Source organism: Streptomyces sp. NPDC046712, assembly GCF_040645695.1.
Lineage (GTDB): Bacteria > Actinomycetota > Actinomycetes > Streptomycetales > Streptomycetaceae > Streptomyces.
In genome coordinates this window covers 110,456-166,108 of record NZ_JBEYYW010000019.1, presented here as the reverse complement: position 1 = coordinate 166,108, position 55,653 = coordinate 110,456, and the positions used below count along the sequence as shown (strand labels likewise).

The 55,653-nt window shown below is 71.0% G+C and carries 56 protein-coding genes (2 of these 56 only partly in view); 39 read left to right on the top strand and 17 right to left on the bottom strand.

What is annotated here, in order from left to right; all coding sequences use genetic code 11:
• Nucleotides 1–298, top strand: partial view of an excinuclease ABC subunit UvrA gene (uvrA, locus tag ABZ939_RS24585; protein WP_361859035.1) — the end only. Its footprint begins 2,705 nt before the window's first position; only the last 298 of its 3,003 coding nucleotides appear in the window; its start codon lies off the left edge, out of view; the stop codon is at nt 296–298.
• A gap of 52 nt (nt 299–350) precedes the next feature.
• Here uvrA and ABZ939_RS24580 read toward each other — a convergent pair whose 3' ends face one another.
• On the bottom strand, nt 351–1,259 hold the full coding sequence (locus tag ABZ939_RS24580; protein WP_361859032.1) for a carbohydrate kinase: 909 nt from the start codon (nt 1,257–1,259) through the stop codon (nt 351–353).
• 116 nt (nt 1,260–1,375) lie between these two features.
• Between ABZ939_RS24580 and ABZ939_RS24575 the strand changes: the two genes are divergently transcribed.
• Nucleotides 1,376–1,801, top strand: coding sequence for a Rieske (2Fe-2S) protein (locus tag ABZ939_RS24575; protein ID WP_361859029.1), 426 nt, complete (start codon nt 1,376–1,378; stop codon nt 1,799–1,801).
• A gap of 114 nt (nt 1,802–1,915) precedes the next feature.
• On the opposite strand, the gene ABZ939_RS24570 is transcribed toward ABZ939_RS24575, so the two are convergent.
• Nucleotides 1,916–2,842: a hypothetical protein gene (locus ABZ939_RS24570; RefSeq protein WP_361859026.1), complete on the bottom strand. Its 927-nt coding sequence runs from the start codon at nt 2,840–2,842 to the stop codon at nt 1,916–1,918.
• Between the two features lie 237 nt (nt 2,843–3,079).
• Here ABZ939_RS24570 and ABZ939_RS24565 point away from each other — a divergent pair, with 237 nt between their 5' ends.
• Nucleotides 3,080–3,676: a papain-like cysteine protease family protein gene (locus ABZ939_RS24565; RefSeq protein WP_361859023.1), complete on the top strand. Its 597-nt coding sequence runs from the start codon at nt 3,080–3,082 to the stop codon at nt 3,674–3,676.
• Nucleotides 3,677–3,681: 5 nt separating this feature from the next.
• Complete coding sequence (locus tag ABZ939_RS24560; RefSeq protein ID WP_361859020.1) at nt 3,682–4,458, top strand: hypothetical protein; 777 nt, start codon at nt 3,682–3,684, stop codon at nt 4,456–4,458.
• 99 nt (nt 4,459–4,557) lie between these two features.
• Here the strand turns inward: ABZ939_RS24560 and ABZ939_RS24555 are convergent, their stop codons facing one another.
• On the bottom strand, nt 4,558–5,376 hold the full coding sequence (locus ABZ939_RS24555; RefSeq protein WP_361859018.1) for an SDR family oxidoreductase: 819 nt from the start codon (nt 5,374–5,376) through the stop codon (nt 4,558–4,560).
• On the opposite strand from ABZ939_RS24555, the gene uvrC reads away from it, so the two are divergent.
• The 10 genes from uvrC (at nt 5,375) to ABZ939_RS24505 (ending at nt 17,641) form a co-directional block, all read left to right on the top strand.
• A complete protein-coding gene (uvrC, locus tag ABZ939_RS24550) occupies nt 5,375–7,477 on the top strand; it encodes an excinuclease ABC subunit UvrC (protein WP_361859015.1) in 2,103 nt (700 codons plus the stop codon). The genes ABZ939_RS24555 and uvrC overlap by 2 nt on opposite strands.
• Entirely contained in the window at nt 7,474–8,439 is a 966-nt protein-coding gene (gene rapZ, locus ABZ939_RS24545; protein WP_361859012.1) for an RNase adapter RapZ, read from the top strand. The genes uvrC and rapZ overlap by 4 nt, the downstream gene beginning before the upstream one ends.
• The gene (yvcK, locus tag ABZ939_RS24540; protein ID WP_361859009.1) at nt 8,436–9,458 is read left to right on the top strand and encodes a uridine diphosphate-N-acetylglucosamine-binding protein YvcK; all 1,023 of its coding nucleotides are present in this window, start codon (nt 8,436–8,438) and stop codon (nt 9,456–9,458) included. Before rapZ ends, yvcK begins: the two co-directional genes overlap by 4 nt.
• On the top strand, nt 9,449–10,438 hold the full coding sequence (whiA, locus tag ABZ939_RS24535; protein WP_260228643.1) for a DNA-binding protein WhiA: 990 nt from the start codon (nt 9,449–9,451) through the stop codon (nt 10,436–10,438). Before yvcK ends, whiA begins: the two co-directional genes overlap by 10 nt.
• 151 nt (nt 10,439–10,589) lie before the next feature.
• Nucleotides 10,590–13,544 (top strand): M14 family zinc carboxypeptidase, encoded by a 2,955-nt coding sequence (locus ABZ939_RS24530; RefSeq protein ID WP_361859006.1) that lies wholly within the window; start codon nt 10,590–10,592, stop codon nt 13,542–13,544.
• Between the two features lie 224 nt (nt 13,545–13,768).
• Complete coding sequence (gene gap, locus ABZ939_RS24525; RefSeq protein ID WP_361859003.1) at nt 13,769–14,779, top strand: type I glyceraldehyde-3-phosphate dehydrogenase; 1,011 nt, start codon at nt 13,769–13,771, stop codon at nt 14,777–14,779.
• 109 nt (nt 14,780–14,888) lie between these two features.
• Nucleotides 14,889–16,100, top strand: coding sequence for a phosphoglycerate kinase (locus ABZ939_RS24520; RefSeq protein WP_361859000.1), 1,212 nt, complete (start codon nt 14,889–14,891; stop codon nt 16,098–16,100).
• 7 nt (nt 16,101–16,107) lie between these two features.
• Entirely contained in the window at nt 16,108–16,884 is a 777-nt protein-coding gene (gene tpiA / locus ABZ939_RS24515; protein ID WP_361858997.1) for a triose-phosphate isomerase, read from the top strand.
• Between the two features lie 113 nt (nt 16,885–16,997).
• Nucleotides 16,998–17,228, top strand: coding sequence for a preprotein translocase subunit SecG (gene secG / locus ABZ939_RS24510; protein ID WP_329121929.1), 231 nt, complete (start codon nt 16,998–17,000; stop codon nt 17,226–17,228).
• Nucleotides 17,229–17,305: 77 nt separating this feature from the next.
• Nucleotides 17,306–17,641 carry an RNA polymerase-binding protein RbpA gene (locus ABZ939_RS24505; RefSeq protein WP_003976875.1) on the top strand — a complete coding sequence of 112 codons (336 nt, stop codon included), beginning with the start codon at nt 17,306–17,308 and terminating at the stop codon, nt 17,639–17,641.
• A gap of 85 nt (nt 17,642–17,726) precedes the next feature.
• On the opposite strand, the gene ABZ939_RS24500 is transcribed toward ABZ939_RS24505, so the two are convergent.
• Nucleotides 17,727–18,575, bottom strand: coding sequence for a MurR/RpiR family transcriptional regulator (locus ABZ939_RS24500; RefSeq protein WP_361858994.1), 849 nt, complete (start codon nt 18,573–18,575; stop codon nt 17,727–17,729).
• Between the two features lie 80 nt (nt 18,576–18,655).
• On the opposite strand from ABZ939_RS24500, the gene ABZ939_RS24495 reads away from it, so the two are divergent.
• From ABZ939_RS24495 to ABZ939_RS24475, 5 genes are all read left to right on the top strand, one after another.
• Nucleotides 18,656–19,600 (top strand): BadF/BadG/BcrA/BcrD ATPase family protein, encoded by a 945-nt coding sequence (locus ABZ939_RS24495; RefSeq protein ID WP_361858991.1) that lies wholly within the window; start codon nt 18,656–18,658, stop codon nt 19,598–19,600.
• 78 nt (nt 19,601–19,678) lie between these two features.
• Nucleotides 19,679–20,443, top strand: a complete 765-nt coding sequence (locus tag ABZ939_RS24490; protein ID WP_361858988.1) for an SIS domain-containing protein — start codon at nt 19,679–19,681, stop codon at nt 20,441–20,443.
• An 89-nt stretch (nt 20,444–20,532) separates the two neighbouring features.
• Nucleotides 20,533–22,185 carry a glucose-6-phosphate isomerase gene (gene pgi / locus ABZ939_RS24485; protein WP_361859055.1) on the top strand — a complete coding sequence of 551 codons (1,653 nt, stop codon included), beginning with the start codon at nt 20,533–20,535 and terminating at the stop codon, nt 22,183–22,185.
• A 9-nt stretch (nt 22,186–22,194) separates the two neighbouring features.
• Nucleotides 22,195–22,704 (top strand): PH domain-containing protein, encoded by a 510-nt coding sequence (locus ABZ939_RS24480; protein ID WP_361858985.1) that lies wholly within the window; start codon nt 22,195–22,197, stop codon nt 22,702–22,704.
• A complete protein-coding gene (locus ABZ939_RS24475; RefSeq protein ID WP_361858983.1) occupies nt 22,701–24,227 on the top strand; it encodes a PH domain-containing protein in 1,527 nt (508 codons plus the stop codon). The genes ABZ939_RS24480 and ABZ939_RS24475 overlap by 4 nt, the downstream gene beginning before the upstream one ends.
• 22 nt (nt 24,228–24,249) lie before the next feature.
• On the opposite strand, the gene pgl is transcribed toward ABZ939_RS24475, so the two are convergent.
• From pgl to tkt, 5 genes are read right to left on the bottom strand one after another with little or no spacing between them, the layout of a single operon-like run.
• On the bottom strand, nt 24,250–25,032 hold the full coding sequence (pgl, locus tag ABZ939_RS24470; RefSeq protein ID WP_361858980.1) for a 6-phosphogluconolactonase: 783 nt from the start codon (nt 25,030–25,032) through the stop codon (nt 24,250–24,252).
• Complete coding sequence (gene opcA / locus ABZ939_RS24465) at nt 25,029–26,075, bottom strand: glucose-6-phosphate dehydrogenase assembly protein OpcA (protein ID WP_361858977.1); 1,047 nt, start codon at nt 26,073–26,075, stop codon at nt 25,029–25,031. Before opcA ends, pgl begins: the two co-directional genes overlap by 4 nt.
• Nucleotides 26,072–27,604, bottom strand: a complete 1,533-nt coding sequence (gene zwf, locus ABZ939_RS24460) for a glucose-6-phosphate dehydrogenase (protein WP_361858974.1) — start codon at nt 27,602–27,604, stop codon at nt 26,072–26,074. Before zwf ends, opcA begins: the two co-directional genes overlap by 4 nt.
• Nucleotides 27,605–27,609: 5 nt before the next feature.
• Entirely contained in the window at nt 27,610–28,728 is a 1,119-nt protein-coding gene (gene tal, locus ABZ939_RS24455) for a transaldolase (protein WP_361858971.1), read from the bottom strand.
• Nucleotides 28,729–28,760: 32 nt separating this feature from the next.
• Nucleotides 28,761–30,848: a transketolase gene (tkt, locus tag ABZ939_RS24450; RefSeq protein WP_361858968.1), complete on the bottom strand. Its 2,088-nt coding sequence runs from the start codon at nt 30,846–30,848 to the stop codon at nt 28,761–28,763.
• A 317-nt stretch (nt 30,849–31,165) separates the two neighbouring features.
• On the opposite strand from tkt, the gene ABZ939_RS24445 reads away from it, so the two are divergent.
• The 3 genes from ABZ939_RS24445 to ABZ939_RS24435 all read left to right on the top strand — a co-directional run bounded on the left by ABZ939_RS24445 (nt 31,166) and on the right by ABZ939_RS24435 (nt 33,707).
• Nucleotides 31,166–32,113 (top strand): heme o synthase, encoded by a 948-nt coding sequence (locus ABZ939_RS24445; protein ID WP_361858965.1) that lies wholly within the window; start codon nt 31,166–31,168, stop codon nt 32,111–32,113.
• Between the two features lie 103 nt (nt 32,114–32,216).
• Complete coding sequence (locus tag ABZ939_RS24440) at nt 32,217–32,549, top strand: hypothetical protein (RefSeq protein ID WP_361858962.1); 333 nt, start codon at nt 32,217–32,219, stop codon at nt 32,547–32,549.
• A 69-nt stretch (nt 32,550–32,618) separates the two neighbouring features.
• Nucleotides 32,619–33,707 carry an amidohydrolase family protein gene (locus ABZ939_RS24435; RefSeq protein ID WP_361858959.1) on the top strand — a complete coding sequence of 363 codons (1,089 nt, stop codon included), beginning with the start codon at nt 32,619–32,621 and terminating at the stop codon, nt 33,705–33,707.
• 8 nt (nt 33,708–33,715) lie between these two features.
• Here the strand turns inward: ABZ939_RS24435 and ABZ939_RS24430 are convergent, their stop codons facing one another.
• The 3 genes from ABZ939_RS24430 to ABZ939_RS24420 all read right to left on the bottom strand — a co-directional run bounded on the left by ABZ939_RS24430 (nt 33,716) and on the right by ABZ939_RS24420 (nt 36,462).
• Nucleotides 33,716–34,675, bottom strand: a complete 960-nt coding sequence (locus tag ABZ939_RS24430; RefSeq protein ID WP_361858956.1) for a COX15/CtaA family protein — start codon at nt 34,673–34,675, stop codon at nt 33,716–33,718.
• Between the two features lie 84 nt (nt 34,676–34,759).
• Complete coding sequence (locus tag ABZ939_RS24425) at nt 34,760–35,527, bottom strand: ABC transporter permease (RefSeq protein ID WP_361858953.1); 768 nt, start codon at nt 35,525–35,527, stop codon at nt 34,760–34,762.
• Complete coding sequence (locus tag ABZ939_RS24420) at nt 35,524–36,462, bottom strand: ABC transporter ATP-binding protein (protein ID WP_361858950.1); 939 nt, start codon at nt 36,460–36,462, stop codon at nt 35,524–35,526. Before ABZ939_RS24420 ends, ABZ939_RS24425 begins: the two co-directional genes overlap by 4 nt.
• A gap of 180 nt (nt 36,463–36,642) precedes the next feature.
• On the opposite strand from ABZ939_RS24420, the gene ABZ939_RS24415 reads away from it, so the two are divergent.
• The 9 genes from ABZ939_RS24415 (at nt 36,643) to ABZ939_RS24375 (ending at nt 43,627) form a co-directional block, all read left to right on the top strand.
• The gene (locus tag ABZ939_RS24415) at nt 36,643–37,371 is read left to right on the top strand and encodes a metalloregulator ArsR/SmtB family transcription factor (protein ID WP_361858947.1); all 729 of its coding nucleotides are present in this window, start codon (nt 36,643–36,645) and stop codon (nt 37,369–37,371) included.
• The gene (sufB, locus tag ABZ939_RS24410) at nt 37,368–38,783 is read left to right on the top strand and encodes a Fe-S cluster assembly protein SufB (protein WP_361858944.1); all 1,416 of its coding nucleotides are present in this window, start codon (nt 37,368–37,370) and stop codon (nt 38,781–38,783) included. The genes ABZ939_RS24415 and sufB overlap by 4 nt, the downstream gene beginning before the upstream one ends.
• Before the next feature lie 86 nt (nt 38,784–38,869).
• Entirely contained in the window at nt 38,870–40,051 is a 1,182-nt protein-coding gene (sufD, locus tag ABZ939_RS24405) for a Fe-S cluster assembly protein SufD (protein ID WP_361858942.1), read from the top strand.
• Nucleotides 40,051–40,368 carry a bifunctional 3-phenylpropionate/cinnamic acid dioxygenase ferredoxin subunit gene (locus tag ABZ939_RS24400; RefSeq protein WP_361858939.1) on the top strand — a complete coding sequence of 106 codons (318 nt, stop codon included), beginning with the start codon at nt 40,051–40,053 and terminating at the stop codon, nt 40,366–40,368. The genes sufD and ABZ939_RS24400 overlap by 1 nt, the downstream gene beginning before the upstream one ends.
• A gap of 7 nt (nt 40,369–40,375) precedes the next feature.
• Nucleotides 40,376–41,143: a Fe-S cluster assembly ATPase SufC gene (gene sufC / locus ABZ939_RS24395; protein WP_137990104.1), complete on the top strand. Its 768-nt coding sequence runs from the start codon at nt 40,376–40,378 to the stop codon at nt 41,141–41,143.
• A complete protein-coding gene (locus ABZ939_RS24390) occupies nt 41,140–42,408 on the top strand; it encodes a cysteine desulfurase (RefSeq protein WP_361858936.1) in 1,269 nt (422 codons plus the stop codon). Before sufC ends, ABZ939_RS24390 begins: the two co-directional genes overlap by 4 nt.
• Nucleotides 42,409–42,416: 8 nt before the next feature.
• Nucleotides 42,417–42,878, top strand: a complete 462-nt coding sequence (gene sufU / locus ABZ939_RS24385; RefSeq protein ID WP_017238621.1) for a Fe-S cluster assembly sulfur transfer protein SufU — start codon at nt 42,417–42,419, stop codon at nt 42,876–42,878.
• A complete protein-coding gene (locus tag ABZ939_RS24380) occupies nt 42,875–43,213 on the top strand; it encodes a metal-sulfur cluster assembly factor (protein WP_361858933.1) in 339 nt (112 codons plus the stop codon). The genes sufU and ABZ939_RS24380 overlap by 4 nt, the downstream gene beginning before the upstream one ends.
• 48 nt (nt 43,214–43,261) lie before the next feature.
• Nucleotides 43,262–43,627: a VOC family protein gene (locus tag ABZ939_RS24375; protein ID WP_361858930.1), complete on the top strand. Its 366-nt coding sequence runs from the start codon at nt 43,262–43,264 to the stop codon at nt 43,625–43,627.
• Here the strand turns inward: ABZ939_RS24375 and ABZ939_RS24370 are convergent.
• On the bottom strand, nt 43,617–44,681 hold the full coding sequence (locus tag ABZ939_RS24370) for an oxidoreductase (protein WP_361858927.1): 1,065 nt from the start codon (nt 44,679–44,681) through the stop codon (nt 43,617–43,619). The two genes, ABZ939_RS24375 and ABZ939_RS24370, sit on opposite strands and share 11 nt — an antisense overlap.
• 62 nt (nt 44,682–44,743) lie before the next feature.
• Here ABZ939_RS24370 and ABZ939_RS24365 point away from each other — a divergent pair, with 62 nt between their 5' ends.
• From ABZ939_RS24365 to ABZ939_RS24350, 4 genes are all read left to right on the top strand, one after another.
• Nucleotides 44,744–45,064 (top strand): multidrug efflux SMR transporter, encoded by a 321-nt coding sequence (locus ABZ939_RS24365; RefSeq protein ID WP_361858924.1) that lies wholly within the window; start codon nt 44,744–44,746, stop codon nt 45,062–45,064.
• On the top strand, nt 45,064–45,612 hold the full coding sequence (locus tag ABZ939_RS24360) for a TetR family transcriptional regulator (protein ID WP_361858921.1): 549 nt from the start codon (nt 45,064–45,066) through the stop codon (nt 45,610–45,612). Before ABZ939_RS24365 ends, ABZ939_RS24360 begins: the two co-directional genes overlap by 1 nt.
• A gap of 104 nt (nt 45,613–45,716) precedes the next feature.
• The gene (gene dapD, locus ABZ939_RS24355; RefSeq protein WP_361858918.1) at nt 45,717–46,700 is read left to right on the top strand and encodes a 2,3,4,5-tetrahydropyridine-2,6-dicarboxylate N-succinyltransferase; all 984 of its coding nucleotides are present in this window, start codon (nt 45,717–45,719) and stop codon (nt 46,698–46,700) included.
• 76 nt (nt 46,701–46,776) lie between these two features.
• Nucleotides 46,777–46,995, top strand: coding sequence for a hypothetical protein (locus ABZ939_RS24350; RefSeq protein ID WP_361592687.1), 219 nt, complete (start codon nt 46,777–46,779; stop codon nt 46,993–46,995).
• Here the strand turns inward: ABZ939_RS24350 and dapA are convergent.
• On the bottom strand, nt 46,980–47,858 hold the full coding sequence (gene dapA, locus ABZ939_RS24345) for a 4-hydroxy-tetrahydrodipicolinate synthase (RefSeq protein WP_361858915.1): 879 nt from the start codon (nt 47,856–47,858) through the stop codon (nt 46,980–46,982). The two genes, ABZ939_RS24350 and dapA, sit on opposite strands and share 16 nt — an antisense overlap.
• A gap of 131 nt (nt 47,859–47,989) precedes the next feature.
• Here dapA and ABZ939_RS24340 point away from each other — a divergent pair, with 131 nt between their 5' ends.
• Nucleotides 47,990–48,730: a glucose 1-dehydrogenase gene (locus ABZ939_RS24340; RefSeq protein WP_361858912.1), complete on the top strand. Its 741-nt coding sequence runs from the start codon at nt 47,990–47,992 to the stop codon at nt 48,728–48,730.
• Here ABZ939_RS24340 and ABZ939_RS24335 read toward each other — a convergent pair.
• Nucleotides 48,727–49,203, bottom strand: coding sequence for a GNAT family N-acetyltransferase (locus ABZ939_RS24335; protein ID WP_361858909.1), 477 nt, complete (start codon nt 49,201–49,203; stop codon nt 48,727–48,729). The two genes, ABZ939_RS24340 and ABZ939_RS24335, sit on opposite strands and share 4 nt — an antisense overlap.
• 82 nt (nt 49,204–49,285) lie before the next feature.
• Here ABZ939_RS24335 and ABZ939_RS24330 point away from each other — a divergent pair, with 82 nt between their 5' ends.
• Entirely contained in the window at nt 49,286–50,002 is a 717-nt protein-coding gene (locus ABZ939_RS24330) for an antibiotic biosynthesis monooxygenase (protein ID WP_361858906.1), read from the top strand.
• 9 nt (nt 50,003–50,011) lie between these two features.
• Here the strand turns inward: ABZ939_RS24330 and ABZ939_RS24325 are convergent, their stop codons facing one another.
• On the bottom strand, nt 50,012–51,859 hold the full coding sequence (locus tag ABZ939_RS24325) for an endonuclease/exonuclease/phosphatase family protein (protein WP_361858903.1): 1,848 nt from the start codon (nt 51,857–51,859) through the stop codon (nt 50,012–50,014).
• Between the two features lie 194 nt (nt 51,860–52,053).
• Here ABZ939_RS24325 and ABZ939_RS24320 point away from each other — a divergent pair, with 194 nt between their 5' ends.
• A complete protein-coding gene (locus tag ABZ939_RS24320) occupies nt 52,054–53,505 on the top strand; it encodes a hypothetical protein (protein ID WP_361858900.1) in 1,452 nt (483 codons plus the stop codon).
• Nucleotides 53,506–53,663: 158 nt separating this feature from the next.
• On the opposite strand, the gene ABZ939_RS24315 is transcribed toward ABZ939_RS24320, so the two are convergent.
• Nucleotides 53,664–54,431, bottom strand: a complete 768-nt coding sequence (locus ABZ939_RS24315; protein WP_361858898.1) for an SDR family oxidoreductase — start codon at nt 54,429–54,431, stop codon at nt 53,664–53,666.
• Nucleotides 54,432–54,520: 89 nt separating this feature from the next.
• On the opposite strand from ABZ939_RS24315, the gene ABZ939_RS24310 reads away from it, so the two are divergent.
• Nucleotides 54,521–55,653, top strand: the 5' portion of a protein-coding gene (locus ABZ939_RS24310; RefSeq protein ID WP_361858895.1) for an alkaline phosphatase PhoX. The gene runs 280 nt beyond the window's last position; the window shows 1,133 of its 1,413 coding nt (coding positions 1–1,133); the start codon lies at nt 54,521–54,523; its stop codon lies off the right edge, out of view.

Here is a 55,653-nt window from a genome sequence, read left to right as displayed (position 1 = left end):
CGCGGACTGGGTCATCGACATGGGCCCGGAGGGCGGCAGCGGAGGCGGTCTGGTGATCGCCGAGGGCACGCCGGAGGAGGTCGCCTCGGTCCCGGCGAGCCACACCGGCAAGTTCCTCCGCGAGATCCTCGGCGCGGACCGGATCAGCGACGCGACGGTACCCGCGGCGCGGAGCGGGAACGGGGCGGCGAAGAAGACGGCCGCGAAGAAGGCGGCCACGAAGAAGGCGGCGGCCAAGGCCCCCGCCCAGAAGGTGGTCGCACCGGCGAAGAAGGCCGTGAGGGCACGCAAGGCGTGACGAGTTGGGGTGGTGGGGGCGCCTGCGGGCGTCCCCCCACCCCTTCCCGTCCTCACACGCTGGACGGGCCGGGTTTCTCCAGCTCGTACGCGTACGGAGGTTCCGCGCCCCGGCGGGTGCAGGTGACGGACGCCGCCCTCGCCGCGTACGACAGGAGGGCGGACCAGGCCGCGGCGTCCAGGGAGGCCAGTGGGCGGTCGCCCAGGCCGTGCAGGAGCGCCGCGTTCACGGTGTCGCCCGCGCCGATCGTGTCCGCGACCTCCACGCGGACCGCCGGGACCGTCACCTCGAACGACGAGGTGAAGACCGTCAGCCCCGCCCCGCCACGGGTCAGGACCACCGCCGACGGCCCCCGCTCCAGCCACTCGGCCGGGGAACCGCCCAGCCAGGCGGCGTCCTCCTGCGAGAGCTTCAGGAGCGAGACGTACGGCAGCCAGCCCGCGAAGCGCTCGCGATAGGCGGCGGCGTCCGGGATCAGGCCCGGGCGGATGTTGGGATCCAGCAGCGTGAGGGCGCCACGCTCCGCTTCGCGCCGCAACAGCTCCTCGTACGCGCTCGCGCCCGGCTCCAGGGCCATCGAGCAGGTGCCGAACGCCAGCGCCCGTACCCCCTCGGGCAGTCGCTCCGGCACGGCGAAGAGCCGGTCGGCCGTGCCCTCGACGTAGAAGCCGTACTCCGCCGAGCCGTCCGCGCCCACCGAGGCGACCGCCAGCGTCGTCGGCTCCGGGCCGCGCTGGACGAGCCGGTCCGAGACCCCCGCCGCCCGCAGCCCGTCCACCAGCGCCTCGCCGAAGGCGTCCGTGGAGACCCGCGAGCAGAACGCCACCTCAGCGCCCAGCCGGCCGAGCGCCACGGCCGTGTTGTACGGCCCGCCGCCCCTCCGGGGCACCAGCGCGGGCAGGGGACCGGCGGCCCCGTCCGGGACCAGGTCGATCAGGGACTCACCGGCGACGACGATCACGCCCGTGAACGTAACCCATGCCCCACCGGCCACGACAGCCCCCGCGACAGCGGGCAGAGGCCCGCCGGTATCGTCGGTTCGGTCACCTCTTGCCCCGATCCCACCGTGGAGCGCTCATGTCCGGCCAGTCCACCCGCCGCACCGTACTGAAGGGCGCCGCGCTCGCCGGGGCCGCCGGGCTGGGTGTCGCCGCCTGCTCCACGGAGTCCAAGCTCGGGCACGCCGAGGTCCCGACCCCGACCGCACCCGTCACCCTCGGCGCGCCCGAGGACGTGCCGGTCGGCGGCGCCAAGCTCTACCGCGAGCAGCGGGTCCTGGTGAGCTGCCCGGCCAAGGGCCAGTACAAGGCGTTCAGCGCTCAGTGCACCCACGCCGGCTGCGTCCTCGACAAGATCGAGAACAACGAGGGCAACTGCCCCTGCCACGGCAGCCGCTTCGACGTGACCACCGGCAAGGCCCTCCAGGGCCCGGCGACGGTCCCGCTCCCCGAGGTCCCGGTCCGGGTCGAGGGCGGAAAGCTGATCGCGGGCCCGGAGGCGTAGGACGCCGCAAGGCCCGGAGGCGTAGGGCCCGGAAGCGCTCGGCCCGGAAGCGCAAGGCCCAGGGGCCCGAGGCCCGAGACCCCAAGGCCCGAGTCCCCGAGACGTGCCCGCCGCCTACGCCCAGTCCCAGTCGATCCCCAGGATCCCCGGCCGTACCCCCTGCTCCACCAGATGCACCGTGCGGTGCTGCCCGCTCAGCGTCAGATCCGAGCGGCCGCCGCGCGGCGCACCGGCCGAGACCTGCGCGAAGCGCCGGCACCGCACCGGCAGCGCCGCCTCGTCGAACCGCACCTGGAGCACGTACTGCCCGCCGGCGAAGCTGAAGCCCCGGACGTACTCCCCGCTCGGACCGCCCGTCCCGTCCTCGAAGCCGTACCCGAAGAGGTACGTCTCCCCGGCCCGCAGCCGGGCGTCGAAGAGCAGCTCCGCGACCAGCACCCCCGTCTCCCGGTGCCAGCGCACCCGCCCCGTGCGGCAGTTCTCGGCCGCACGCACCACCACCCGGGACGGATCGCAGCCCGGATCGCCGTGGTGGATCGCGAGATAGCGGTCGACCCCGTCCCGGTGCGCCCGCACCACGTGCTGGGAGTCGCGCCCCACCAGCTCCCGCCGCGCCCCGATCCGCACCCGCTCGTGGTGACCGACCGTGTGCAGCCCGCCGTCCACCGGCGACTCCAGCTCGGCGAGCAGCTCCTCCACGGCTCCCGACGCCTCCACCAGCGAGCGGTACGAGCGGGCCGCCGGCCGCTCCACGTCGGCACGCGTCCCGTCCCCGGCCAGCAGCCGGATCAGGGAGTCGCCCGGCAGCTGAAGGACCTCCTCCAGGGCGCGCACGGCCTTCAGCGACTCCGGCCGCTGCGGGCGACGGGCGCCCTGCTGCCAGTAACTGAGGCTGGTCACCCCGACCTTGATGCCCCGGTGGGCGAGATGATGCTGCACCCGCTGGAGCGGCAGACCGCGCACAGCGAACGCCGAACGCAGCGCCAGATGGAACGGTCCGGTGTGCAGCAACTGCGCCAGATCGGCCTCGGTGTGCCCCACGGGGACTCCTCAGTGAACGTTCACGACTCAACAGGCGGGGCACCGCACGGCCCGCGGCGGTCCCGCAGGTGACGGGAGGGCACGTGTTCACACCCGGGTCACACCGTTCACAGCCCGCCGTCACCCCGCATTGAAGCGTGTTGACCCGTTCCGGACAACGCTCGATGCTCCTGAGCAGCGTCCGGACGCGCTCCTCCGACTCCCCACATCCCCACCCCCCACCTCGGGAGGAACGCGATGCGCAGTAGAAAGCTGTCCCTGGCGGCACTCGCCGCTGCCGCCCTCTTCCTGCTCCCCACGACGTCGGCGACCGCCGCGCCGACGAGCGAGGACGTCTCCACCCAAGCGACCCTCGCGTACAAGCGACTGAACATCACCATGCAGGCGCAGCAGAAGACCAACTGGTGCTGGGCCGCCGCGGGCAACACCATCGCGACCTGGTTCGGCAGGAACTACAGCCAGAACCAGTTCTGCAACGCCGCCTTCAACCGCCAGCAGGGGTACGACTGCCCCAACAACCAGGCCACGCTCGGCAATGTGCAGACCGGTCTGCGCTGGGCGGGCATCAACCCCGGCTCGTACGTGAACGGCTGGCTGCGCTACTCGACCGTGCAGACCGAGATCGACGCCGACCGCCCGATCGAGACGCGGATCCAGTGGGCGAGCGGCGGCGGGCACATGCATGTGATCTACGGGTACGACGACGCGAACAGCTGGGTCTACTGGGGCGATCCATGGCCTTCCAGCGACCGCTACAACTGGGCCTCGCACGCCTGGTACGTGAACAACAACTCCTTCTCCTGGACGCACTCGCTCTACCGGATAGGGGCGTGACGACGATGAACGCACGCACACGCGCCATCGGCGCCGGGCTCCTGTCCGCCGCCGCACTCGTCGCCCTCGGCGCGGTGCCGGCCGCCGCGGCCGACGCGCCACCGCCCGCGGCGACCCCCGAGCAGGCCGCGTCCGCGCCCGCGACCCTGGACACGCTCTCCCGGTTCTTCGCCCGCGACGGCGCCGTCGCCCGCTCGGCGGCCGCGCCCCGGATCGAGGGCGCTTCCGTCCCCGTACGGATCCTGTCCCCGGACTTCGTCGGGGGCAGGGCGGGAGCCCAGGTCGCCCGGGTCGAGTTCCACGCGAGCAAGGCCGTCGCCTCGGACGGGCAGACGGCCTCGCTGTGGACGGTGCGGCAGGCCGACGGCGGCTGGCAGGTGGTGAACATCGCCACCGGCGACGACGAGATCCGCTACACGGCGCAGGGCGCGCGGGCGCTGCCGGGCGGGGTCGTCTTCCGCGAGCCGCAGATCGACGCCTGGTACGTCCAGAAGGGCGCGAAGGTGCTCCCGCTGGACGAGGACGCCGTGCGGGCGGTGGGTCGGAACGGGACGACCCTGGCCGCTTATCGGGACCGGGTCGTGAGGGCGTACGGGGACAAGCTGCCGGCTTCCGCGTACGCCCGGAAGGGCGCGGCCGGTGGTTACGACACCGCGCGTCCCGCTCACGAGGAGCCTGAGGAGCCTCTGGTCACGGCCGCCGCCGCGACGGCGGGCGCGGGCACGGTCCTGGCGCTGGGCCTGATCGGCGCAGGGGCCCGGCGCCGCCGACACACGGCCTGAGGCCTCGGCGCGCCGCGCGGCGGTTGTGCCCACCGGTCCCCCAGGACTTCGTCCTGGGGGACCCCGGCGCGGGTGGGCGCAGGCCCGCCCGCCCCGGTCCTACCGCGCCAGATACCCGCCATCCACCGGCAGCACCACACCCGTGATGAACGACGCCTCCGGTGAGGCCAGGAAGAGGATCGCCGCGGCCACCTCGTCCGGTTCGCCGAAGCGGCCCATGGGGTGCGCCTTCACGATCTCCGACAGGTATTCCCGGCCGCCCGGCTCCTCGCGGGCGGCGGCGACGCGTTCCGTCTCGATCGTGCCGGGGGCCACCGCGTTCACCCGGATTCCGCGGTCCGCCCACTCGACCGCCAGGTGCTTCGTCAGACCGGAGGCCACGAACTTGGCCGGGCCGTAGACCGCCTGGCGGGCCTGGCCCGCCACCCCCGAGATCGACGAGGTGCAGACGACCGCCCCGCCGCCGTCCTGCCCGGCCATCGTCTCGATCGCGTACTTGCAGGTCAGGAACATGCCCCTGCCGTCCACGGCCATGACCCGGTCCCAGTCCTCCCCGGTCGCCTCCGTGACGTCGGAGAGCGGGATCACCCCCGCGTTCGCCACCAGGACGTCGAGCCGGCCGAACCGCTCCACCGCCGCCGCGATCATCCGCCGGGCGTCCTCGTCCCGGGAGACGTCGCCGACCACCGTCACCATGCCCTCGCCGAGCGTCGCGAGCCGCTCCTCGTCCACGTCGGCGGCCACCACCCGCGCCCCTTCCCGCGCGAAGAGGAGCGCCGTCGCCCGCCCGATCCCGCTCGCCGCCCCCGTGATCACGCACACCCGGCCCGCCAGCCGTCCTGTCGCCTCGTTCGCCATGCCCGGCCAACGAGCGCGCACGGTCTGAGTGTCGGTCGCCGCCAGTAGGGTGGGGAGCATGGCCGACCCCTCCAGCTACCGCCCCAAGCCGGGACAGATCCCCGACTCGCCGGGGGTGTACAAGTTCCGCGACGAGCACCGCCGGGTGATCTACGTCGGGAAGGCGAAGTCCCTGCGCCAGCGGCTGGCCAACTACTTCCAGCCGCTGGTGAGCCTGCACCCGCGCACGGCCACGATGGTCACCACGGCCGCCTCCGTGGAGTGGACCGTCGTCTCGACCGAGGTCGAGGCGCTTCAGCTGGAGTACTCCTGGATCAAGGAGTTCGACCCCCGGTTCAACGTCAAGTACCGGGACGACAAGAGCTATCCCTACCTCGCGGTGACCCTCAACGAGGAGTTCCCGCGCGTCCAGGTCATGCGCGGCCACAAGAAGAAGGGCGTGCGCTACTTCGGGCCGTACGCCCACGCGTGGGCGATCCGCGAGACCGTCGACCTGATGCTCCGCGTCTTCCCGGTCCGTACGTGCTCCGCCGGTGTCTTCCGTAACGCCGCCTCGGCCGGTCGCCCCTGTCTCCTCGGCTACATCGGCAAGTGCTCCGCGCCCTGTGTGGCCCGGGTCACCCCCGAGGAGCACCGCGAACTGGCCGACGAGTTCTGCGACTTCATGGCCGGCCGCACCGGCACGTACATCCGCCGCCTGGAGAAGCAGATGATGGCGGCGGCCGAGGAGATGGAGTACGAGAAGGCGGCCCGGCTCCGTGACGACATAGAGGCGCTGCGGCGCGCGATGGAGAAGAACGCCGTCGTCCTCGCCGACGCCACCGACGCCGATCTGATCGCGCTCGCCGAGGACGAGCTCGAGGCCGCCGTCCAGATCTTCCACGTCCGCGGCGGACGCGTGCGCGGCCAGCGCGGCTGGGTCACCGACAAGGTCGAGGCGGTCTCCACGGCCGGCCTCGTCGAGCACGCCCTGCAGCAGCTGTACGGGGAGGAGAGCGGCGACGCCGTCCCCAAGGAGGTCCTCGTCCCGGCCGTGCCCGAGGACGCCGACGCCGTCACCCAGTGGCTGAGCGGCCGCCGGGGCTCCCAGGTCTCCCTCCGGGTCCCGCAGCGCGGCGACAAGAAGGACCTGATGGAGACGGTCGCGCGCAACGCTCAGCAGGCCCTCGTGCTGCACAAGACCAAGCGCGCCAGCGACCTGACGACCCGCTCCCGGGCCCTGGAGGAGATCGCCGAGGCCCTCGACCTGGACTCGGCGCCGCTGCGGATCGAGTGCTTCGACATCTCGCACCTCCAGGGCGACGACGTCGTGGCGTCCATGGTCGTCTTCGAGGACGGGCTGCCCCGCAAGAGCGAGTACCGCCGCTTCCAGATCAAGGGCTTCGAGGGACAGGACGACGTCCGCTCGATGCACGAGGTGATCAGCCGCCGCTTCAAGCGCTACCTCGCCGAGAAGGAGAAGACGGGGGAGTGGGACCAGGAGGGCGTGGCCGTGGACGCCGAGGGCGACGCGGTGGACGCGGTCGACAGGGTGGACGCCGTGCCGGGCGCTCCCGGCCTGGACGGTGCCGCCGTCGGGCCCCGCCGGGCCAACGGCTCCGACCCGGCCGGCTCCGGGGAGGTGCCCGTCGACGACGGTCGCCCCAAGCGCTTCGCCTACCCGCCCCAGCTCGTCGTCGTGGACGGCGGGCAGCCCCAGGTCGCGGCCGCCCGGCGGGCCCTGGACGAGCTGGGCATCGACGACATCGCCGTCTGCGGCCTCGCCAAGCGCCTGGAGGAGGTCTGGCTGCCCGGCGACGACGATCCCGTCGTGCTGCCCCGCTCCAGCGAGGGCCTCTACCTGCTGCAGCGGGTGCGTGACACGGCTCACGACTTCGCCATCCGCTACCAGCGCTCGAAGCGGAACAAGCGCATCAGGACCAGCCCGCTGGACGCCGTCCCCGGCCTCGGCACCACCCGCAAGCAGGCGTTGATCAAGCATTTCGGCTCGGTGAAACGGCTCCGACAGGCGACAATCGAGCAGATCTGCGAGGTCCCCGGCATGGGCCGCAAGACGGCCGAGGCCGTGGCGGTGGCCCTCGCGCAGGCGGCCCCGGCCGCACCCGCCGTGAATACGGCAACAGGAGAGATCATTGAAGACGACGGGGGCAGCACCGCATGACCGCGCACGACCAGCACGATGAGCAAGAAGAGCACCGAGAAGACGGAGCAGGACACGTGAGTACGGGCACGAAGGAGGCCGGCGAGACCGCCGACGCGGCGGCCATCCCCGAGCTGGTGATCATCTCCGGCATGTCCGGCGCCGGCCGGTCCACCGCGGCGAAGTGCCTGGAGGACCTCGGCTGGTTCGTCGTCGACAATCTGCCGCCCGCGCTGATCCCCACCATGGTGGAGCTCGGCGCCCGCTCCCAGGGCAATGTGGCCCGGATCGCCGTCGTCGTCGACGTCCGCGGCCGGCAGTTCTTCGACGCCCTGCGGGAGTCCCTCGCCGCCCTCGACGCCCAGCAGGTCACCCGGCGGATCGTTTTCCTGGAGTCCTCCGACGAGGCCCTGGTCAGGCGGTTCGAGTCGGTCCGCAGGCCGCACCCGCTGCAGGGTGACGGTCGTATCACCGACGGCATCGCCGCCGAGCGGGACCTGCTGCGCGAGCTGCGCGGCGACGCGGACCTGGTGATCGACACCTCCAGCCTCAACGTCCACGAGCTGCGCGCCAAGATGGACGCCCAGTTCGCCGGCGAGGAGGAGCCGGAGCTGCGAGCCACCGTCATGTCGTTCGGATTCAAGTACGGGCTGCCCGTCGACGCCGACCTCGTCGTCGACATGCGCTTCCTGCCGAACCCGCACTGGGTCCCCGAGCTGCGGCCCTTCACCGGGCTCAACGAGGAGGTCTCGGCGTACGTCTTCAACCAGCCCGGGGCCAAGGAGTTCCTCGACCGCTACACCGAGCTGCTCCAGCTGATCGCCGCCGGCTACCGCCGCGAGGGCAAGCGGTACGTGACCATCGCCGTCGGGTGCACGGGCGGCAAGCACCGTTCGGTCGCCACGTCCGAGAAGCTCGCCGCACGCCTCGCCGCGGAAGGGGTCGAGACCGTCGTCGTCCACCGGGACATGGGGCGCGAGTGAAGCCGTACCGTCGGCGTACGTCCTCGCTCTCGGTACGTACGCTCCGCAGGCGCGGCGCCCAGCCCAAGGTCGTCGCGCTGGGCGGGGGCATGGGCCTGTCGGCCTCCCTCGCCGCCCTGCGCCGCATCACCGGTGACCTCACCGCGGTCGTCACCGTCGCCGACGACGGCGGCTCCAGCGGCCGGCTCCGGGAGGAGCTGGGCGTGCTGCCGCCCGGCGACCTGCGCAAGGCGCTCGCGGCGCTGTGCGGGGACGACGACTGGGGCCAGACCTGGTCCCGGGTGATCCAGCACCGCTTCCAGTCCAAGGGAGACCTGCACGAGCACGCGGTCGGCAATCTGCTGATCGTCGCCCTCTGGGAGCAGCTCGGCGACCACGTCCTCGCCCTGGACCTGGTCGGCAAGCTGCTCGGCGCGCACGGCCGGGTGCTGCCGATGTCCGCCGTGCCGCTGGAGCTCCAGGCCCTGGTCAAGGGGCACGATCCGGCGCGCCCGGACGAGGTGGACACGGTCCGTGGCCAGGCCACGGTGGCGCTCACGCCCGGTGAGGTGCAGTCGGTGCACCTCGTCCCGCACGACCCGCCCGCCGTGCCCGAGGCCGTCGCCGCGGTCCGCGACGCGGACTGGGTGGTGCTGGGCCCCGGCTCCTGGTTCTCCTCGGTGATCCCGCATCTGCTGGTCCCCGAGCTGCTCGACGCGCTCACCGAGACCAAGGCCCGCAAGGTCCTCTCCCTCAACCTCGCGCCGCAGCCGGGAGAAACCGAAGGGTTCTCTCCGCAGCGTCATTTGGAGGTTTTGGGACGACACGCCCCTAAACTCGCCCTGGACGTGGTGCTGGCCGACGAGGCCGCCGTGCCCGATCGCGAGTCCCTCGCCGATGCCGCCAAGCGGCTCGGTGCCGCGGTCGAGCTGGCGCCGGTGGCCCGTGCCGACGGTCTCCAGAAGCACGATCCGGAGCTGTTGGCCGCCGCGTACGACCGTATTTTTCGGATGCATGGAAGGATCGGCCCATGGCGATGACGGCAGCGGTGAAGGACGAGATCTCCCGGCTTCCCGTCACCCGGACCTGCTGCAGGAAGGCAGAGGTCTCGTCGATCCTGCGGTTCGCCGGCGGCCTGCACCTGGTGAGTGGGCGGATCGTGATCGAGGCGGAGCTGGACACCGCGATGGCGGCGCGTCGGCTCAAGCGGGACATTCTGGAGATCTTCGGGCACAGCTCGGAGCTGATCGTGATGGCTCCCGGCGGTCTGCGGCGCGGCTCCCGCTTCGTCGTACGGGTGGTGGCGGGCGGCGACCAGCTGGCCCGGCAGACCGGCCTGGTCGACGGCCGGGGCCGCCCGATCCGCGGACTGCCCCCGCAGGTCGTCTCGGGTGCCACCTGCGACGCCGAGGCGGCCTGGCGCGGCGCGTTCCTGGCGCACGGCTCGCTGACCGAGCCCGGGCGCTCCTCCTCCCTGGAGGTGACCTGCCCCGGTCCCGAGGCCGCCCTCGCCCTGGTGGGCGCGGCACGCCGGCTGAGCATCGCCGCGAAGGCCCGTGAGGTACGCGGCGTGGATCGCGTGGTCGTCCGGGACGGAGACGCCATCGGCGCCCTGCTGACCCGCCTGGGCGCGCACGAGTCGGTGCTGGCCTGGGAGGAGCGGCGGATGCGCCGCGAGGTCCGTGCGACCGCGAACCGGCTGGCGAACTTCGACGACGCCAACCTGCGCCGCTCGGCGCGCGCGGCGGTGGCCGCCGGCGCCCGGGTGCAGCGCGCCCTGGAGATCCTCGGCGAGGAGGTGCCCGAGCACCTCGCCGCCGCCGGCAGGCTGCGCATGGAGCACAAGCAGGCCTCCCTGGAGGAGCTGGGCGCGCTCGCCGAGCCGCCGCTGACCAAGGACGCGGTCGCGGGCCGGATCCGCCGTCTGCTGGCCATGGCCGACAAGCGGGCGCAGGACCTGGGTATCCCCGGGACCGAGTCCAACCTGACGGAGGAGCTGGACGACAGCCTCGTCGGCTGACCTGCTCCGCTCACTCAACTCCCCGCTGCCGGTGCCTTTCTGAGGCACCGGCAGCACTCGTTCGGCTCGCGAGGCACCCTTGACTTGATCATGAATGATCATGAGCCTGGCGTCTGTTCACTTTCGTGGCAGACAACAGCAAGGGGGGCTTATGAGACGCAGAGCGAGATCGATCCTCGCCGCGGCTTCACTGCTGATCGCGGGACTGGCGGCGGCACCCGTCGCCGGAGCGGAACCGAACGGCGGGGACGGCGGGGACGCCCTCTCCGTATGGCGCGCGAAGGTCAGCAAGGAACAGGTGCCGCTGCTTCTCGAAGCCGGCACCGACGGCCACGAACTGACCGAACAGGTACCCGAGAAGGGCTCCGCCACCCTCGAGCTCTACCTCACCGACAAGCAGGCAGGACAGCTGCGCCGCAAGGGCGTCGAACTCGCCGAGCACACCCTCTCCGTCCGGGCCGAGAAGCGGGTCGCCGGAGCCGGGGACGGCGTCTTCCGTCCGTACGGCGGCGCGAACGGGCTCAAGCAGGAGATCCTTGCCACCTCCCAGGCCCACCCGGACCTCACCAAGGTCGTCTCCATCGGCAGGACGGTGAAGGGCCAGGACATCCTCGCCCTCAAGGTCACCAAGGGCGCCAAGAAGGCCAAGGACGGCACCCGGCCCGCCACGCTGTACATGTCCAACCAACACGCCCGCGAGTGGATCACCCCCGAGATGACCCGGCGGCTGATGCACCACTACCTCGACGGCTACGGCAAGGACGAGCGGGTCACGAAGATCGTCGACTCCACCGAGCTGTGGTTCGTGCTCTCCGCCAACCCGGACGGCTACGACTTCACCCACGCCGACCCCGACAACCGCCAGTGGCGCAAGAACCTCCACGACAACAACGGCGACGGGCGGATCGAGCCCGGCGACGGCGTCGACCTCAACCGCAACTTCGCCTACAAGTGGGGCTACGACAACGAGGGTTCGTCGCCCGACCCGGCCGACGAGACCTACCGCGGCACGGGCCCCATGTCCGAGCCCGAGACCAAGGCCCTCGACGCCTTCCAGAAGCGCATCGGCTTCCAGTACGGCATCAACTACCACTCCGCCGCCCAGCTGATCCTCTACGGCGTCGGCTGGCAGGTCGCCACCGACACCCCCGACGACGTGGCCCTCAAGTCGCTCGCCGGCACCCCGCAGAAGCCGGCCGTGCCCGGCTACCGGCCGCAGGTCTCCTCCGAGCTCTACACCACCAACGGAGAGGCGGACGGACACGCCGCCAACGTCAACGGGATGCAGATGTTCACCCCGGAGATGTCGACCTGCGCCACCGCCTCCCGCGTCGACCCGAACGACGCCTGGGAGCCCGCCGACTGCGCCTCCGTCTTCACCTTCCCCGACGACGAGAAGCTGATCCAGGCGGAGTTCGCCAAGAACATCCCGTTCGCGCTCGCCGTCGCCGAGACCGCCGCCCACCCGGACCGGCCCGTCTCCGTCACCGGCCTCGACGCCCCCGACTTCACCCCGGCCGCCTTCACCACCTCCTACGCCCGCGGCGGCGACCAGGAGGTCTCCGTGACCGCCCGCAAGTCGCTGCGCGGCAAGGAGCTCAAGTACCGCGTCAACGGCGGCCGGACGCACACCCAGCGCCTGACGGCCTGGGAGGGCGGCGAGACCTACGGCGGAGAGGACAACCTCTACTTCGACCAGTACCGGGCCGAGGTCGAGGACGCCGAACCGGGCGACACCGTCGAGGTCTGGTTCACCGCCCGCACCCGCGAGGGCAGGGCGACCTCCTCCACCCCCTTCACGTACACCGTGGCCGACCGGCCCCGCGGAGACGTGCTCGTCCTCGCCGAGGAGGGCGGCACCACCGCCGCCCGGCACACCGCCGACTATGTGAAGGCACTCGCCGGCACCGGCCGCAAGGCCGCCGTCTGGGACGTCGCCACGCAGGGGACCCCCGACCCCCTCGGCGTGCTGAGCCACTTCCGTACGGTCGTCTGGTACACCGGCGCCGAGCAGCCCTCCGGGCCCGTCACGCTGGCCGTGCGGGACTACCTCAACGAGGGCGGCAAGCTGATCAACGCCGGAGAGAAGGCCGGCGGTCTCGTCGACATCGGCCGGGCGACGTCCAACGACTTCGCCCAGTACTTCCTCGGCGCCTACCACCGTGCCGGGCTGAAGAACCCGCCCGCCTTCGCCGGATCCGGCGGATTCACGGGCCTCACGCCCGGCCTCGGCGGCACGGCGGACAACCCGCTGGACAACGCCGGCGCGTACACCGTCACCTCGGACACCCTGAAACCGCGACAGTTCCCGCAGTTCGGCAGCAGCGCGTCCGCCGGCGACTACCCCGGCGTCCGCACCCCCTTCGAGCCCTACGAGGGCACGTACTTCGGGGCCGTCCGTCACGCCGACAACACCTGGGCCCGCCTCAGCCGCACGGTCGACCTCACCTCCGTCGACGCGGCCGCGAAGCCGAGCCTGCGGTTCCAGGTCAGCTACGACACCGAGCCTGGCTACGACAACCTCGTCGTCGAGGCCCACACCGTCGGCCAGGACGACTGGACCACGCTGCCCGACGCCAACGGCGGCACCTCCACCGCCGCCCCGGCCGACTGCGGCGAGGGCTACTACGTCCGCGGCCACCCCTTCCTCGCCCACTACCTGACCGTCGGCGACGACGGCTGCGCCACCACCGGCACCACCGGCTCCTGGAACGCCTTCACCGGCCCCTCCAACGGATGGCAGCAGGCGTCGATCGACCTGAGCGCCTACGCGGGCAAGCAGGTCGAGCTGTCGATCTCGTACATCACCGACCCCGGCACCGGCGAGATGGGTGCGTTCGTCGACGACACCGCGCTCGTCGTCGGCGGCACAGTGAGCCAGGGCGAGGGATTCGAGACCGCGCTCGGAGCGTGGTCCGTACCGGGGCCGCCGGCCGGCAGCCCGGGGAACGGCGCCGACTGGGACCGCTCCGCGGGGCTCTTCCACTCCCAGGCCGCGGTCACGACGCGTGACACCGTTCTCCTCGGCTTCGGCCTGGAACACGTCACGAGCGGGACGCAGCGCACGGCACTCATCCGCAAGGCGCTCGGCGTGCTGCACGGCTGAGCGGGCACCCGCACCTTTGATCACAGTCAGTGATCGGGACGAAATGGGCATCGTGGCTCGAACCTGCCGGTAATAACGGGCCACGGTGCTTTTACGAGGCATTCCGACCGCACGCGATGTCACTCTGAGCCGATGGGAGAGGTAGGGTCGTAAGCGGTCGGGGACATCCCTAAAAGAATCTCGCCGGCGTCGAAACCCGGCGTACCTAACGAGGAGATCGGTTCGTGACGATCCGCGTAGGCATCAACGGCTTTGGCCGCATCGGTCGCAACTACTTCCGCGCGCTCCTTGAGCAGGGTGCCGACATCGAGATCGTGGCTGTCAACGACCTGGGTGACACCGCGACCACTGCTCACCTGCTGAAGTACGACACGATCCTGGGACGCCTCAAGGCCGAGGTCACCCACACCGCCGACACCATCACCGTCGACGGCCACACCATCAAGGTGCTCTCGGAGCGCAACCCGGCCGACATCCCCTGGGGTGACCTGGGCGTCGACATCGTCATCGAGTCGACCGGCATCTTCACCAAGAAGGCCGACGCCGAGAAGCACATCGCCGGTGGCGCGAAGAAGGTCCTCATCTCGGCTCCGGCCAAGGACGAGGACATCACCATCGTCATGGGTGTCAACCAGGACAAGTACGAGCCGGCGAACCACCACGTCATCTCCAACGCCTCCTGCACCACCAACTGTGTGGCGCCGATGGCCAAGGTGCTCGACGAGAACTTCGGCATCGTCAAGGGCCTGATGACGACGGTCCACGCGTACACCAACGACCAGCGCATCCTGGACTTCCCACACTCCGACCTGCGTCGCGCCCGCGCCGCCGCGGAGAACATCATCCCGACCACGACCGGTGCCGCGAAGGCCACCGCCCTGGTCCTCCCGCAGCTCAAGGGCAAGCTGGACGGCATCGCCATGCGCGTCCCGGTCCCGACCGGCTCGGCCACCGACCTGGTCGTCACGCTGCAGCGCGAGGTCACCAAGGACGAGGTCAACGCCGCGTTCAAGAAGGCCGCCGACGACGGCGACCTGAAGGGCATCCTCTTCTACACCGAGGACCCGATCGTCTCCTCGGACATCGTCAGCGACCCGGCCTCCTGCACCTTCGACTCCTCCCTGACCATGGTCCAGGAGGGCAACTCGGTGAAGATCCTGGGCTGGTACGACAACGAGTGGGGCTACTCGAACCGCCTCGTCGACCTGACCGTCTTCGTCGGCAACCAGCTCTAAAGCCTCCGGACAGGCACCTCGATGTGAGCACAGGGCTCGGACAGCGCGATGATGCGCTGTACGAGCCCTGTCTCGTGTGCTTCACCGCGTACCAAGGAGTCAGTAGAAGATGAAGACCATCGACGAGCTTCTCGCCGAAGGCGTCGCCGGCAAGCGCGTATTCGTCCGCGCCGACCTGAACGTGCCGCTGGACGGCACCACCATCACCGACGACGGCCGCATCCGCGCCGTCGCACCCACGGTCAAGGCGCTCGCCGACGCCGGCGCCCGTGTCGTCGTCGCCTCGCACCTGGGCCGCCCGAAGGGCGCCCCGGACCCGGCTTTCTCCCTCGCGCCGGCCGCCGCCCGCCTCGGTGAACTGCTCGGTGCCGACGTGGCCTTCGCGACCGACACCGTCGGCGAGTCCGCCACGGCGACCGTCGCCGGCCTCACCGACGGCCGGGTGGCCGTCATCGAGAACCTCCGCTTCAACGCCGGCGAGACCTCCAAGGACGACGCCGAGCGCGGCGCGTTCGCGGACCAGCTCGCCGCCCTCGCCGACGTCTACGTCGGCGACGGCTTCGGCGCCGTGCACCGCAAGCACGCCTCGGTCTTCGACCTCCCGGCCCGCCTGCCGCACGCGGCCGGTTACCTCATCGCCACCGAGGTCGGCGTCCTGAAGAAGCTGACCGACGAGGTCAAGCGCCCGTACGTGGTGGTCCTGGGCGGCGCCAAGGTCTCCGACAAGCTCGCCGTCATCGACGCGCTGCTCGGCAAGGCCGACCGTCTCCTGATCGGCGGCGGCATGGCGTACACCTTCCTCTACGCCAAGGGCTACGAGGTCGGCATCTCCCTGCTCCAGAAGGACCAGGTTGAGATCGTCAAGGAGTACATGAAGCGCGCCGAGGAGAAGGGCGTCGAGCTCGTCCTCCCGGTCGACGTGCTCGTCTCCACGGACTTCCCGGACCTGAAGACCAAGGCCCCGGCCGACTTCGAGACCGTCGACGCCGACAAGATCCCGTCGACGAAGGAGGGCCTGGACATCGGCCCGAAGACGCGTGAGCTGTACGCGTCGAAGCTCGCCGACGCCGAGACCGTGTTCTGGAACGGCCCCCTGGGCGTCTTCGAGCACCCCGACTACGCCAACGGAACCAAGGCCATCGCGCAGGCCCTGCTCGACAGCCCCGGCTTCACCGTCGTCGGCGGCGGCGACAGCGCCGCCGCCGTCCGCATCCTGGGCTTCGACGAGAATGCCTTCGGCCACATCTCGACCGGCGGCGGCGCCTCCCTCGAATACCTCGAGGGCAAGACGCTCCCCGGCCTCGCCGCACTGGAGGACTGACCCCTTTATGAGCACCCGCACCCCGCTGATGGCGGGCAACTGGAAGATGAACCTCAACCACCTCGAGGCCATCGCCCACGTCCAGAAGCTCGCCTTCGCGCTGAACGACAAGGACTACGACGCCGTCGAGGTCGCCGTCCTGCCGCCCTTCACCGACCTGCGGTCCGTCCAGACCCTGATCGACGGCGACAAGCTCAAGATCAAGTACGGTGCCCAGGACCTCTCGGCGCAGGACTCCGGTGCCTACACCGGTGAGATCTCGGGCGCCATGCTGTCCAAGCTGAAGTGCACCTACGTCGCCGTGGGCCACTCCGAGCGCCGGCAGTACCACGCCGAGACGGACGAGATCTGCAACGCCAAGGTGAAGGCCGCGTACAAGCACGGCATCACCCCGATCCTGTGCGTCGGCGAGGGCCTGGACATCCGCAAGGCCGGGCAGCAGGTCGAGTACACCCTCAACCAGCTCGACGGCGGACTGAAGGACATCCCGGCCGAGCAGGCCGAGTCCATCGTGATCGCCTACGAGCCGGTGTGGGCCATCGGCACCGGCGAGGTCGCCACCCCCGAGGACGCGCAGGAGGTCTGCGGGGCGATCCGCGGCCGTCTCGCGGAGCTCTACTCGCAGGAGCTGGCCGACAAGGTCCGCATCCAGTACGGCGGCTCGGTCAAGGCCGGCAACGTGGCCGCGATCATGGCGCAGCCGGATGTCGACGGCGCCCTGGTCGGCGGCGCCGCGCTGGACGCCGACGAGTTCGTCAAGATCGTCCGCTTCCGCGACCAGTGATGTGATCAGTGAGTAGGCGGTAGCGACGATCCGTCGTACCCTTGCGGGGGTCGGGCAGGACCTGCCCGACCCCCGTCCGTATGAGATCCGAGGAAGTTGGTCCAGCCGTGGTTATGGGGTTCTCGATCGCCCTGATCGTCTTCAGCGGCCTGCTGATGCTGCTGGTGCTGATGCACAAGGGGAAGGGCGGCGGCCTCTCCGACATGTTCGGTGGCGGTATGCAGTCGTCCGTCGGTGGCTCCTCGGTCGCCGAGCGCAACCTGGACCGCATCACCATCGTGGTCGGTCTGCTGTGGTTCGCGTGCATTGTCGTACTTGCGCTTCTGATGAAGTTGGACGTGTAACTCCAATCACTGGACGCGCGTTGGGCCTTACGTAGACTGGGGCATCTTCGAGCACCATCACGCAGGGAGTTACGACCGTGGCAAGTGGCAACGCGATCCGGGGAAGCCGGGTCGGAGCGGGGCCGATGGGGGAGGCCGAGCGGGGCGAGTCGGCGCCGCGCCTCCGCATCTCCTTCTGGTGCTCGAACGGGCACGAGACGCAGCCGAGCTTCGCCAGTGACGCACAGGTTCCGGAGACGTGGGACTGCCCGCGCTGCGGCTTCCCGGCCGGTCAGGACCGGGACAACCCGCCGGACCCGCCGCGCACCGAGCCGTACAAGACGCACCTCGCGTATGTGCGTGAGCGGCGCAGCGACGCGGACGGCGAGGCGATCCTCGCCGAGGCGCTCGCCAAACTGCGCGGCGAGATCTGAGCGTGGTGTGACAGTGTGACGAACGGGCCCTGTTCGCGAAACGATTCGCGGACGGGGCCCGTTCGCGTATCAACTGACCCGGCGTTCAGCGGTGGTTGTCGGCGATGTGGGCCGTGAGGGCCATCGCCGCGGTGGCCCGTGCGTACGTCAGCTGCGCCACGCGCGCGTAGAGGCAGTCCAGGATCAGCAGCACCGAGTGCCGGGTCCCGAAACCGCCGCGCCGGAAGCTGGTCTCGGCCGAGGTCGCGGTCAGTTGGACGCCGGCGGCGCGGGCGACGGGCGAGCGGGGGTCGCCGGTCACCGCGACCGTACGCGCGCCCCGCTCGGCCGCCAGCCGCAGCGGGCCGAGCACCTCGCGGGTCGCCCCGGAGTGCGAGAGCGCCACCACAGCGTCCGCGGGCGTCAGGAGGGCCGCCGAGGTCTCCGCGGCGTGCACCTCGGTCCAGCCGCGGGCGTCGCAGCCGATGGAGAAGAGCCGTGCCTCGGTCTCCAGAGCCACCACACCGGACGCCCCGACGCCGTACACGTCGATGCGGCGGGCCTTGGCCAGGATCTGCGCGGCCCGCTCCAGCGACTCGAGGTCCAGATGCTCGGCGGTCCGGCGCAGTGCCTGCAGATCGGCGCGGGCGACGGTGGCGACGACCTGGTCGAGCGGGTCGTCGGGACCGATGTCCGGGCCGAGGGGCCGCCCTTCGCCGCTCCGTTCGTTCTCGCCGCGCTCCTGGGCGAGGGCCAGCAGCAGCTGCTGGTACGAGTCGAGGCCGAGGGCCCGGCAGAAGCGGGTCACGGTGGCCTGGGACGTACCGGTGCGCCGGCCCAGCTCGGCCGCCGAGACGCCGGGCACCCGGCCCGGGTCGTCGAGCACCCAGCCGCCCACCTTGCGCAGCGAATCCGACATGCGGGGCAGCTCGGATCGGATCAGAGCGGTGATCATGGCGGCCTCACTCCTGCCCGGTGCCCGCGGCGGTCGGGGGTCTTGTCGAGGCGTGAATCTATCAACCACCATGCGAGCTGATGAACGAATCCGGGATTCACGCAGGCGCATCGGTCGTCGTCGGCATCGACGCCGGCGGTACGCGGATCAGGGCCCGGCTCGCCGACGCGGCGACCGGTGCCGTGCTCGCGGAGGGTACGGGCGGTCCCGGCAACGCGCTGAGCGTCGGTCACGCCGAACTCGTACGGAATCTGGCCCAGGCCTTGCGGGGCGCGGTGCCGCACGGCCGGGGCGGTGGGGTCGTCGCCGTGGTGGCCGGCTTCGCGGGCGGCGGGCCCGGCGGCGGCGTCGAGAAGGCCGGCTCGGCGCTCGCCGAGGCCCTGGGCCGGGTGGGAGCCGCCCCGGGCCGGGCCGAGGTCCTGGGAGACGCGGACATCGCCTTCGCCTCGGGGCCCGGCACTCCGGCGGACGGGCTCGTACTGATCGCGGGCACGGGCGCCGCCGGCGCGCGCGTGGAGCGGCGCAGGGCGGTCCGGACCGTGGACGGCGACGGCTGGCTCCTCGGCGACGCGGGCAGCGGCTTCTGGCTGGGGCGGGAGGCGCTGCGGGCCGTACTGCGCTCGCTGGACGGCCGCGGCCCGGCCACGGCCCTTGCCGGGCCGGTGGGGGAGGTGTGCGGCGGCCTGACCAAGGAGGCCGTCGTCGGGTACGGATTCGGCGGCCACCCCGTCCGGCTCGCGGCGCTGAGCCCGCTCGTCGTCGACGCCGAGCGGGCCGGGGACGAGGTGGCCCGGGAGCTGCTCGACCGGGCGGCGACGGAACTGGCCTCCACCGTACGGGCGTTGACGCCCCGGCCCGGCGAGCCCCTGGTCGTCACTGGCGGCCTGATCGGCCCGGGCGGTCCGCTGCTGCCCCGACTCGCGGAGCGGGTGCGGGACTTGGGTCTGGTCCCGGCGCCGGTGCCGGACGGAGTGGCGGGCGCGGTGGCGCTGGCGCGGCTGCTGCGCCGACCGCGGGCCTCTTGACGTGCGTCCGCCGCCGCTGGTTCATTGATTCGTATCGTTCGCCAATAATGGGTTCACTGAACCGGTGGAGGCTCTGTCATGCCCCAACCCGCCCTCGGCGCCGCCTTGTTCGCCGACCACGCCCGCCGAGCCGTCGAGCGGACCGTCGCGGCCAACAAGGACACGGTCACCGTCGCCGCCCGGCTCTTCGCCGACTGCGTCGCCGCCGACGGGGTGATCCACGCCTTCGGCACCGGACACTCGCAGGCCGCCGCCCTGGAGATCGCCGGCCGGGCCGGTGGACTCGTCCCCACCAGCCGGATCGCACTCGCCGACCTCGTGCTGCGCGGCGGCGAGGACCCCTCCGTACTCGCCGATCCGCTCCTGGAGCGCTCCCCGGGCCTCGCCGACCGGCTCTACGCCCTCGCCACACCCCGCCCGCAGGACCTCTTCGTCGTCATCTCCAACTCCGGCGTCAACAACTCGATCGTCGACCTCGCACTGAAGGTCACCGGCGCCGGTCACCGCCTCGTCGCCCTCACCTCCCTGGAACACACCCACGCCGTCCCCGCCCTGCACCCCAGCGGCAAGCGGCTCGCCGACCTCGCCGACGCCGTCCTCGACAACTGCGCCCCCACCGGCGACGCCCTGCTGCCCCTCCCGGACGGCGGCGCGCTCTGCGGCATCTCCACCCTCACCTCCTCCCTCCTCGTGCAGATGGTCGTGGCCGAGTCGGTCGCCCTGCTCCTCGCCGAAGGGCACGAGCCACCGGTCTACGTCTCCGCGAACCTGCCGGGCGGCCACGAACGCAACGCCGTCCTCGAGGCCCGATACGAGGGCAGGCTGCATCGCGGCGGCCATTGAGCCGTCGCGCCTTCTGCCCCTGCGATCAATTAGGTTGGAGTGGCAGCGGGGCAAGCAGGCAGGAAGAGAAGAAGTAGGCGATGTCCGAGATGAAGACCGAAGGCCGTACGAGGCTCAACCAGCTGCCCGAGTGGGCCGCCCTCGGCAAGCACCGCGAGCAGCTGGGCGCGACGCATCTGCGCGAGCTGTTCGCCGCCGACGCGGGGCGTGGCACCGCGTACGCGCTGCGCGTCGGCGACCTGTATCTGGACTACTCCAAGCATCTGGTGACCGACGAGACGCTGGCGCTGCTGCGCGAGCTGGCCGCCGCGACCGGCGTGGCCGAGCTCCGCGACGCCATGTTCCGCGGGGAGAAGATCAACACCACCGAGGACCGGGCGGTCCTGCACACCGCGCTGCGCGCCCCGCGCGAGGCCGTGATCGAGGTCGACGGCGAGAACGTCGTCCCGGGCGTCCACGCCGTCCTCGACAGGATGGCCGCCTTCGCGGACAAGGTCCGCGTCGGCGAGTGGACCGGCCACACCGGCAAGCCGATCAAGAACATCGTCAACATCGGCATCGGCGGCTCCGACCTCGGACCCGCCATGGCCTACGAGGTCCTGCGCTCCTACACCCAGCGGGACCTGACGTTCCGTTTCGTCTCCAACGTCGACGGCGCCGACCTCCACGAGGCGATCCGCGACCTCGACCCGGCGGAGACGCTGTTCATCGTCGCCTCGAAGACCTTCACCACCATCGAGACGATCACCAACGCCACCTCCGCGCGCAACTGGCTCCTCACCGGCCTGCGGGCCGGCCAGGAAGCCGTCGCCAAGCACTTCGTGGCCCTGTCGACCAACGCCGAGAAGGTCGAGGACTTCGGCATCGACACGGCCAACATGTTCGAGTTCTGGGACTGGGTCGGCGGACGCTACTCCTACGACTCCGCCATTGGCCTCTCCCTGATGATCGCCATCGGCCCGGACCGCTTCCGCGAGATGCTCGACGGCTTCCACCTCGTCGACGAGCACTTCCGCACCGCCCCGGCCGAGGAGAACGCGCCGCTGCTCCTCGGCCTCCTCGGTGTCTGGTACGGCGCGTTCTTCGACGCGCAGTCGCATGCCGTCCTGCCGTACTCGCACTACCTGTCGAAGTTCACCGCCTACCTCCAGCAGCTCGACATGGAGTCCAACGGCAAGTCCGTCGACCGGGACGGCAACCCCGTCGACTGGCAGACCGGGCCGGTCGTCTGGGGCACGCCCGGCACCAACGGGCAGCACGCCTACTACCAGTTGATCCACCAGGGCACCAAGGTCATCCCGGCCGACTTCATCGGCTTCGCCGAGCCCGTCGCCGACCTGCTCCCGGGCCTCGTCGCCCAGCACGACCTGCTCATGGCCAACTTCTTCGCCCAGACCCAGGCGCTGGCCTTCGGCAAGACGCCCGAGGAGGTACGGGCCGAGGGCGTGGCCGAGGAGCTCGTCCCGCACAAGACCTTCAAGGGCAACCACCCCACGACCACCATCCTGGCCAAGGAGCTCACGCCCTCCGTCCTCGGCCAGCTCATCGCGCTCTACGAGCACAAGGTGTTCGTCCAGGGCGCGATCTGGAACATCGACTCCTTCGACCAGTGGGGAGTCGAGCTCGGCAAGGTCCTCGCCAAGAAGATCGAGCCGGTGCTGACCCGGGGCGAGGGCGGTGACCAGCTCGACGGCTCGACCGCCGGGCTCGTCGCCACCTACCGCGCGCTGCGCGGACGGTAGACAACGAAGGTGGGGGAGAACGTGGTGACGGGCGAGGTCCGGCTGAGGCCGCCGCGCAACACGCTGAACGAACGGGCCGTCGGCTGGTGGCGGACGCAGTGGCTGCTGACGACGGCCGCTCCGGTGGTCGTCCTGGTGGTGCTCGGCGCCTTCATCGCGCCCGCCCGGTTCTGGTTGCTGCTCGCCGCCGGAGCCGTGGCGTCCGGTGGCCTCGCCTGCACCGCGTTCTTCCCCCACTGGTGGTTCAGGGTGCACCGCTGGGAGGTCACCGAGGACGCCGTCTACGTCCGTACCGGGGCCTTCTGGCAGGAGTGGCGGATCGCGCCGATGTCCCGGATCCAGACCGTCGACACCGTACGCGGACCGCTGGAGCAGGCTTTCGGGCTCGCCACCGTGACCGTCACCACCGCCTCCTCCAAGGGCGCGATCCGGATCGAGGGGCTCGACCACGAACTCGCCGCCGGCCTCGCCGAGCGACTGACCGCCATCACCCAGGCCACCTCCGGGGACGCGACATGACCGAGGACTGGCGGCGCCTCGACCGCCGTACGGTCCTGGTCACCGCCGCGGTCCTCGCGGGTGTCGCCGGCGGCGCCGCCCTGCCCGTCTTCGTCGGCCTCACCGGCTCCATGCCCGCCTGGCGGGCCCTCGGCTGGATCCTCGCCGGGGCCGCCCTCCTCATCGGCGGCGGCTCGGCCGCCGACCACGTCCGCTGGCGCCGCACCCGCTACCGCATCGGAGCCGAACGGGCCGAACTCCACACCGGACTCCTCCTGGTCAAGCGCCGCTCGCTGGCGCGCGAACGCATCCGCAGCGTCGACCTGACGGCCAACCCGCTGCTGCGGGTCCTCGGCCTGGTCAAGGTCCGTATCGGGACCGGGGAGAACAACGGCGGCGGCGAATCCACCCTCGAACTCGACCCGGTCACCCGGGCCGAGGGCGAACGGCTCCGCCGCGAACTCCTCGCCCGCACCGCCGCCATGGCCGAGGACACGACCCACGACGGCGCCCTGGCCGTCCTCGACCCCCGCTGGATCCGCTACGCCCCGGTCTCCTTCGTCGCCCCGCTCCTCGGCGGCGCGGCGGCCGGCGCCGTGATGCAGGTCAGCGAGTGGTTCGGGGCCCAGGCCGAGGTCATCGAATGGATAGGGGACCGCTTCCAGGACACCTCGCTCGTCTCCATGATCCTCGTCCTCGTCCTGCTCGCCGTCCTCGTCGGCACCGTCGGCGCCCTCGGCCTCTGGGTCGAGATGTGGGGGAACTACCGCCTGGAGCGCGAACCCGGCGGCACCCTGCGGGTCCGCCGCGGACTGCTCACCGCCCGCTCCATCTCCATCGAGGAACGACGCCTGCGTGGCGTCGAACTCGTCGAGCCCCTGGGCGTACGGATGTGCGGGGCCGCCCGGGTCGACGCCGTGGCCACGGGCCTCGTCGAACACGACGAGGGCGAGCGCACGGACCACAAGACGCTGCTGCCGCCCGCGCCCCGACGGGTCGCCGACCGGGTCGCCGCCCAGGTCCTGCGCGAGCCCGAGGCCCCCACGAGCGCTCCGCTCACCACCCACCCCCGAGCCGCCCGCACCCGGCGACTGCGCTGGGCCCTCGCGAGCGCGCTCGCCCCGGTCGCGGTCCTGGCCGTCCTCGGAGCCGCACTCACCCCCGTTCTGCTGTACATCGCCGCCGCCTGCGCCCTCGTCCTGACCCCGCTCGCCGTGCTGCTCGCGCTGGACGCCTACCGCAATCTCGGGCACGGCATCACCGGCGGCTATCTGGTGGCCCGTTCCGGCACGATCCGCCGGTCCACCGTCGCCCTCCAGCGGGGCGGTGTCATCGGATGGACCGTCAAACAGTCGTACTTCCAGCGCCGGGCCGGCGTGCTGACCCTGACCGCGACGACCGCGGCGGGAGAGGGCGCGTACGACATCCACGACACGGGGGAGAGCGAGGGCCTGGCCTTCGCCGCCGAAGCGGTGCCGGACCTCCTCGCACCCTTCCTGGAAACCGTGGGAGAAACGCCGAAGGCCCGGTCCACCGTGGGGTGAACCGGGCCTGAGTGACCGTCCGTCAGGCGGAAGCCGGCGGATACAGGCTCCGGGGCAGCTCCGAGGCGGCCGCCGCGTCGAGCAGCCACAGCGTGCGGGAGCGACCGTAGGCGCCCGCGGCCGGGGCCTGGATCTCGCCCGCGCCCGACAGCGCGATCGCCGCTGCCTTCGCCTTGTCCTCGCCGGCCGCGAGCAGCCAGACCTCGCGCGCGGCACGGATCGCCGGCAGCGTCAGCGAGATCCGCGTCGGCGGCGGCTTCGGCGCGCCGTGCACGCCCACCACCGTGCGCTCGGTCTCGCGGACCGCCGGAAGCTCCGGGAACAGCGAGGCCACGTGGGTGTCGGGCCCGACACCCAGCATCAGCACGTCGAACGCCGGCACCGAGCCGTGGTCCTCGGGGCCTGCGGCCGCGGCCAGTTCGGCCGCGTACGCCTCGGCCGCGGCTTCGACATCACTGCCGTACGGCCCGTCCGAGGCCGGCATCGCGTGCACCCGGGCCGGGTCCAGCGGGACGCTGTCGAGCAGCGCCTCGCGGGCCTGGGTGACATTGCGCTCCGGGTCGCCCTCGGGCAGGAACCGCTCGTCGCCCCACCACAGATCGAGCCGCGACCAGTCGATCGCGTCCCGCGCGGGGGCCGAACGGAGCGCCGCGAGCAGCCCGTTGCCGTTGCGGCCGCCCGTGAGGACGACGGACGCGGAGCCGCGGGAGGCCTGGGCGTCCACGATCCGCGTGATCAGCCGGGCCGCCGCGGCCTGGGCCATCAGCTCCTTGTCGCGGTGGACGACGAGCTGCGGAGCGCTCACTTGGCCGCCGCCTTCTTGGCCGGGGCCTTCTTGGTCGGAGCCGGAGCCGGAGCCGTAGCCGCAGCCGGATCCGCGACCGGTGCCTCCTCGACGGGATCGGGGGCCGTCACCGACGCCTCCTCGTCGAGCCGGTCCAGCCCGTACCGCAGCGCCGAGGCGTACGTGTCGTCCGGGTCGAGCCTGCGCAGCTCCTCCGCGATCAGCTCGGACGTCTCGCGGCGCTTGAGCGCCACGGCACGGTCCGGCTGCCCCTGGATGGAGAGCGTCGCCAGCGAGCCGTCGGGCCGGTCGAGCACGATCGGCCCGGAGGTGGACTCCATCCGTACGGACGTGAGCCCCGGGCCTCCCGACGTGGCCCGCCGGACCGGCACCTTCAGCCGGTCCGCCAGCCACATGGCGAGCAGCTCGACGCTCGGGTTGAATTCCTCGCCCTCCACCTCGGCGGAGGTGACCTCGCACACGACCTGGTCGAGCGCGGCGGCGAGCATCGAGCGCCACGGGGTGATCCGGGTCCAGGCCAGATCCGTGTCGCCCGGGGTGTAGTTGTCCGCTCGCCCCGTCAGCTCGTGGATCGGCTGCTCGGCGGCGTAGGTGTCGGTCACCCGGCGCTGGGCGAGCGCGCCCAGCGGGTCGTTCGCCGGGTCGGCCGGTGCGTTGACCGGCCACCAGACGACGACGGGCGCGTCCGGCAGGAGCAGCGGCAGGACCACCGACTGGGCGTGGTCGACGACCTCGCCGTACAGCCGGAGGACAACCGTTTCCCCGGTGCTGGCGTCGGCGCCGAGGCGGACCTCGGCGTCGAGCCGTGCCTTCGCGCGGTCCCGCGGCGAGCGCGAGACCCGCTTGATGACCACCAGCGTCCGCGAGGGGTGCTCGCGGGACGCGTCGTTGGCCGCCTTGAGCGCGTCGTAGGCGTTCTCCTCGTCGGTGACGATGACGAGGGTGAGCACCATGCCGACGGCCGGCGTGCCGATGGCCCGCCGCCCGAGCACCAGCGCCTTGTTGATCTTGCTGGACGTGGTGTCCGTCAGGTCGGTCTTCATGGCCGGCGCCAGCTCCGTCCGTCTCGTGCGAGCATTTCGTCCGCCTCGACCGGACCCCAGGTCCCGGACTGGTACTGCGCGGGCTTGCCGTGCTTGTCCCAGTACTGCTCGATCGGGTCGAGGATCTTCCAGGACAGCTCGACCTCCTCGACCCGCGGGAAGAGGTTCGAGTCGCCGAGGAGGACGTCGAGGATGAGCCGCTCGTACGCCTCGGGGCTGGACTCCGTGAAGGACTCGCCGTAGGCGAAGTCCATCGACACGTCCCGGATCTCCATCTGCGTGCCCGGCACCTTGGAGCCGAACCGCACCGTCACGCCCTCGTCCGGCTGGACGCGGATCACGATGGCGTTGCGGCCGAGTTCCTCGGTCGCGGTGTGGTCGAAGGGGGAGTGCGGGGCGCGCTGGAAGACGACCGCGATCTCGGTGACGCGGCGGCCGAGGCGCTTGCCGGTACGGAGGTAGAACGGCACACCCGCCCAGCGGCGGTTGTCGATCTCCAGCTTGATGGCCGCGTAGGTGTCGGTCTTCGACTTGGGGTCGATCCCGTCCTCCTGCAGATAGCCGACGGCCTTCGCGCCGCCCTGCCATCCGGCGGCGTACTGGCCGCGCACGGTCGAGGAGCCCAGGTCCTTCGGCAGCTTCACCGCGCCGAGCACCTTGGTCTTCTCGGCCGCGAGCGCGTCGGCGTCGAAGGAGGCGGGCTCCTCCATCGCGGTCAGCGCGAGCAGCTGGAGGAGGTGGTTCTGGATGACGTCACGGGCGGCGCCGATGCCGTCGTAGTACCCCGCCCGGCCGCCGATGCCGATGTCCTCGGCCATGGTGATCTGCACGTGGTCGACGTACGACCGGTTCCAGATCGGCTCGAAGAGCGTGTTGGCGAAGCGGAGCGCCAGGATGTTCTGGACGGTCTCCTTGCCCAGGTAGTGGTCGATCCGGAAGACCGCCTCGGGCGGGAAGACCTCGTGGACGACCTCGTTGAGCTCCTTGGCGGAGGTCAGGTCGTGGCCGAAGGGCTTCTCGATGACCGCGCGGCGCCAGGAGCCGTTCTTCTGGTCGGCCAGGCCGTGCTTCTTCAGCTGCTGGACGACCAGCGGGAAGAACTTCGGCGGCACGGAGAGGTAGAAGGCGAAGTTGCCGCCCGTCCCCTGGGCCTTGTCGAGCTCCTCGATGGTGGTCTTCAGCTGGTCGAAGGCGTCGTCGTCGTCGAAGTCGCCCTGGACGAAGCGCATCCCCTGGATCAGCTGCTGCCACACCTCCTCGCGGAACGGGGTGCGGGCGTGCTGCTTGACGGCCTCGTAGACCTCCTGCGCGAAGTCCTCGTCCTGCCACTCGCGGCGTGCGAAGCCGATGAGCGAGAAGCCCGGCGGCAGCAGGCCGCGGTTGGCCAGGTCGTAGACGGCAGGCATCAGCTTCTTACGGGACAAATCGCCCGTGACACCGAAGATCACCAGACCCGACGGCCCCGCGATACGCGGGAGCCGTCGGTCTGCGGCGTCACGGAGCGGGTTGGCTCCGTGGACTGCGCTCAAGGTGGTTACGCCTCCGAAGGTGCGAGGCGCTCAAGCTCCGCCTCGGTCGACTTGAGCAGGTCGTTCCAGGACGCCTCGAACTTCTCGACGCCCTCGTCCTCGAGCAGCTGCACGACGTCGTCGTACGAGATGCCGAGCTTCTCGACGGCGGCCAGTTCGGCGCGGGACTGCTCGTAGGTGCCGCGCACGGTGTCACCGGCGACCTCGCCGTGGTCGGCGGTGGCCTCCAGGGTCGCCTCGGGCATGGTGTTGACCGTGCCGGGCGCGACCAGGTCGACGACGTACAGGGTGTCCTTGTACGCCGGGTCCTTCACACCGGTCGAGGCCCACAGCGGACGCTGCTTGTTGGCCTGCGCCTTGTCCAGCGCGGCCCAGCGGTCGGAGGAGAAGACCTCCTCGTACGCCTCGTACGCCAGGCGGGCGTTGGCGAGGGCGGCCTTGCCCTTGAGGGCCTTGGCCTCGTCCGTGCCGATGGCCGTCAGGCGCTTGTCGATCTCCGAGTCCACGCGGGAGACGAAGAAGGAGGCCACGGAGTGGATCAGGGAGATGTCCAGGCCGCGCTCGCGGGCCTTCTCCAGACCCGCCAGGTAGGCGTCCATGACCGCGCGGTAGCGCTCCAGCGAGAAGATCAGCGTGACGTTGACGCTGATGCCGAGGCCGATGACCTCGGTGATCGCCGGCAGACCCGCCTTGGTGGCCGGGATCTTGATGAGCGTGTTGGGACGGTCCACCAGCCAGGCCAGCTGCTTGGCCTCGGCGATCGTGGCCGCCGTGTTGTGGGCCAGACGGGGGTCCACCTCGATGGACACCCGGCCGTCCTGGCCGTCGGTCGCGTCGAAGACGGGGCGCAGGATGTCGGCGGCGTCCCTCACGTCCGCCGTCGTGATCATGCGGATGGCCTCGTCCACGGTGACCTTGCGGGCGGCGAGGTCGGCGAGCTGCTGGTCGTAACCGTGGCCCTCCGAGATCGCCTTCTGGAAGATGGACGGGTTGGTGGTGACACCGACCACGTGCTGCTGGTCGATCAGCTCGGCCAGGTTTCCGGACGTGATCCGCTGACGCGAGAGGTCGTCCAGCCAGATTGCGACGCCTTCGTCGGAGAGGCGCTTGAGAGCGTCTGTCATGAGAGGTTCTCCAAAAGTCGTGTCTAAGGGCGTCAGCGCGCGGCGGCGGCGAGAGATTCCCGGGCGGCGGCCGCGATGGCCTCCGGCGTGAAGCCGAACTCGCGGAAGAGGACCTTCGCGTCGGCCGAGGCACCGAAGTGCTCCAGCGAGACGATCCGGCCGGCGTCGCCGACATACTTGTGCCAGGTCAGACCGATACCGGCCTCGACCGCGACGCGCGCCTTCACCGACGGCGGCAGGACCGAGTCCTTGTACGCCTGGTCCTGCTCCTCGAACCACTCCACGGACGGCATCGAGACCACGCGCGTCGGGACGCCGGCGGCCTGGAGCTGCTCACGGGCCTCGACGGCCAGGTGCACCTCGGAGCCCGTGCCGATCAGCACGACCTGCGCGTCGCCGCCTTCGGCGTCGGCGAGGACGTAGCCGCCCTTGGCGGCGCCCTCGTTCCAGTCGTACGTCGGCACACCCTGGCGGGTCAGGGCCAGACCGTGCGGGGCGCCCTTTCCGAACTCGCGGGTGTGACGCTTGACGATCTCGCGCCAGGCGATGGAGGTCTCGTTCGCGTCCGCCGGGCGGACGATGTTCAGACCGGGGATCGCGCGCAGCGACGCCAGGTGCTCCACCGGCTGGTGGGTCGGACCGTCCTCGCCCAGACCGATCGAGTCGTGGGTCCAGACGTACGTCACCGGCAGGTGCATCAGGGCCGACAGGCGGACCGCGTTGCGCATGTAGTCGGAGAACACCAGGAAGGTGCCGCCGTAGATGCGGGTGTTGCCGTGCAGCGCGATGCCGTTCATCTCCGCGGCCATGGAGTGCTCGCGGATGCCGAAGTGGATCGTGCGGCCGTACTTGTCGGCCTCCGGGAGCGGGTTGCCCTCGGGCAGGAACGACGAGGTCTTGTCGATCGTCGTGTTGTTGGAGCCGGCGAGGTCGGCCGAGCCGCCCCACAGCTCCGGGATGACCGCGCCGAGCGACTGCAGGACCTTGCCGGACGCGGCGCGGGTGGCGATGCCCTTGCCCGCCTCGAACACCGGGAGCTTCGACTCCCAGCCCTCGGGCAGCTCGTTCGCCTGGATGCGGTCGAACTCCGCGGCCCGCTCCGGGTTGGCCGTACGCCACTCGGCGAGGGACTTCTCCCACGCGGCGCGGGCCTCGCGGCCGCGGTCGGCCAGGGCGCGGGTGTGACCGATGACCTCGTCGGTGACCTCGAAGGTCTGCTCCGGGTCGAAGCCGAGGACGCGCTTGGTGGCCGCGATCTCCTCGTCGCCCAGCGCCGAGCCGTGCGCGGCCTCGGTGTTCTGCGCGTTCGGGGCCGGCCAGGCGATGATCGAGCGCATCGCGATGAACGACGGACGCCCGGTCTCGGCCTCGGCGGCCTTGATCGCCGCGAACAGGGCGGCCGGGTCCAGGTCACCGTTGGCCTGCGGCTCGACACGCTGGACGTGCCAGCCGTAGGCCTCGTACCGCTTCATCGTGTCCTCGGACACGGCGGTCTCGGTGTCGCCCTCGATCGAGATGTGGTTGTCGTCCCACAGCAGGATCAGGTTGCCGAGCTTCTGGTGACCGGCCAGCGAGGACGCCTCGGCGGAGATGCCCTCCTGGAGGCAGCCGTCACCGGCGATCACGTAGATGTTGTGGTCGAACGGGGAGGTGCCGGGGGCCGCCTCCGGGTCGAAGAGACCGCGCTCGTAGCGGGCGGCCATGGCCATGCCCACGGCGTTGGCGACACCCTGGCCCAGCGGGCCGGTCGTCGTCTCCACACCCGCGGTGTGTCCGTACTCCGGGTGACCCGGGGTCTTCGAGCCCCAGGTGCGGAACGCCTTCAGGTCGTCCAGCTCGAGCCCGAAGCCACCCAGGTACAGCTGGGTGTAGAGCGTGAGGGACGAGTGGCCGGCCGAGAGCACGAAACGGTCGCGCCCCACCCAGTCCGGCTCGGCCGGGTCGTGCCGCATCACCTTCTGGAAAAGGGTGTACGCGGCGGGCGCCAGGCTCATGGCCGTACCGGGATGGCCGTTGCCGACCTTCTGTACGGCGTCCGCGGCCAGGATGCGGGCGGTGTCCACGGCCCGCTGGTCCAATTCGGTCCACTCGAGGTCTGTGGTGGTCGGCTTAGTGCTCACCCTGAGTCAGGGCTCCTCTCCACATGTACTGGAAAAGCCGGTGACTGAGGGTGTACCGGCGGTGCCGAGCCTACCCTCGACAGAACCCCCTCATTTCGATAATCGGCCCCTCAAATGAGCGGACACATCAAGAGTGCGGGCGAGTCCGTCACTTCGCCCCCCGAGCCGCGTCCACCCCTTGGGACACACCCCCTCAACACGACCCCACCCCCGCGAAGATCGGCGTATGGGCAACGTCTAGAGTGGCGTGGTACGCGCAAGTCTTCACCCCGTCTTCATCCGGGGAGCTTGCTGGGAATTCTCTGTCAGGGGTGTGCGTGACGGCCGTCGAGTCCCGACCCGCAGGGGTCGTCTTGACTCCCAGCCCGGGGGGCCATCGGCCATTCGGGGCCCGCGTCAAGGCATTCGTTGCGCTGACCAAGCCGCGGATCATCGAGCTTCTGCTCATCACCACCGTTCCGGTGATGTTCCTCGCCGAGCAGGGCGTGCCGAACCTGTGGCTGGTACTTGCCACCTGCTTCGGCGGCTACCTGTCGGCGGGCGGCGCGAACGCGCTGAACATGTACATCGACCGCGACATCGACGCCCTGATGGACCGCACCTCCCAGCGTCCGCTGGTCACCGGCGTCCTCACCCCGCGCGAGGGGCTGATCTTCGGCCTCACCCTCGCCGTGGTCTCCACGCTCTGGTTCGGCCTCCTCGTCAACTGGCTCTCCGCCGCGCTCTCGCTCGGCGCGCTCCTCTTCTACGTCGTGATCTACACGATGATCCTGAAGCGGCGCACCGCGCAGAACATCGTCTGGGGTGGCATCGCCGGCTGTCTGCCGGTGCTGATCGGCTGGTCGGCCGTCACCAACTCGATGTCGTGGGCCGCGATCATCCTCTTCCTCGTCATCTTCTTCTGGACGCCGCCGCACTACTGGCCGCTGTCGATGAAGGTGAAGGAGGACTACGCACGCGCGGGCGTGCCCATGCTCCCGGTCCTCGCCTCCAACAAGGTCGTGGCCAGGCAGATCGTCGCGTACAGCTGGGTGATGGTCGCCGTCTCGCTGCTGCTGACGCCGCTGGGCTACACCGGCTGGTTCTACACCGCCGTGGCGCTGCTCACCGGCGGCTGGTGGCTCTGGGAGGCGCACGCGCTGCTCAACCGGGCGAAGAACGGCGCGACCGGCGCGAAGCTCAAGGAGATGCGCCTCTTCCACTGGTCGATCACCTATGTCTCGCTGCTCTTCGTGGCGATCGCGGTCGACCCCTTCCTGCGGTAGTACGCCTCGATCCTCAGGACCTGAATCAACGGCCGGAGCGCGTGGGACAGCCCACACGCCCCGGCCGTCGCCAGTGGATCTACCGCTGGGTAGCATCGTGGTCATGGCAGACACCACGCAGGCGGACACCAAGACGGAGCGCAAGGCGGCCAAGCTCGCCAAGCAGATCCAGGCGTTCTCCAAGAAGCACGGCGGCGCCGAGGGGCAGCTCGCCTACATCGGCCAGATGGGCACCCGCATCGTGCTCGTCGGCGAGGACGGCGGCTGGGGCGACCTGGTGGCCCCCACGTACCCCGTCGCCCAGCAGGCCGCCGAGAAGGCCGGCCTGACCCTCCACGACGAGTTCGACGGAGAGTTCGCCGCCAAGGTCGTCACCGGCCCGTACGAGTGGACCCGCATGGCCGGGATCCAGCTCGGCGGCCCGTCGAACGGCTGAGGCAACAACCTCGGGTGGGGCTCACCCGTTAGGACGTGTGGAAGCACGTCCACGCAGGGAGCCCCCCGAATGATCGAGACCCCGAGCCTGGTGGACCAGTACTGCCACGGGGTGCTCCGCAAGGAGCTCGGCCTCGGCACCTTCGAGGCCCACCTGGGCAGAACGGCCGGAGCAGGGGCCGCGGCCGCGCCCGGCACCACCTTCTTCGACACCCAGACCGGGTTCGCGGTACGCCGCTGGTGCCCGCCGCTGCTCGGCCTGGAACCGCACTGCCCGCCGGCCCGCTATCTCGCCCGCCGCCGGGAGCTCGGCGTCCTGGAGTCCGGACGCAGACTCCTGCGGGCCTCCGGAATCTCCACGTATCTGGTGGACACCGGACTTCCCGGCGATCTGACGGGTCCGGCCGAGATCGCCTCCGCCGGCGCCGCCGACGCCCATGAGATCGTCCGTCTGGAGCTGCTCGCCCAGCAGGTCGCCGACACCTCCGGGACGGTCGAGGGGTTCCTCGCCAACCTCGCGGAGGCCGTCCACGGCGCCGCCGCGACCGCCGTCGCCTTCACCTCCGTGGCGGGGGTGTCCCGGGGTCTCGCGTACGCGCCCCAACCGCCCGGCCCCGGAGAGGTGCGCGGGGCCGCCGGCCGCTGGCTGGCCGGGCGCGCGGTCGGTGGCCGGCTCACCGACCCCGTGCTGCTGCGCCATCTGCTGTGGATCGCCGTCGCCTCGGGGCGACCGCTCCAGCTGCATGTGGGGACCGAGGACCCGGCAGGGCTCGCCGGTTTCGCCGCGTCCACCAGCGGCCTCGGCACCGACCTCGTGCTCCTGCACGGATACCCGTACCACCGCCAGACGGCCCAGCTGACCGGCCTCTTCCCGCATGTGTACGCCGACCTCGGCTCCGTCCTCGGCAGGACCGGGGCCCGGGCCGCGGCCGTCCTCGCCGAACTCCTGGAGCTGGCCCCCTTCGGCAAGCTGCTCTTCTCGAGCGGCGCCCACGCCCTTCCCGAGCTGCACGTCGTCGCGGCGAGCGTCTTCCGCGGTGCGCTGAGCCGGGTGCTGGGCGAATGGGTGGGCGACGGGGCCTGGTCCCTCACCGACGCGCAGCGCGTCGCGACGATGATCGCGGCGGGCAACGCCCGCAGGATCTACCGGCTGGCCTGACCCGGGCGTTACGCCGTGGCCAGCGCCGCGTCGTTCTGGGCCGGGATCGCGGGCGAGGCCACCGGGCGCTCGCGCATGCTCAGGGCGAGGCGGAGGACGGCGATCCACATCAGCGAGGAGCCGAGCATGTGCGCGCCGACCAGGAGCTCGGGAACCCCGGTGAAGTACTGGAGGTAGCCGATCCCGCCCTGCGCGAGCAGCACGATCAGCAGGTCGCGGGCGCGGGCCCGGGTGTCGTCGGGAGCGTCCACCACGCGCAGCACCAGCCACATCGCGAGCGCGAGCGCGCAGACGATCCAGGCGGCGATGGCGTGGAGGTGGGCGGCGGCGGTCCAGTCCCACGGCATCCGCGGGACGGCGCTGCTGTCACCGGCGTGCTTGCCCGAGCCGGTGACGCCGGTGCCGAGGACGATCACGAGGGCCGAAGCCGCGATGATCGCCCAGGAGAGCTTGCGCACCGGGCCGGGGACGCGCGGACGGGGGGTGGTGTCGCCCTCGCCGGTCCGCTGCCAGGTGATCACGGCGACGGTCAGGAGTGCGTTGGCGGCGATGAAGTGGCCGGCGACCGTCCACGGGTTGAGGCCCATCCATACGGTGATGCCGCCGATGACCGCGTTGCTGGCGACGATCCAGAACTGGAGCCAGCCGAGCCGGGTCAGACCGCGCCGCCACGGCTTGGTGGAGCGGGCGGCGACGATCGCCCAGCCGACCGCGGCCGACAGGACGTACGTCAGCATCCGGTTGCCGAACTCGATCGCCCCGCGGTAGCCCTGCTCGGGCGTCACGATGAGGCTGTCGTCCGTGCACTTGGGCCAGGTGTCGCAGCCGAGACCGGAGCCGGTCAGCCGGACCGCGCCTCCCGTGACGATGATGAGCACGCTCATCACGACGGCGGAGAGTGCGGCGCGCCGGAGCGTCCGGGGGGACGGGGTCCAGCGCCGGGCGATGGAGGCGAGGGGGGTCAACACGGGCCCTATCGTAGGACGAGGCTTGTGCACGGTTTCACGAGGGGTGCGTTACGGACGAAGTCACCCCGGAACGTCACTCCGTCGCTACTCCCAGCGGAAGAACTTCGCCGCCGCGCCGAGCCCGAGCACCGCCCATACGGCGAGGATCAGCGCCTGCCCCCACGGCATCGCGGCGCCGCCCTGGAGCACGTCCCGCAGCCCGTCCGAGAGCGCCGAGATCGGCAGCAGCTCCAGCACGGAGCGGGCCGCGTCCGGGAACTTGTCCAGGGGCACGATCACCCCTCCGCCCACCAGGAGCAGCAGGAAGACCAGGTTCGCGGCGGCCAGCGTCGCCTCGGCCCGCAGCGTGCCTGCCATCAGGAGGCCGAGGCCGGAGAAGGCGGCCGTGCCGAGGACGAGAAGCAGCAGGACGGAGAGCGGGTCGCCCTTCGGGGACCAGCCGAGCCCCAGCGCGATGGCCGTCAGGAGCAGGACCTGGAGGACCTCGGTGACCAGGACGGACAGCGTCTTGGCGGTCATCAGCGCCCAGCGCGGGAGCGGCGACGCGCCGAGCCGCTTGAGCACCCCGTAGCGGCGCTCGAAGCCGGTCGCGATGGCCTGGCCGGTGAACGCGGTGGACATCACGGCGAGCGCGAGGACGCCGGGCGCGAGGAAGTCGACGGCCTTGTCCGTACCCGTGTCGACGATGTCGACGGTGGAGAACAGCACGAGCAGCAGGGACGGGATGATCACGGTGAGAAGCAGCTGCTCGCCGTTGCGCAGCAGCATCTTCGTCTCCAGGGCCGTCTGTGCCGCGATCATGCGGCCGACGGGGGCCGCCCCCGGCTTCGGCGCGTACGTACCGGTGCTCATGCGCGCAGCTCCTTGCCGGTCAGCTCCAGAAAAACGTCTTCGAGGGTGTGGCGTTCCACCGAGATGCCGTCCGGCATGACGCCGTGCTGGGCGCACCAGCTGGCGACGGTGGCGAGCAGCTGAGGGTCCACCTCGCCGCTGATCCGGTACGCGCCCGGGGTGAGCTCCGCGGCCGCCGTGCCGTCGGGCAGGGCCTTGAGCAGCGAGCCGAGGTCGAGCCCGGGGCGGCCGGTGAAGCGCAGGGTGTTCTCTGCGCCGCCGCGGCACAGCTCCTCGGGGCTGCCCTGGGCGGCGACCCGGCCGGCGTCGATGATGGCGACGTCGTCCGCCAGCTCCTCTGCCTCGTTCATGAAGTGCGTGGTGAGGACGACGGTGGCGCCGTCGGTGCGCAGCTCGCGGACGAGATCCCAGGTGGCGTGCCGGGCCTGCGGGTCGAGCCCGGCGGTCGGCTCGTCGAGGAAGACCAGCTCGGGGCGGCCGACGACGGCCATGGCGAGCGCGAGGCGCTGCTGCTGGCCGCCGGAGAGCCGGCGGTAGGTGGTCCGGCCGCAGGAGCCGAGCCCGAGACGCTCGATCAGGGCGTCCACGTCCAGCGGGTGGGCGTGCAGCTTCGCCATGTGGCGGAGCATCTCGTCGGCACGGGCGCCGGAGTAGACGCCGCCGGACTGGAGCATCACGCCGATCCGGGGACGCAGCCGGGCCGCGTCGGCGACCGGGTCGAGACCGAGGACGCGGACGGTGCCGGCGTCGGCCTTCCGGTAGCCCTCGCAGGTCTCGATCGTGGTGGTCTTGCCGGCCCCGTTGGGGCCGAGCACGGCGGTCACGGTGCCCGCCCGGACGTCGAGGTCGAGGCCGTCGACGGCGGTCTTGCTCCCGTACCGCTTGACCAGGCCACGCACCCGGACGGCGGCACTGTCGACGGACTCTTTTCGCATGCCGGGAAGTCTAGAGAGGGTCCCGGGGTCCCTCCGGCGCGGGGCCCGGATCCTGCGCATATTCGTCCTACGAATGATCATTTCCGCAGGTCAGGTAAGCCTTACCTGAGTGATGCACGGCACCGCTTCCGGTTTCGACGTCGCTTGTCACTCCCGAAGGAATTACGCAACAATGGCGTTGTGAAAAACGTCGACGCGGCTCCTGTGGAGGAACTCGCGACCGGTGAGCGATCCACGCGCAACCGGGTCGCGCGGTCCATCCTGGATCACGGACCGTCGACGGTCGCCGATCTCGCGCAGCGACTCCGCCTCACCCAGGCGGCCGTCCGTCGCCATCTCGACTCGCTCGTCGCCGACAATGTCGTCGAAGCCCGCGAGAAGCGCGTGTACGGCGCCCGTACCCGCGGTCGCCCCGCCAAGGTCTTCGCGTTGACCGACTGCGGCCGGGACGCCTTCGACCAGTCGTACGACTCGCTGGCCGTCGACGCCCTGCGCTGGATCGAGCAGAACGCAGGCGGAGAGGCCGCCGTCGCGGCCTTCGCCCGCGACCGCCTCGAGCACCAGGCGGAGGCGTACCGCGAGGCCGTCGAGTCGGCGGACCCCGACCAGCGCACGGAGGCGCTTGCCAAGGCGCTGAGCGCCGACGGGTACGCTGCCACTGCGCGGAACGCGCCGGTCGGCGAGCAGCTCTGCCAACACCACTGCCCGGTCGCCCACGTCGCCGAGCAGTACCCCCAGCTGTGCGAGGCGGAGACGGAAATCTTCTCCCGCCTCTTGGGAACGCACGTCCAGCGTCTGGCCACCATCGCGCATGGTGACGGCGTCTGCACCACGTTCATCCCGCACAGCGCCCCACAGACCACCCCATCAGAAGCATCCGCAAGCACGGCCGGGAGGAACCCCGCATGACCACCGAGATCAGCCACCCCGAGCTCGAGGGCCTGGGTCGGTACGAGTACGGCTGGGCCGACTCCGACGCGGCCGGCTCCGCCGCCAAGCGCGGTCTGAACGAGGATGTCGTCCGCGACATCTCCGCCAAGAAGAACGAGCCCGAGTGGATGCTGAAGCTGCGGCTGAAGGGTCTGCGCCTCTTCGACAAGAAGCCCATGCCGAGCTGGGGCTCCGACCTGTCGGGCATCGACTTCGACAACATCAAGTACTTCGTGCGCTCCACCGAGAAGCAGGCCGCTTCCTGGGAGGAACTGCCCGAGGACATCAAGAACACGTACGACAAGCTCGGCATCCCGGAGGCGGAGAAGCAGCGCCTCGTCGCCGGTGTCGCGGCCCAGTACGAGTCCGAGGTCGTCTACCACCAGATCCGTGAGGACCTGGAGGAGCAGGGTGTCATCTTCGTCGACACCGACACCGCGCTGAAGGAGCACGAGGAGCTCTTCCGCGAGTACTTCGGCACGGTCATCCCGGTCGGCGACAACAAGTTCGCCTCGCTGAACACGGCCGTGTGGTCCGGCGGATCGTTCATCTACGTGCCGAAGGGCGTGCACGTCGAGATCCCGCTGCAGGCCTACTTCCGTATCAACACGGAGAACATGGGTCAGTTCGAGCGGACGCTGATCATCGTCGACGAGGACGCCTACGTCCACTACGTCGAGGGCTGCACCGCCCCGATCTACTCCTCCGACTCGCTGCACTCCGCGGTCGTCGAGATCATCGTGAAGAAGGGCGGCCGCTGCCGCTACACGACGATCCAGAACTGGTCGAACAACGTCTACAACCTGGTCACCAAGCGCGCCGTGGCCTACGAGGGCGCGACCATGGAGTGGGTCGACGGCAACATCGGCTCCAAGGTCACCATGAAGTACCCGGCCGTCTACCTGATGGGCGAGCACGCCAAGGGCGAGACCCTCTCCATCGCCTTCGCGGGCGAGGGCCAGCACCAGGACGCCGGCGCCAAGATGGTCCACATGGCCCCGAACACCTCCTCCAACATCGTCTCCAAGTCGGTGGCGCGAGGCGGCGGCCGCACCTCCTACCGCGGTCTCATCGAGATCGGCGAGGGTGCTCCGGGTGCCAAGTCGAACGTGCTCTGCGACGCTCTGCTCGTCGACACGATCTCCCGCTCGGACACGTACCCCTACGTCGACGTCCGCGAGGACGACGTCTCCATGGGGCACGAGGCCACCGTCTCCAAGGTCTCCGAGGACCAGCTCTTCTACCTGATGAGTCGCGGTCTGACCGAGTTCGAGGCGATGGCGATGATCGTGCGCGGCTTCGTCGAGCCGATCGCCAAGGAGCTCCCGATGGAGTACGCGCTCGAGCTGAACCGGCTGATCGAGCTGCAGATGGAAGGGGCCGTCGGCTGACGCACCGACGCTCCACCACCAGCTAGCGGCCCGCCCCCAGCGGCGGGCCGAGGATCGAAACGTAGGAAGAGAGCAAGACGACAGCCATGGCTGAGGCTCAGAACATCCCGGCGGGCTCCACCACCGCCGGCTCGATCGCGGTGGCCGCCGAGTCCACCGTCGCCACGCGCATGAGCGCGCCCCCGTCCTTCGACGTCGCGGACTTCCCCGTCCCGCACGGTCGCGAGGAGGAGTGGCGGTTCACGCCGCTGGAGCGCCTGCGCGGTCTGCACGACGGCACCGCCGTCGCGTCCGGCGAGGGCGTCAAGGTCGAGATCGAAGCCCCCGAGGGCGTCACCGTGGAGACCGTCGGCCGTGACGACGCGCGACTCGGCAAGGCCGGCATGCCCGTCGACCGCGTCGCCGCCCAGGCGTACTCCTCCTTCGAGAAGGCCTCGGTCGTCACCGTCGCCAAGGAGGCCGTCCTCGACGAGCCCATCCGTATCGCCGTCCACGGCCAGGGCGGGGTCGCCTTCGGTCACCAGGTGATCGAGCTCGGCGCGTTCGCCGAGGCCGTCGTGGTCATCGACCACACCGGCGACGCGGTGCTCGCCGCCAACGTCGAGTACCTCCTCGGCGACGGCGCCAAGCTCACCGTCGTCTCCGTCCAGGACTGGGACGAGAAGGCCGTCCACGTCGCCCAGCACAACGCGCTGGTCGGCCGTGACGCCTCCTTCAAGTCGGTCGTGGTCACCTTCGGCGGCGACGTCGTCCGCGTCCACCCGCGCGTGCAGTACGCGGGCCCGGGCGGCGAGGCCGAGCTCTTCGGCCTGTACTTCACCGATGCCGGCCAGCACCAGGAGCACCGCCTCCTGGTCGACCACAACACGCCGCACTGCAAGTCCAACGTGGCCTACAAGGGTGCGCTGCAGGGCCAGGACGCCCACGCCGTCTGGATCGGAGACGTCCTCATCCAGGCCAAGGCCGAGGGCACGGACACCTACGAGCTCAACCGGAACCTGGTCCTGACGGACGGCGCCCGGGTCGACTCCGTACCGAACCTGGAGATCGAGACCGGCGAGATCGCCGGCGCCGGTCACGCCTCGGCCACCGGACGCTTCGACGACGAGCAGCTCTTCTACCTGATGGCCCGCGGCATCCCGGAGAAGGAGGCCCGCCGTCTCGTCGTGCGCGGCTTCTTCGCCGAGTTGGTCCAGCAGATCGGTCTGCCGGACGTCGAGGAGCGCCTCATCGCCAAGATCGAGGCCGAGCTGGAGGCTTCCGTCTGATGGCCTTCGTCCGAGTCTGCGCGCTGAGCGAGCTGGAGGCCGACACCCCGAAGCGGGTCGAGGTCGACGGCACGGCGGTGTCGGTCGTGCACACCGACGGTGAGGTGTTCGCGATCAACGACATCTGCTCGCACGCCAACGTCTCCCTCTCGGAGGGCGAGGTCGAGGACTGCTCCATCGAGTGCTGGCTGCACGGCTCCAGCTTCGACCTCCGCACCGGCAAGCCGTCCGGCCTTCCCGCGACGCGCCCCGTCCCCGTATACCCCGTAAAGATCGAAGGGGACGATGTGCTCGTCTCCGTCACCCAGGAGTCCTGAGTCACCCATGGCAACGCTTGAAATCCGCGACCTGCACGTCTCCGTCGAGGCCGAGAACGGCCCCCGGGAGATCCTCAAGGGCGTCGACCTGACCGTGAAGCAGGGCGAGACCCACGCCATCATGGGCCCCAACGGCTCCGGCAAGTCGACCCTGGCGTACTCCCTCGCCGGCCACCCGAAGTACACGATCACCGGTGGCACCGTGACCCTGGACGGCGAGGACGTCCTGGAGATGTCGGTCGACGAGCGCGCCCGCGCCGGCGTCTTCCTGGCCATGCAGTACCCGGTCGAGGTCCCCGGCGTCTCGGTCTCCAACTTCCTGCGCACCTCCGCCACGGCCGTCCGCGGCGAGGCCCCCAAGCTGCGTACCTGGGTGAAGGAGGTCAAGGAGGCCATGGAGAAGCTCCAGATGGACCCGGCCTTCGCCGAGCGCAACGTCAACGAGGGCTTCTCCGGCGGTGAGAAGAAGCGCCACGAGATCCTCCAGCTGGAGCTCCTCAAGCCGAAGATCGCGATCCTCGACGAGACCGACTCCGGCCTCGACGTCGACGCGCTCCGTATCGTCTCCGAGGGCGTCAACCGTGTCCGCGAGACCGGTGAGGTCGGCACCCTGCTGATCACGCACTACACGCGGATTCTCCGCTACATCAAGCCCGACTTCGTTCACGTCTTCTCCGAGGGCCGCATCGTCGAGTCCGGCGGCGCCGAGCTCGCCGACAAGCTGGAGAACGAGGGCTACGAGGCCTACAGCACGAAGGGTGGCGTATCCGCGTGACATCTGCCCATCAGGGGCTCTCCGGCCTCCTCGACACCGAGGCGATCCGCAAGGACTTCCCGCTCCTGGATCGCGTGGTCCACGACGGCAAGAAGATCGTGTACCTGGACTCGGCGGCGACCTCGCAGAAGCCGCGCCAGGTGCTCGACGCGCTCAACACCTACTACGAGCGCCACAACGCCAATGTCCACCGCGGCGTCTACACGGTCGCCGAGGAGGCGACGGCGCTGTACGAGGGCGCCCGTGACAAGGTCGCGGCCTTCATCAACGCGCCGAGCCGCGACGAGGTGATCTTCACCAAGAACGCCTCCGAGTCGCTCAACCTCGTGGCCAACATGCTGGGCTGGGCCGACGAGCCCTACCGCGTGGACCACGAGACCGAGATCGCCATCACGGAGATGGAGCACCACTCCAACATCGTGCCGTGGCAGCTGCTCTCGCAGCGCACCGGCGCGAAGCTGAAGTGGTTCGGCCTCACCGACGACGGCCGTCTCGACCTCTCGAACATCGAAGAGGTCATCACCGAGAAGACCAAGATCGTCTCGTTCACGCTGGTCTCGAACCTGCTGGGCACGATCAACCCGGTCGAGACGATCGTCCGGCGTGCGCAGGAGGTCGGTGCGCTGGTCTGCATCGACGCCTCGCAGGCGGCCCCGCACATGGTGCTGGACGTGCAGGCGCTGCAGGCCGACTTCGTGGCCTTCACCGGCCACAAGATGGTCGGCCCGACCGGTATCGGCGTGCTGTGGGGACGGCAGGAGCTCCTGGAGGACCTGCCTCCGTTCCTCGGCGGCGGCGAGATGATCGAGACCGTCTCGATGCACTCCTCGACGTACGCGCCGGCCCCGCACAAGTTCGAGGCGGGTACGCCCCCGATCGCCCAGGCCGTCGGCCTCGGCGCGGCCGTGGACTACCTGTCGGCGATCGGCATGGAGAACATCGCGCGCCACGAGCACGCGATCACCGAGTACGCCGTCCGCCGCCTCCAGGAGGTACCGGACCTGCGGATCATCGGCCCCACCACGGCCGAGGACCGCGGCGCGGCGATCTCCTTCGTGCTCGGCGACATCCACCCGCACGACGTGGGCCAGGTGCTCGACGAGCAGGGCATCGCGGTCCGGGTCGGCCACCACTGCGCGCGGCCGGTCTGCCTGCGGTACGGAATTCCTGCGACCACGCGGGCGTCGTTCTATCTGTACTCCACCCCGGCCGAGGTCGACGCCCTGGTCGAGGGTCTGGAGCACGTACGGAACTTCTTCGGCTAGGGGATCTCGTGAAGCTGGATTCGATGTACCAGGACGTCATCCTGGACCACTACAAGCACCCGCACGGGCGCGGTCTTCGGGACGGCGACGCCGAGGTGCACCACGTCAACCCGACGTGCGGCGACGAGATCACGCTCCGCGTGAAGTACGACGGCTCGCGCATCGAGGACGTCTCGTACGAGGGTCAGGGCTGCTCGATCAGCCAGGCTTCGGCCTCGGTCCTGAACGAGCTGCTCGTCGGCAAGGAGCTGGCCGAGGCGCAGAAGATCCAGGGCACGTTCCTGGAGCTGATGCAGTCCAAGGGTCAGATCGAGCCGGACGACGCGATGGAGGAGATCCTGGAGGACGCGGTCGCGTTCGCGGGTGTCTCCAAGTACCCGGCCCGGGTGAAGTGCGCGCTGCTCAGCTGGATGGCGTGGAAGGACGCGACGGCCCAGGCTCTGGGCGACGCGGAGAGGAAGTCGGCATGACCGAGAACGCCGAGGCCACGATGAAGCCGGCCTCCGAGGAAGAGATCCGCGAGGCGCTGTACGACGTCGTCGACCCCGAGCTGGGTATCGACGTGGTCAACCTCGGTCTGATCTACGGCATCCACATCGACGACTCCAACGTCGTCACGCTGGACATGACCCTGACGTCGGCGGCCTGTCCGCTGACCGATGTGATCGAGGACCAGGCGAAGACCGCCACCGACGGCATCGCCAGCGAGCTGAAGATCAACTGGGTCTGGATGCCCCCGTGGGGTCCGGACAAGATCACGGACGACGGCCGCGAGCAGCTGCGCGCGCTCGGTTTCAACGTCTGACCGTTTCTTGCTCACGAACGGCCATGCCCGCCAGGCAGACTGGCGGGCATGGCCGTTTCTCTGTACCAGATCGCGATCGATGTCCACGACGCCAAGCGCCAGGCCGAGTTCTGGACGCAGGTGCTCGACTGGAAGGTGCTCTACGAGGACGAGGAGGAGATCGTCATCGGCTCCGGCGCGGACGCGCTGCCGGGGATCGTGTTCCTCACCGTTCCCGAGTCCAAGACCCTCAAGAACCGGCTCCACCTCGATCTCTCGCCCGACGATCAGGACGCGGAGGTCGCCAGGATCATCGGTCTCGGGGCCCGGCCGGCCGATGTGGGGCAGGGCGAGGACGTGACCTGGGTCGTCCTCGCCGACCCCGAGGGGAACGAGTTCTGCGTGCTGCGTCCGAAGCGGTCCCTCACCGACTGAACGGGGGCGCCTCGGCCGCCGCCTCGGCGAGGGCCGGGGCGAGGTTCTCCTTGCGGATGCGCTGGTCGACGTAGACGAGACCGGTGACCAGGGGCGGGAAGACCGAGCAGAGGGCCTGCGCCACCATCGAGCCGATGACGGCGATGACGAGAAGCGGTACGTAGGCGATCAGCACCTCGCCCGCGGAGTCCGCGCCGGTCGGCTCCGTGACCGAGGCGGGGAACGAGAGCAGCAGGCTGAGGACCTGCTGGATCAGCCAGTTCGCGAACGCGGACATGATGCCCGCGACCAGCAGCGCACCGAAGATCCGCCACCAGGAGCCCTGGACCAGTCGGCTGGAGCGGCGCATCGAGGCCATGGCCCCCCGGCCCTCGAACACCGCCGCCGGCGCCGCCAGGCTGAACTTCACCCAGAGCCACGCGGCGAGCGGGACGGTCAGCAGGGTGGCCAGTACGGCGCCCCCGAACGACAGGAACACCCAAGCCACCGGGCCCGACCCCTCGAGGGCCACGAAGAGACCGGCGAACGCCGCCACGAACACGGTGAGCGGGACCGGTACGGTCAGCAGCAGCGTCAGGAAGACCGTGCCCATCACGGCCGGCATCCGCGACCAGGCGCGGCGCCAGACCGTGCCGAAGGTCGTGCGGCGGCCGAGGACCGCCTCCTGAAGGACGGCGGGGCACGCCGCGTACACGACGGCGCTCGCGACGAGCATCCCGACCGTGGCGATCAGCCAGACACAGCCGAAGGCGATCAGCAGCGGCCGGCCGTCCTCCCAGCTGGGTTCCTGACCCCTCGGCAGGTCGAAGACCCCGGGCAGATGGTCGGCGACCGCGGCGTACGCGATGCCGAAGGCCGCCGCGACCAGCAGCAACGCCGCGCCGTAGGCGGCGGCGGTGACGCCGAGCAGCTGCTTCCAGTAGCGGCCGATGGTGGCGAAGGCGCCGGTCAGGATCTGGCTGAGACCAAGCGGCGCCAGGGGTATCACGCCGGGCTTCGGAGGTGGTGGCGGGGGAGCGTAGCCGTAGCCGTACGGCCCCGAGGCATATGTCATGCGCACACCGTAGCCGGAGCCGTTGTGTACGACCGTACATATCGCTGTGTACACTCGTACGCATGGGATACGGGCTGCTGGCGGGAGCCATCACCGCGGAGATCGTCGCCACGATCTCCATGAAGTACAGCGAGGGCTTCTCGAAGACCTTGCCGTCGATCGTCACGGCCACGGGCTATGTGATCGCCTTCGCGCTGCTCGCGCAGGCGCTCAAGACCCTCCAGGTCGGCACCGCGTACGCCATCTGGTCCGGCGTGGGCACCGCGGCCGTCGCCGTCATCGGCATCCTCTTCATGAACGAGGCACTCAGCGTCGCCAAGGTCGCCGGGGTGCTCCTGATCATCGCGGGCGTCCTCGTGCTCAACATGGGCGGAGCGCACTGATGGCCGCCCGGCCCCGCCGCCACGACCCCGAGCGGCGGCAGCGGATCGTCGACGCCGCACTGCGCGTGGTCGGCGCCCGGGGCATCGCCGGGCTGAGCCACCGCACGGTCGCAGCGGAGGCCGACGTCCCGCTCGGCTCCACGACGTACCACTTCGCCTCCCTCGACGAACTGCTCGTCGCCGCGCTCCGCCAGGCCAACGAGGGGTTCGGGCGGGAGCTCCGCGAGAGCGGCGCGCTCGCCGACCCCGGGTCCGACCTCGCGGCGGAGCTCGCCCGGCTCATGGGGGAGTGGATCGGCCGCGAGCGGACCGGGGTGGAGCTGGAGTACGAGCTCTACCTCGCCGCCCTGCGCCGCCCCGCGCTGCGGCCGGTCGCCGCGGAGTGGACGGACGCCGTCGCCGAGGCGCTGTCCCGGCGGACGGACCCGGTCACCGCCCGCGCCCTGGTCGCCCTGATGGACGGCATCTGCCTCCAGGTCCTGCTCACGGACGGGACGTACGACGAGGAGTACGCGCGCGCGATGCTCGCGCGCCTCCTGCCGGGCTGAACCGCCAAGAGGCGGGCCCGCGGCCTCGTCGGTTCCGCCAGGCGGCTCGACCGACACCTGAGACCGGTTGGCCCGCGCGGGGGCCCGAACGTTAGGTTTTCCGCATGACCACTGCTCCTCGCACCACCGGCGCCGTCGCCGCCGGCCTCGCCACCATCGCCGGTGACGGCACCGTTCTCGACACCTGGTTCCCCGCCCCCGAGCTGACCGACACGCCCGGGCCCGCCGGAACCGAGCGGCTCACCCCCGACGCCGCCGTCAACGCCCTCGGTGAGGGCGCCGCCAAGGCCCTCGGCGTGGACGCCCGCCGTGGCGTCGAGGTGGTCGCCGTCCGCACCGTCATCTCCTCGCTCGACGACAAGCCGCTCGACGCCCACGACGCGTACCTGCGCCTGCACCTGCTCAGCCACCGGCTGGTCAAGCCGCACGGCCAGAGCCTCGACGGCGTCTTCGGCCTGCTCGCCAACGTGGCCTGGACCTCGCTCGGCCCGGTCGCCGTCGACGACATCGAGAAGGTGCGCCTCAACGCGCGCGCCGAGGGCCTGCACCTCCAGGTGACCTCGATCGACAAGTTCCCGCGGATGACCGACTACGTCGTCCCCGCCGGGGTCCGGATCGCCGACGCCGACCGCGTCCGGCTCGGCGCGCACCTCGCCGCCGGCACCACCGTCATGCACGAGGGCTTCGTCAACTTCAACGCCGGCACCCTCGGCACCTCGATGGTCGAGGGCCGCATCTCCGCCGGCGTCGTCGTCGGCGACGGCTCCGACATCGGCGGCGGCGCCTCCACCATGGGCACCCTCTCCGGTGGCGGCAACGTGATCATCTCCATCGGCGAGCGCTGCCTCATCGGCGCCGAGGCGGGCGTCGGCATCGCGCTCGGCGACGAGTGCGTCGTCGAGGCCGGTCTGTACGTCACCGCCGGTACGCGCGTCACGATGCCGGACGGTGAGATCGTCAAGGCCCGCGACCTCTCCGGGGGCGACAACATCCTCTTCCGTCGCAACTCGGTGACCGGTGCCGTCGAGGCCCGCCCGAACAACGCGGTGTGGGGCGGACTGAACGAGATCCTCCACAGCCACAACTGAGCCGTGACCTGCTCGTGTGACGCTGCGTTAACGGACTGACGTTGAGTCACACGAGCAGACAAGTGGAGGAGTCGACATGAGGACGAGGCCCACCATCGTCGGAGCGCTGACTGTGGCAGCGGTGCTCCTGCCGGCCGCGGCCGCCTCCGCGGACGAGACGCACACCCGGACGCACAACGGTCCGTACGTCTCGAACGGCCCGAGCCTCACCCTCCACACCGGTCAGATCGACGACCCGCTGGAGGACGTCCTCGAACACGCGGCGCTCTTCGGCACCACCTACGTGTTCGACTGAACCAGATCCTCGTACGCCGCCCGCAGCCCGTCGACCGTCTCCAGGTCGGCGGGCTGCAGCGGTTCCCGTACGAAGTCGCCGAGGAGCGCCTTCGCCGTCACCGTGCCCGGCAGACCGGAGGCCATCATCAGCTCGGAGAGCGGCAGGGTGCGCGCGTTGAGCCGGGCCGCCCCGGCCGTGTCCCCCGCGTCGAAGGCGTCGAGGACGGCCCGCATCTGACGGGGCGCCACATTGGCCACCGTACTGACGAAGCCGGCGCCGCCCACCGCGTACAGGGGCAGGTTCAGTTCCTCGCTGCCGGAGTAGTACGCGAGCGAGGTGCGGGCGATCACCTTGGCGGAGCCGAGCAGGTCGTAGGAGCAGTCCTTGACCGCGACGATCCTCGGGTGCGCGGCGAGCCGCAGCATCGTCTCCGGCTCGATCCGGGTGCCGGTGCGGCCGGGGATGTCGTACAGCATCACGGGCAGACCGGTCGCGTCCGCGACCTTGAGGAAGTGCGCCTCGACGGCGGCCTGCGGGGGCCGGCTGTAGTACGGCGTGACGACCAGGAGACCGTCGGCACCCGCCTTCTCGGCCTGCCGGGCCAGCTCGACCGTATGCCGGGTGTCGGAGGTGCCGACGCCCGCGAGGACCGAGGGGCCCGGGCCGACGGCCTCGCGGACCGCCTCGATGAGGGCGGCCTTCTCGGCGTCCGTGGTGGTGGGGGACTCGCCGGTGGTGCCGTTGAGGACGAGACCGTCGCAGCCTTCGGACACCAGATGGGCGGCGTGCTCGCGGGCGACGTCGAGATCCAGCTCTCCGGAGGCGGTGAAGGGGGTGATCATCGCGCAGAGGGCCCGGCCGAAGGGGCGTTCAGTGCTCATCAGGGAAGTCTGCGCGGAGTTGACGGTGAAGGTCCACTTAGTTCTGCTTGGGGTGAGAGGTAAGCAGCTCTGAAGAGTGGGTCTCTGGCATGATCTCCCTGCGCGACAGGAGGACATGGAGAGAGAACAGCATGAGCGAACAACGTGTCGCCCTGGTCACCGGCTCGTCCTCGGGCATCGGCGCCGCCGTCGCCCGCCGCCTCGCCGGCGCGGGGATCCGGGTCGTGGTCAACTCCGCGCGGTCGGTGGAGGCGGGGAAGGCTCTCGCCGCCGAACTGCCGGACGCCGTCTACGTACAGGCCGACGTCTCCGACCAGACCCAGGCCGCCGGGCTCGTCGCCGCCGCCGTGAAGGCGTACGGCCGGCTCGACATCCTCGTCAACTGCGCGGGCACCACCCGGTTCATCCCGCACGACGACCTCGACGCGGCCTCGCCCGACGTCTGGCGCCATCTCTACGACGTCAACGTCATCGGGGTCTGGCAGACCATCACCGCCGCCGTCCCCCACCTGCGCGCCAACGGGGCGGGCTGCGTCGTGAACATCTCCTCGCAGGCCGGCGTCCGCCCCGGCGGCAGCTCCATCCCGTACGCCGTCTCCAAGGCGGCCGTCAACCACATGACCAAGCTGCTCGCCAAGACCCTCGGCCCGGACGTCCGGGTCAACGCGGTCGCACCGGGCTTCGTCGACACCCCCTGGTTCGACGGGGTCGAGGGCGCGGACGAGGCCAAGGCCCATGTGGCGGGCGCGGTGCCGATGCGGCGGGTGGGGCGGCCGGAGGACATCGCCGGGGCCGTCTTCGACCTGACCAACGCCTCGTACATCACCGGCGAGGTCCTGCTCGTCGACGGCGGAGGTCACCTTCTCGGCTAGGGGGCGTCCGGCCGATCCTGGCCGGGCCCCTGGAGCGCGAGCTTGAACCCGTCGTGGCTGCGTGCGAAGCCCAGCGAGGCGTAGAAGCGGTGGGCCTCGGTCCGCTGCTTGTTGCTGGTCAACTGGACGAGCGCGCAGCCGCGGGCGCGCGCCCGCGCCACCGCCCGCGCCATCAGCTCCCGGCCGAGCCCGCCGCCGCGCCGGTCCGCCCGGATCCGCACCGCCTCGATCAGGGCCCGCTCGGCCCCGCCCTTGCCCAGACCCGGGATGTACGTCGCCTGCAGACAGCCGACCACCAGGTCCCCGTCCACGAGCACCAGCATCTCGTTGCGGGCATCGCTCTCGATGTCCGCGAAGGCCCGCTCGTACGCCGAGGTGACGACGACCGAGGCGGGGTCCACGACCTTGTCCTCGTCGGCGAGGAGGGCGAGGACGGCGGGGAGCTCGGCGCGGGTGGCGGGGCGAAGGATCACGGTGCGGAGTCTCGCACGGGCTTGACCTCAAGCGCACTTGATGTCCGAGGGTGGAGCCATCCGAACGACAGGGGGTTCCGTCATGAACGCCGTTTCCCAGCCCGATGCCCGCCCCGACCTCAGGCGGTCCGGCGTCGGGCTCGTCCTGGCCAGTACGTGGCGGGTCGGCACGCCCGAGCGGCAGCGGGCGGCCGTCGACGCGATCGCCAAGGTGTGGGGGAGCCGGGACTGGCCGGATGTCGGACTGCTCTCCTACTCGGTGTACCTCGGCACCGACGGCGACACCCTGCTCCACTACTCGCAGTGGACGGGTGAAGAGGCCTACCGGGACTACGTCGACCGGCTGCGGGACGACCGCAACGCCGAGATCGACGCGGCGGTGCCCGGGATCGAGCGGGTCGGGCTCGACCGGTACACGCTCTACCGGTCCACCGCGCCCGGCGAGGAGAGCGCCGACAGGATCCCCGGTTGTGTCGTGATCGTCGACGTCGAGTTCGACGGGCCGGACGCCGGCCGGCAGCGCGCCTGGGTGGACGGGGTCTTCGAGGCGCTGGCGACCGACCCGAACCCCGCGCCCGGTGGGATCTCGGGGCACTTCCACGTCGGCGTCGACGGCACCAAGGTCCTCAACTACGCCGAGTGGGAGAGCGAGCAGGCCCACATCGAGGCGCTCGCCCAGCCGGGGGCCGGGATCGGCTCCGCGACGCCCCAGTGGGCGAAGGTGCAGAACCACCCGGGGGTGACGGGCGGCGGGGTGAGGCGGTACACGCCCGCGCTGAGTCTCAGCGCGGGCGTGTAGCGAGCGGGACTACGGGCGGAAGCGCAGGACCTGCGGGTCGTGGTCGCTGTTCTGGTCCGCGAACTCGGCGTTGATGTGAACGCTGTCGTACTCGAAGTGACGGATTCCGGGGCTGGTCAGGATCTGGTCGAGAACCTGGCTGTTGCCCTGGAAGACGTACGAGTAGCGCTCGCTGCGCGGCAGCGACTTCACCGCCGGGTAGAGCGCCCCGCCGTCCGTCAGCGCCCGCGTCGTCTCCGAGAACTCGAAGTCGTTGATGTCGCCGAGGACCAGGACGTCGGCGTTCTTCTCGATCGCGAGGACGTCCTTGACGAAGGCGTTGACGGCCTGCGCCTGGAGGAGGCGCTTGGCCTCGGAGGAACGGTTCGGCGGCTGGTGGTGCGAGACCAGGGACTCGTCACCGCCCTTGGAACCGAAGTGGTTGGCGATCACGAAGACCGTCCGGCCGCGGAAGGTGAACTCGCCCGCCAGCGGCTTGCGGCTGTTCTCCCAGGCCGTGTTCGCCGGCTCGATCCGGCCGGGGGAGAGCGTCAGCGCCGCCCCGCCGTCCTCGCCGCGCACCACGCCCGTCGCGGCGGCAGCGTCGCCGCCCGCGCGGTCGGTGAAGGAGACCCGCTCCGGGTTGAAGAGGAAGACCTGGCGGATGTTGCCGCCGGGCTCACCGCCGTCCTTGTTGTTCGCCGGGTCGACCGAGCGCCACTCGTACGCCGGGCCGCCGGCGGCCACGATGGCGTCGGTGAACTTCTTCAGGGTCTGGTCGGCCGCGACCGTACCGTCGTTCTTGGCGCCGTTGTTGTCCTGGATCTCCTCCAGGGCGAGGATGTCGGGCGAGGCGAGGTTGTCCACCACGGCCGCGGCCAGCGCGTCGAACTTCTCCTGCGGGTCGGACGGGTCGAGGTTCTCGACGTTGTACGTCGCGACCGCCAGCTCGTTCTTGTGCTGCTTGTCCGTGGACTCGCGCTCCAGGCCGCGGTCGACGACCGTGCCCAGGGTGCGCGCCGTCAGCGTGTAACCGCCGAACTGGTTGAAGTCCAGCGGGCCCTCGGTCGTGCCGGAGAGCACGTCGCCGACGTTCGCCTTGGGGAACGGCTGCTGTGCGATCGGGGTCAGCGACTGGATCTGGAGCCGGCCGGTGTTCTGCGAGGTGTACGAGCCGTAGACCGTGCCGCCGCGCCAGGAGCGGTTCTCCCAGGGCTTCACCGTCACCCACAGCTCGCTGTACGGGTCGGTGGCGCCCACGACGCGCGAGGTGCCGACGCGGACGTTGGTGCCCTCCAGCGACTCGTAGTAGTCCAGGGCGTACGACTCCGGGTCCAGCTGGAGGCCGTTGATCGAGCCGCCGGCCGCCGGGTCGCCCTCGGGGGCGTACGCGTCGGGGACGGACCAGGCCGAGATCGTCACCGGGGCCGGGACCGGGTTGCCCTTCGAGACCACCGTCACGGTGGGCTTGGAGAGCTGCGTCAGCGACTGGTTGCCGGAGTTCAGGCCGCCGGGGACGTACTCGCCGACGGTGCCGTTCACGCTGACCGCGTCACCGACGGCGACGGTCGGCACGGAACTCGTGAAGACGAACAGGCCCTCGCTGGTGGCCGGGTTGTCGTCGGCCTGCGGGTCCTGGATCCAGAATCCGCGCGAGCCGTACGTCCGGACACCGGTCACGATGCCCGTGACGCCGGTGACCTGCTGGCCGACGAGGGGCGAGACACGGGTGGTGCCCTGGATGTCGTGGACACGGACGCCGGCCACGGTGTCGGCTGCGGTCTCCGCCGAGGCGGACGAGCCCGCGAGGAGTCCGGCCGCGAGCGCGGCCGCTACGACGGCGGCCACAGCCGCGGTTCTCGGTATGGAGGAAGGCATCAAGGAGCTCCGGAGGCGCTTGGAGAATCGGTCGATGAATCTACGCGCGTCAATCTCTTGGCTGGAAGGGGCACTTGTCAAGGGTCGACGGGTGTACGAAGGCTGACGGCTCCGTGAACCGAAGGCCCGCCCGGGAAATACGTCTACGCTGAAGCCCGTTCGACCCGACGCGCCCTTCGAGGAGAAGACCCCAGATGGCACCGGACCGCCCCACCCTGCCCCCGGTTCAGCTGCACTCGGACGCGGAGCTGGCGCGGGCCGCCCTGGCCGCCCCCCTCCTTGCCCGCGCGGCACGGCTCGCCCGCTGGGCCGGGCCCGAGACCCGGGTCGGCGCGGGCGGGGAGCTCGACGACGCACAACTGCCCGCGGCGGCCGAGGTGCTGGGGCTCACCGCGGACGAGGACGGCGCCGCGTACGCGAGCGAGGCCTGGCGGCTGGCCGTGGACACCGGACTCGTGGACGTCGAGGACGGGGACGACGACACCCCGGGCACGGCGACCACGGGCGAGAACCTCGCCGTCCTCACCGGCGGCGCGCCCCTCGACATCCTCGGGATCTGGCTCGACGCCCTGGACGTGGTGTTCGCCGATGCCACGGCGCCCGTGCTCGACGACCTGGCCGAGGTCATCGGCGAGGACGGCGAGATCGACTTCGAGCTCCTCGACTGGAACCCGGAGGAGGAGGCGGAGTTCCTGGAGGGCGTGCTCGGCAATCTGTACCTGCTGACGGTCGGCGAGGGCGGACCGGGCGAGGGCGCGGTGCCGCTGCCGGCGCTCGCCGCGTCGATGATCGTCCCGGACGACATGGGCGAGCCGACCGACGACGTACTGGAGCAGGTCTCCGAGGCGATGATGCGCCTCGACGACCAGTTCCGGCTGCTCGAACCGATCGGGCTCGTCGAGTACCAGCCCGTCGACGAGGCGCTGATGGCCGAGGAGGGCGAGGAGCCCGCCCCGCAGATCGACGAGGTCGACGACGAGGACGTCACGCGGTACGGGATGGTCCGGCTGACGCCGCTCGGGCTCTACGGCGTACGGGCCCGGATGCTGGAGGCGGGCGTGGACGCGCCGGCCGTCGGCGAACTGGCCGACAAGGGCGCCGACGTGCTCCTCGACGGACTCGCGTCCTACCCCGAGGCCGCTGCGCGCGCCGAGACGGTGGGCTGGCTGGCCGGACGCGACGAGGTGACCGCCGCCCGCGACCTGCTCGGCGCGGCGCGGGGCGCGGACACCGGCTCGCCGCTGCGACGCCTCCACTGCCAGCAGGCGCTCTCGCTGGTGGGCCCGGCGGCGGAGCCGGCGGTACGCGAGGTGCTGGACGACGCGGAACTGGGCGGGCTCGCCCGGGTCTGGCTGGCGGAGCGGGGCGCGACGGACATTCCGGCGCCGCCGGAGTCGATGATCTTCTGGCTGGCGATCGACACGATCGCGGCGCAGCTGGACGCGGAGGGCGACCTGGAGGAGCTCCGGGACCTGATCGAGGGCCTGACGGGCCGCCACAGCGGCTTCTTCGACGCGGCGTGGCGGGTCGAGCACCCGGCGACGGCGGAGGTCCTGGAAGCGATGGGCCGGCTGCACCGCGACAAGGGCGCGGCGAAGGAGGCCCGCAAGGCGGCGTTCAAGGCGAGGTCGCGGCAGGGGGCGTGAGCCCGGAACCCTGACGGGACCGGTGGCCGGCCCGCCGGGTGCCCACCGCGCCTGCCTCGCGCCGCGGGCGGGCGACGGGGCTCGGAGCCGGGCGGCCCGGCGCGCCCACCGCGACGCCCGTGACGTGCGGGCCCCCGCGCACGGGGCCCGCACGCCACTCACGTCCGCAGGTACGACGCGCCGTTGAGGTCGAGGATCGTCCCGGAGGACCATTCGGCCTCCGGGGAGGCGAGCCACAGGACCGCGTTCGCGATCTCCTCGGGGGTCGCCACGCGGTGGAACGGGCTCTGGGCGCGGATGGCGTCGCCCTCGGGGCCCGTGAGGCGGGGAGCGACCCGTTCGGTGGCGAAGAAGCCGGGGGCGACGGAGGCCACGCCGATGCCGTGCGGGGCCAGCGAGACCGCCAGGGACTGGCCCAGCGCGTGGACGGCGGCCTTGGTCGCACCGTAGGCGGGGTGGTCCGGTTCGCCGCGGAACGCGCCCCGCGAGCCGATGTTGACGATCCTTCCGCCGCCACCCTGGTCGATCATGCGCCGCGCGGCGAGATGGCTCAGGTTCGCCGTGGCCAGCAGGTTCACGGCCACATGTCGCTGCCAGACGGCGACCCACTCCTCGTACGGCGTCTCCGCCACGGGGTGCCGTTCGTTGACCGCCGCGTTGTTCACCAGGACGTCGATGCCGCCCAGCGCCTGCGCCGCCGCGTCCGCCACCGCCGCCGCGCCCGCCGGATCCGCGAGGTCGCCGCCGGTCAGCACGTGGCCGGTGCCCTCCAGGGAGTCCAGGGTCTCGCGGGCCTCGTCGGCTCGGGAGCCGTAGTGGACGGCGACCCGGTCGCCGTTGGCGGCGAACGCCTGGGCCACGGCCCGGCCGAGGCCCCGGGAGGCCCCGCTGACGAGGACGCGCCGGCCGGAAGGGAGCAGGTTCATGGAAGGACGCCTCTCTGTTCAACTCACGTTTATACGTGGGCGGGACCGTGTGCCCCGACACCGGGTGACGACAGGGAGACGACCACGCCATGCCGCTCGACCGCAGAGAATTCGCCAAGAAGTCCGCAGCCACCGGCGCCGGGCTGGTCCTGACCGGCTCCGTCGGGGCGCTGGCCACCGCGCCCGAGGCGCTGGCCTCGGAGGAGCTGGAGACGTGGGGCCACGGGCAGCGGCTCGGATACGGGCCCCTCGTCGAGGACCCCGCCGGCATCCTCGCTCTGCCCGCCGGGTTCTCGTACCGCGTCATCACCCACAGCGGCGTCACCACCCTGGAGTCCGGCGAGTTCACGCCGCAGAAGCACGACGGCACCGCCACCTTCGCCGGCCCCCGCGGCACCACGCTCCTGGTGAACAACCACGAGCTCAAGGGCCCCCGCTCCAAGTGGCAGCACCCGGTCCCGCTCACCGAGGGCCTCGTCTACGACCCCGCCGCCTCCGGCGGCTGCACCGTCGTCGAGGTGCACCGCGACGGCACCGTCGCCGAGTGGGTCGGCATCGCCGGCACCTCCACCAACTGCGCGGGCGGCCGCACCTCCTGGGGCACCTGGCTCACCTGCGAGGAGAACTCGGACCTCGCCGGCGAGAACGGCATGACCAAGGACCACGGCTACGTCTTCGAGGTCGACCCGCGCGACCGCCGCGCCAACCGCGACCCCAAGCCCATCAAGGCGTTCGGCCGCTACGACCACGAGGCCGTCGTCATCGACCCCAAGCGCGGCCACGCCTACCTCACCGAGGACGCCTCCGCGCCCAACGGCCTCTTCTTCCGCTGGGTGCCGCCGCACGGCTTCGAGCACGGCCGCGGCAAGCTCCGCACCCTCGCCGACGACGCCGGCGTCCTCCAGGCGCCCCGCTGCATCGACTCGGCGGGCCGCTTCGTCGACGACCTCTCCCGGGCCACCCGGATCGGCACGGTCTACGGCGTCGACTGGGTGGACGTCCCCGACCGCGACGGCCGCGAGGTCGAGGTCCGCGAGCAGTTCGGGCCCGGCGAGGTCACCCGGGCCCGCAAGCTGGAGGGCATGTGGTGGGCGGACGGCGGCGCCTACATCGTCTCCTCGTACGCCCGTGAGGAGAGCCCCGGCGCCCCGCACGACGGCCAGGTCTGGTTCTACGACCCCAAGCGCCGCACCCTCACCCTCCAGGTGCTGCTCGGCGTCAA

Coding starts and splice junctions, on each gene's coding strand:
- ABZ939_RS24575 (WP_361859029.1), top strand. CDS start 1,376: ATGTCCGGCCAGTCCACCCGCCGCACCGTACTGAAGGGCGCCGCGCTC.
- ABZ939_RS24565 (WP_361859023.1), top strand. CDS start 3,080: ATGCGCAGTAGAAAGCTGTCCCTGGCGGCACTCGCCGCTGCCGCCCTC.
- ABZ939_RS24560 (WP_361859020.1), top strand. CDS start 3,682: ATGAACGCACGCACACGCGCCATCGGCGCCGGGCTCCTGTCCGCCGCC.
- uvrC (WP_361859015.1), top strand. CDS start 5,375: ATGGCCGACCCCTCCAGCTACCGCCCCAAGCCGGGACAGATCCCCGAC.
- ABZ939_RS24555 (WP_361859018.1), bottom strand. CDS start 5,376: ATGCTCCCCACCCTACTGGCGGCGACCGACACTCAGACCGTGCGCGCT.
- rapZ (WP_361859012.1), top strand. CDS start 7,474: ATGACCGCGCACGACCAGCACGATGAGCAAGAAGAGCACCGAGAAGAC.
- whiA (WP_260228643.1), top strand. CDS start 9,449: ATGGCGATGACGGCAGCGGTGAAGGACGAGATCTCCCGGCTTCCCGTC.
- ABZ939_RS24530 (WP_361859006.1), top strand. CDS start 10,590: ATGAGACGCAGAGCGAGATCGATCCTCGCCGCGGCTTCACTGCTGATC.
- ABZ939_RS24520 (WP_361859000.1), top strand. CDS start 14,889: ATGAAGACCATCGACGAGCTTCTCGCCGAAGGCGTCGCCGGCAAGCGC.
- tpiA (WP_361858997.1), top strand. CDS start 16,108: ATGAGCACCCGCACCCCGCTGATGGCGGGCAACTGGAAGATGAACCTC.
- secG (WP_329121929.1), top strand. CDS start 16,998: ATGGGGTTCTCGATCGCCCTGATCGTCTTCAGCGGCCTGCTGATGCTG.
- ABZ939_RS24500 (WP_361858994.1), bottom strand. CDS start 18,575: ATGATCACCGCTCTGATCCGATCCGAGCTGCCCCGCATGTCGGATTCG.
- ABZ939_RS24495 (WP_361858991.1), top strand. CDS start 18,656: ATGAACGAATCCGGGATTCACGCAGGCGCATCGGTCGTCGTCGGCATC.
- ABZ939_RS24490 (WP_361858988.1), top strand. CDS start 19,679: ATGCCCCAACCCGCCCTCGGCGCCGCCTTGTTCGCCGACCACGCCCGC.
- pgi (WP_361859055.1), top strand. CDS start 20,533: ATGAAGACCGAAGGCCGTACGAGGCTCAACCAGCTGCCCGAGTGGGCC.
- ABZ939_RS24475 (WP_361858983.1), top strand. CDS start 22,701: ATGACCGAGGACTGGCGGCGCCTCGACCGCCGTACGGTCCTGGTCACC.
- opcA (WP_361858977.1), bottom strand. CDS start 26,075: ATGAAGACCGACCTGACGGACACCACGTCCAGCAAGATCAACAAGGCG.
- tal (WP_361858971.1), bottom strand. CDS start 28,728: ATGACAGACGCTCTCAAGCGCCTCTCCGACGAAGGCGTCGCAATCTGG.
- ABZ939_RS24440 (WP_361858962.1), top strand. CDS start 32,217: ATGGCAGACACCACGCAGGCGGACACCAAGACGGAGCGCAAGGCGGCC.
- ABZ939_RS24435 (WP_361858959.1), top strand. CDS start 32,619: ATGATCGAGACCCCGAGCCTGGTGGACCAGTACTGCCACGGGGTGCTC.
- ABZ939_RS24425 (WP_361858953.1), bottom strand. CDS start 35,527: ATGAGCACCGGTACGTACGCGCCGAAGCCGGGGGCGGCCCCCGTCGGC.
- ABZ939_RS24420 (WP_361858950.1), bottom strand. CDS start 36,462: ATGCGAAAAGAGTCCGTCGACAGTGCCGCCGTCCGGGTGCGTGGCCTG.
- sufB (WP_361858944.1), top strand. CDS start 37,368: ATGACCACCGAGATCAGCCACCCCGAGCTCGAGGGCCTGGGTCGGTAC.
- sufD (WP_361858942.1), top strand. CDS start 38,870: ATGGCTGAGGCTCAGAACATCCCGGCGGGCTCCACCACCGCCGGCTCG.
- ABZ939_RS24400 (WP_361858939.1), top strand. CDS start 40,051: ATGGCCTTCGTCCGAGTCTGCGCGCTGAGCGAGCTGGAGGCCGACACC.
- sufC (WP_137990104.1), top strand. CDS start 40,376: ATGGCAACGCTTGAAATCCGCGACCTGCACGTCTCCGTCGAGGCCGAG.
- ABZ939_RS24380 (WP_361858933.1), top strand. CDS start 42,875: ATGACCGAGAACGCCGAGGCCACGATGAAGCCGGCCTCCGAGGAAGAG.
- ABZ939_RS24375 (WP_361858930.1), top strand. CDS start 43,262: ATGGCCGTTTCTCTGTACCAGATCGCGATCGATGTCCACGACGCCAAG.
- ABZ939_RS24370 (WP_361858927.1), bottom strand. CDS start 44,681: ATGACATATGCCTCGGGGCCGTACGGCTACGGCTACGCTCCCCCGCCA.
- ABZ939_RS24365 (WP_361858924.1), top strand. CDS start 44,744: ATGGGATACGGGCTGCTGGCGGGAGCCATCACCGCGGAGATCGTCGCC.
- ABZ939_RS24360 (WP_361858921.1), top strand. CDS start 45,064: ATGGCCGCCCGGCCCCGCCGCCACGACCCCGAGCGGCGGCAGCGGATC.
- dapD (WP_361858918.1), top strand. CDS start 45,717: ATGACCACTGCTCCTCGCACCACCGGCGCCGTCGCCGCCGGCCTCGCC.
- ABZ939_RS24350 (WP_361592687.1), top strand. CDS start 46,777: ATGAGGACGAGGCCCACCATCGTCGGAGCGCTGACTGTGGCAGCGGTG.
- dapA (WP_361858915.1), bottom strand. CDS start 47,858: ATGAGCACTGAACGCCCCTTCGGCCGGGCCCTCTGCGCGATGATCACC.
- ABZ939_RS24340 (WP_361858912.1), top strand. CDS start 47,990: ATGAGCGAACAACGTGTCGCCCTGGTCACCGGCTCGTCCTCGGGCATC.
- ABZ939_RS24330 (WP_361858906.1), top strand. CDS start 49,286: ATGAACGCCGTTTCCCAGCCCGATGCCCGCCCCGACCTCAGGCGGTCC.
- ABZ939_RS24325 (WP_361858903.1), bottom strand. CDS start 51,859: ATGCCTTCCTCCATACCGAGAACCGCGGCTGTGGCCGCCGTCGTAGCG.
- ABZ939_RS24320 (WP_361858900.1), top strand. CDS start 52,054: ATGGCACCGGACCGCCCCACCCTGCCCCCGGTTCAGCTGCACTCGGAC.
- ABZ939_RS24315 (WP_361858898.1), bottom strand. CDS start 54,431: ATGAACCTGCTCCCTTCCGGCCGGCGCGTCCTCGTCAGCGGGGCCTCC.